Origin of the sequence: Pseudomonas sp. FDAARGOS_761, assembly GCF_013343155.1 — a bacterium.
Lineage (GTDB): Bacteria > Pseudomonadota > Gammaproteobacteria > Pseudomonadales > Pseudomonadaceae > Pseudomonas > Pseudomonas aeruginosa.
This window is the reverse complement of the sequence record NZ_CP054572.1, coordinates 3638400-3694182: the sequence shown is the minus strand read 5'-3', so window position 1 is coordinate 3694182 and position 55783 is coordinate 3638400. Positions and strand designations below refer to the sequence as shown.

Annotated in this window: 56 protein-coding genes (2 of these 56 only partly in view); 33 read left to right on the top strand and 23 right to left on the bottom strand. The window is 66.7% G+C overall.

The window, feature by feature from the left end; all coding sequences use genetic code 11:
• From FOC67_RS17180 to FOC67_RS17160, 5 genes are all read right to left on the bottom strand, one after another.
• On the bottom strand, positions 1 to 183 hold the start of the coding sequence (locus FOC67_RS17180) for an ABC-type transport auxiliary lipoprotein family protein (RefSeq protein ID WP_003130465.1). 462 nt of this gene lie to the left of the window's left edge; the window shows 183 of its 645 coding nt (coding positions 1–183); the start codon lies at positions 181 to 183; its stop codon lies beyond the left edge, outside the window.
• Positions 180 to 1118: an MlaD family protein gene (locus FOC67_RS17175; RefSeq protein WP_003091500.1), complete on the bottom strand. Its 939-nt coding sequence runs from the start codon at positions 1116 to 1118 to the stop codon at positions 180 to 182. The genes FOC67_RS17180 and FOC67_RS17175 overlap by 4 nt, the downstream gene beginning before the upstream one ends.
• 1 nt (position 1119) lies before the next feature.
• Positions 1120 to 1914 (bottom strand): ABC transporter ATP-binding protein, encoded by a 795-nt coding sequence (locus FOC67_RS17170; protein WP_003091499.1) that lies wholly within the window; start codon positions 1912 to 1914, stop codon positions 1120 to 1122.
• On the bottom strand, positions 1911 to 3056 hold the full coding sequence (locus FOC67_RS17165; protein WP_004363206.1) for an ABC transporter permease: 1146 nt from the start codon (positions 3054 to 3056) through the stop codon (positions 1911 to 1913). The genes FOC67_RS17170 and FOC67_RS17165 overlap by 4 nt, the downstream gene beginning before the upstream one ends.
• Positions 3057 to 3122: 66 nt before the next feature.
• Positions 3123 to 4577, bottom strand: coding sequence for a TrkH family potassium uptake protein (locus FOC67_RS17160; protein WP_003091497.1), 1455 nt, complete (start codon positions 4575 to 4577; stop codon positions 3123 to 3125).
• A 157-nt stretch (positions 4578 to 4734) separates the two neighbouring features.
• On the opposite strand from FOC67_RS17160, the gene FOC67_RS17155 reads away from it, so the two are divergent.
• On the top strand, positions 4735 to 5106 hold the full coding sequence (locus tag FOC67_RS17155) for a YkgJ family cysteine cluster protein (protein ID WP_003114826.1): 372 nt from the start codon (positions 4735 to 4737) through the stop codon (positions 5104 to 5106).
• A gap of 64 nt (positions 5107 to 5170) precedes the next feature.
• Complete coding sequence (locus FOC67_RS17150; RefSeq protein WP_003109199.1) at positions 5171 to 5731, top strand: nitroreductase family protein; 561 nt, start codon at positions 5171 to 5173, stop codon at positions 5729 to 5731.
• On the opposite strand, the gene FOC67_RS17145 is transcribed toward FOC67_RS17150, so the two are convergent.
• The 7 genes from FOC67_RS17145 to FOC67_RS17115 form a co-directional block, all read right to left on the bottom strand.
• The gene (locus tag FOC67_RS17145) at positions 5712 to 6188 is read right to left on the bottom strand and encodes a hypothetical protein (RefSeq protein ID WP_009313732.1); all 477 of its coding nucleotides are present in this window, start codon (positions 6186 to 6188) and stop codon (positions 5712 to 5714) included. The two genes, FOC67_RS17150 and FOC67_RS17145, sit on opposite strands and share 20 nt — an antisense overlap.
• A 43-nt stretch (positions 6189 to 6231) precedes the next feature.
• The gene (locus FOC67_RS17140) at positions 6232 to 7569 is read right to left on the bottom strand and encodes a HAMP domain-containing sensor histidine kinase (RefSeq protein ID WP_003091493.1); all 1338 of its coding nucleotides are present in this window, start codon (positions 7567 to 7569) and stop codon (positions 6232 to 6234) included.
• 114 nt (positions 7570 to 7683) lie between these two features.
• Positions 7684 to 8124, bottom strand: coding sequence for a Spy/CpxP family protein refolding chaperone (locus FOC67_RS17135; RefSeq protein WP_009313733.1), 441 nt, complete (start codon positions 8122 to 8124; stop codon positions 7684 to 7686).
• 128 nt (positions 8125 to 8252) lie between these two features.
• Positions 8253 to 8930, bottom strand: a complete 678-nt coding sequence (locus tag FOC67_RS17130) for a response regulator transcription factor (protein WP_003091491.1) — start codon at positions 8928 to 8930, stop codon at positions 8253 to 8255.
• 10 nt (positions 8931 to 8940) lie between these two features.
• Positions 8941 to 9309, bottom strand: coding sequence for a hypothetical protein (locus FOC67_RS17125; protein WP_003111064.1), 369 nt, complete (start codon positions 9307 to 9309; stop codon positions 8941 to 8943).
• A 175-nt stretch (positions 9310 to 9484) separates the two neighbouring features.
• The gene (locus tag FOC67_RS17120) at positions 9485 to 9784 is read right to left on the bottom strand and encodes a YciI family protein (RefSeq protein WP_003091489.1); all 300 of its coding nucleotides are present in this window, start codon (positions 9782 to 9784) and stop codon (positions 9485 to 9487) included.
• Position 9785: 1 nt separating this feature from the next.
• The gene (locus FOC67_RS17115; RefSeq protein WP_003091488.1) at positions 9786 to 10373 is read right to left on the bottom strand and encodes a septation protein A; all 588 of its coding nucleotides are present in this window, start codon (positions 10371 to 10373) and stop codon (positions 9786 to 9788) included.
• Between the two features lie 215 nt (positions 10374 to 10588).
• Here FOC67_RS17115 and FOC67_RS17110 point away from each other — a divergent pair, with 215 nt between their 5' ends.
• The 6 genes from FOC67_RS17110 to FOC67_RS17085 all read left to right on the top strand — a co-directional run bounded on the left by FOC67_RS17110 (position 10589) and on the right by FOC67_RS17085 (position 15069).
• Positions 10589 to 11476 carry a PHP domain-containing protein gene (locus tag FOC67_RS17110; RefSeq protein WP_003091487.1) on the top strand — a complete coding sequence of 296 codons (888 nt, stop codon included), beginning with the start codon at positions 10589 to 10591 and terminating at the stop codon, positions 11474 to 11476.
• Positions 11473 to 12102 (top strand): L-threonylcarbamoyladenylate synthase, encoded by a 630-nt coding sequence (locus FOC67_RS17105; RefSeq protein WP_003091486.1) that lies wholly within the window; start codon positions 11473 to 11475, stop codon positions 12100 to 12102. Before FOC67_RS17110 ends, FOC67_RS17105 begins: the two co-directional genes overlap by 4 nt.
• Before the next feature lie 172 nt (positions 12103 to 12274).
• On the top strand, positions 12275 to 13027 hold the full coding sequence (locus FOC67_RS17100) for a ScpA family protein (protein ID WP_003124353.1): 753 nt from the start codon (positions 12275 to 12277) through the stop codon (positions 13025 to 13027).
• 144 nt (positions 13028 to 13171) lie between these two features.
• Positions 13172 to 14161, top strand: a complete 990-nt coding sequence (gene scpB, locus FOC67_RS17095) for an SMC-Scp complex subunit ScpB (RefSeq protein ID WP_009313736.1) — start codon at positions 13172 to 13174, stop codon at positions 14159 to 14161.
• 80 nt (positions 14162 to 14241) lie between these two features.
• Positions 14242 to 14772 (top strand): hypothetical protein, encoded by a 531-nt coding sequence (locus tag FOC67_RS17090; RefSeq protein WP_009313738.1) that lies wholly within the window; start codon positions 14242 to 14244, stop codon positions 14770 to 14772.
• Between the two features lie 114 nt (positions 14773 to 14886).
• Positions 14887 to 15069 (top strand): DUF1289 domain-containing protein, encoded by a 183-nt coding sequence (locus FOC67_RS17085; RefSeq protein WP_003091481.1) that lies wholly within the window; start codon positions 14887 to 14889, stop codon positions 15067 to 15069.
• Between the two features lie 6 nt (positions 15070 to 15075).
• On the opposite strand, the gene gap is transcribed toward FOC67_RS17085, so the two are convergent.
• Entirely contained in the window at positions 15076 to 16080 is a 1005-nt protein-coding gene (gene gap, locus FOC67_RS17080) for a type I glyceraldehyde-3-phosphate dehydrogenase (protein WP_009313740.1), read from the bottom strand.
• Between the two features lie 129 nt (positions 16081 to 16209).
• On the opposite strand from gap, the gene edd reads away from it, so the two are divergent.
• The 11 genes from edd (at position 16210) to FOC67_RS17025 (ending at position 28667) form a co-directional block, all read left to right on the top strand.
• Entirely contained in the window at positions 16210 to 18036 is a 1827-nt protein-coding gene (gene edd / locus FOC67_RS17075; protein WP_009313741.1) for a phosphogluconate dehydratase, read from the top strand.
• A 102-nt stretch (positions 18037 to 18138) separates the two neighbouring features.
• The gene (locus tag FOC67_RS17070; RefSeq protein WP_003091477.1) at positions 18139 to 19134 is read left to right on the top strand and encodes a glucokinase; all 996 of its coding nucleotides are present in this window, start codon (positions 18139 to 18141) and stop codon (positions 19132 to 19134) included.
• Between the two features lie 34 nt (positions 19135 to 19168).
• Positions 19169 to 19897: a two-component system response regulator GltR gene (gltR, locus tag FOC67_RS17065; protein WP_003091475.1), complete on the top strand. Its 729-nt coding sequence runs from the start codon at positions 19169 to 19171 to the stop codon at positions 19895 to 19897.
• A 23-nt stretch (positions 19898 to 19920) separates the two neighbouring features.
• On the top strand, positions 19921 to 21342 hold the full coding sequence (gene gtrS, locus FOC67_RS17060) for a two-component system sensor histidine kinase GtrS (protein ID WP_003130488.1): 1422 nt from the start codon (positions 19921 to 19923) through the stop codon (positions 21340 to 21342).
• Between the two features lie 78 nt (positions 21343 to 21420).
• Positions 21421 to 21753, top strand: a complete 333-nt coding sequence (locus FOC67_RS17055) for an endonuclease domain-containing protein (protein WP_305965284.1) — start codon at positions 21421 to 21423, stop codon at positions 21751 to 21753.
• 113 nt (positions 21754 to 21866) lie between these two features.
• Positions 21867 to 23129, top strand: a complete 1263-nt coding sequence (locus FOC67_RS17050; protein ID WP_003091472.1) for an ABC transporter substrate-binding protein — start codon at positions 21867 to 21869, stop codon at positions 23127 to 23129.
• Positions 23130 to 23229: 100 nt separating this feature from the next.
• Entirely contained in the window at positions 23230 to 24162 is a 933-nt protein-coding gene (locus FOC67_RS17045; protein WP_003091471.1) for a carbohydrate ABC transporter permease, read from the top strand.
• Positions 24155 to 25000: a carbohydrate ABC transporter permease gene (locus tag FOC67_RS17040; protein WP_003111072.1), complete on the top strand. Its 846-nt coding sequence runs from the start codon at positions 24155 to 24157 to the stop codon at positions 24998 to 25000. Before FOC67_RS17045 ends, FOC67_RS17040 begins: the two co-directional genes overlap by 8 nt.
• A 32-nt stretch (positions 25001 to 25032) precedes the next feature.
• Complete coding sequence (locus FOC67_RS17035; protein WP_009313742.1) at positions 25033 to 26193, top strand: ABC transporter ATP-binding protein; 1161 nt, start codon at positions 25033 to 25035, stop codon at positions 26191 to 26193.
• A gap of 43 nt (positions 26194 to 26236) precedes the next feature.
• Positions 26237 to 27601: a carbohydrate porin OprB gene (gene oprB / locus FOC67_RS17030; protein ID WP_003116413.1), complete on the top strand. Its 1365-nt coding sequence runs from the start codon at positions 26237 to 26239 to the stop codon at positions 27599 to 27601.
• A 214-nt stretch (positions 27602 to 27815) separates the two neighbouring features.
• Positions 27816 to 28667 (top strand): D-hexose-6-phosphate mutarotase, encoded by an 852-nt coding sequence (locus FOC67_RS17025; RefSeq protein WP_003112064.1) that lies wholly within the window; start codon positions 27816 to 27818, stop codon positions 28665 to 28667.
• Positions 28668 to 28675: 8 nt separating this feature from the next.
• On the opposite strand, the gene FOC67_RS17020 is transcribed toward FOC67_RS17025, so the two are convergent.
• The gene (locus FOC67_RS17020) at positions 28676 to 29533 is read right to left on the bottom strand and encodes a MurR/RpiR family transcriptional regulator (RefSeq protein WP_003091466.1); all 858 of its coding nucleotides are present in this window, start codon (positions 29531 to 29533) and stop codon (positions 28676 to 28678) included.
• A gap of 186 nt (positions 29534 to 29719) precedes the next feature.
• On the opposite strand from FOC67_RS17020, the gene zwf reads away from it, so the two are divergent.
• The 3 genes from zwf to FOC67_RS17005 are packed head-to-tail and all read left to right on the top strand — an operon-like array spanning position 29720 to position 32572.
• Positions 29720 to 31189: a glucose-6-phosphate dehydrogenase gene (gene zwf, locus FOC67_RS17015; RefSeq protein WP_003091465.1), complete on the top strand. Its 1470-nt coding sequence runs from the start codon at positions 29720 to 29722 to the stop codon at positions 31187 to 31189.
• A complete protein-coding gene (pgl, locus tag FOC67_RS17010) occupies positions 31176 to 31892 on the top strand; it encodes a 6-phosphogluconolactonase (protein WP_003130495.1) in 717 nt (238 codons plus the stop codon). Before zwf ends, pgl begins: the two co-directional genes overlap by 14 nt.
• 17 nt (positions 31893 to 31909) lie before the next feature.
• Positions 31910 to 32572, top strand: a complete 663-nt coding sequence (locus FOC67_RS17005) for a bifunctional 4-hydroxy-2-oxoglutarate aldolase/2-dehydro-3-deoxy-phosphogluconate aldolase (protein WP_003138452.1) — start codon at positions 31910 to 31912, stop codon at positions 32570 to 32572.
• Positions 32573 to 32661: 89 nt separating this feature from the next.
• On the opposite strand, the gene FOC67_RS17000 is transcribed toward FOC67_RS17005, so the two are convergent.
• Positions 32662 to 33099 carry an NUDIX hydrolase gene (locus tag FOC67_RS17000; protein WP_003107683.1) on the bottom strand — a complete coding sequence of 146 codons (438 nt, stop codon included), beginning with the start codon at positions 33097 to 33099 and terminating at the stop codon, positions 32662 to 32664.
• A 147-nt stretch (positions 33100 to 33246) separates the two neighbouring features.
• On the opposite strand from FOC67_RS17000, the gene rluB reads away from it, so the two are divergent.
• A complete protein-coding gene (rluB, locus tag FOC67_RS16995; protein WP_031638952.1) occupies positions 33247 to 34407 on the top strand; it encodes a 23S rRNA pseudouridine(2605) synthase RluB in 1161 nt (386 codons plus the stop codon).
• A 92-nt stretch (positions 34408 to 34499) separates the two neighbouring features.
• Positions 34500 to 34877 carry a hypothetical protein gene (locus FOC67_RS16990; protein WP_009313747.1) on the top strand — a complete coding sequence of 126 codons (378 nt, stop codon included), beginning with the start codon at positions 34500 to 34502 and terminating at the stop codon, positions 34875 to 34877.
• Between the two features lie 103 nt (positions 34878 to 34980).
• On the opposite strand, the gene FOC67_RS16985 is transcribed toward FOC67_RS16990, so the two are convergent.
• The 8 genes from FOC67_RS16985 to FOC67_RS16950 form a co-directional block, all read right to left on the bottom strand.
• Positions 34981 to 35904 (bottom strand): GGDEF domain-containing protein, encoded by a 924-nt coding sequence (locus FOC67_RS16985; protein WP_003091460.1) that lies wholly within the window; start codon positions 35902 to 35904, stop codon positions 34981 to 34983.
• Between the two features lie 228 nt (positions 35905 to 36132).
• The gene (gltS, locus tag FOC67_RS16980; protein ID WP_003091456.1) at positions 36133 to 37347 is read right to left on the bottom strand and encodes a sodium/glutamate symporter; all 1215 of its coding nucleotides are present in this window, start codon (positions 37345 to 37347) and stop codon (positions 36133 to 36135) included.
• Positions 37348 to 37385: 38 nt separating this feature from the next.
• Entirely contained in the window at positions 37386 to 38321 is a 936-nt protein-coding gene (gene hutG / locus FOC67_RS16975) for a formimidoylglutamase (protein WP_003091455.1), read from the bottom strand.
• A 15-nt stretch (positions 38322 to 38336) separates the two neighbouring features.
• Positions 38337 to 39065 carry an IclR family transcriptional regulator gene (locus FOC67_RS16970; protein WP_003091454.1) on the bottom strand — a complete coding sequence of 243 codons (729 nt, stop codon included), beginning with the start codon at positions 39063 to 39065 and terminating at the stop codon, positions 38337 to 38339.
• 158 nt (positions 39066 to 39223) lie between these two features.
• Positions 39224 to 39964 (bottom strand): YciK family oxidoreductase, encoded by a 741-nt coding sequence (locus FOC67_RS16965; RefSeq protein ID WP_003091453.1) that lies wholly within the window; start codon positions 39962 to 39964, stop codon positions 39224 to 39226.
• A gap of 64 nt (positions 39965 to 40028) precedes the next feature.
• On the bottom strand, positions 40029 to 40709 hold the full coding sequence (mupP, locus tag FOC67_RS16960; RefSeq protein ID WP_003119716.1) for an N-acetylmuramic acid 6-phosphate phosphatase MupP: 681 nt from the start codon (positions 40707 to 40709) through the stop codon (positions 40029 to 40031).
• Positions 40706 to 41404: a bifunctional 2-polyprenyl-6-hydroxyphenol methylase/3-demethylubiquinol 3-O-methyltransferase UbiG gene (ubiG, locus tag FOC67_RS16955; protein ID WP_003091451.1), complete on the bottom strand. Its 699-nt coding sequence runs from the start codon at positions 41402 to 41404 to the stop codon at positions 40706 to 40708. Before ubiG ends, mupP begins: the two co-directional genes overlap by 4 nt.
• A gap of 150 nt (positions 41405 to 41554) precedes the next feature.
• Positions 41555 to 42889, bottom strand: coding sequence for a TRZ/ATZ family hydrolase (locus FOC67_RS16950; RefSeq protein ID WP_003091450.1), 1335 nt, complete (start codon positions 42887 to 42889; stop codon positions 41555 to 41557).
• Positions 42890 to 42998: 109 nt separating this feature from the next.
• On the opposite strand from FOC67_RS16950, the gene mtnA reads away from it, so the two are divergent.
• The 9 genes from mtnA to ihfB form a co-directional block, all read left to right on the top strand.
• Positions 42999 to 44075: an S-methyl-5-thioribose-1-phosphate isomerase gene (gene mtnA, locus FOC67_RS16945; RefSeq protein WP_003091449.1), complete on the top strand. Its 1077-nt coding sequence runs from the start codon at positions 42999 to 43001 to the stop codon at positions 44073 to 44075.
• Between the two features lie 236 nt (positions 44076 to 44311).
• Positions 44312 to 47083: a DNA gyrase subunit A gene (gyrA, locus tag FOC67_RS16940; protein ID WP_003091448.1), complete on the top strand. Its 2772-nt coding sequence runs from the start codon at positions 44312 to 44314 to the stop codon at positions 47081 to 47083.
• An 87-nt stretch (positions 47084 to 47170) separates the two neighbouring features.
• Positions 47171 to 48256, top strand: a complete 1086-nt coding sequence (serC, locus tag FOC67_RS16935) for a 3-phosphoserine/phosphohydroxythreonine transaminase (protein ID WP_003111764.1) — start codon at positions 47171 to 47173, stop codon at positions 48254 to 48256.
• Positions 48256 to 49353: a prephenate dehydratase gene (gene pheA, locus FOC67_RS16930; protein ID WP_003091446.1), complete on the top strand. Its 1098-nt coding sequence runs from the start codon at positions 48256 to 48258 to the stop codon at positions 49351 to 49353. The genes serC and pheA overlap by 1 nt, the downstream gene beginning before the upstream one ends.
• Positions 49354 to 49421: 68 nt before the next feature.
• Positions 49422 to 50531 (top strand): histidinol-phosphate transaminase, encoded by a 1110-nt coding sequence (gene hisC, locus FOC67_RS16925; RefSeq protein WP_003115433.1) that lies wholly within the window; start codon positions 49422 to 49424, stop codon positions 50529 to 50531.
• Positions 50524 to 52764: a bifunctional prephenate dehydrogenase/3-phosphoshikimate 1-carboxyvinyltransferase gene (locus tag FOC67_RS16920; RefSeq protein ID WP_009313748.1), complete on the top strand. Its 2241-nt coding sequence runs from the start codon at positions 50524 to 50526 to the stop codon at positions 52762 to 52764. Before hisC ends, FOC67_RS16920 begins: the two co-directional genes overlap by 8 nt.
• On the top strand, positions 52764 to 53453 hold the full coding sequence (gene cmk / locus FOC67_RS16915; protein ID WP_003106707.1) for a (d)CMP kinase: 690 nt from the start codon (positions 52764 to 52766) through the stop codon (positions 53451 to 53453). Before FOC67_RS16920 ends, cmk begins: the two co-directional genes overlap by 1 nt.
• Before the next feature lie 267 nt (positions 53454 to 53720).
• On the top strand, positions 53721 to 55400 hold the full coding sequence (gene rpsA / locus FOC67_RS16910) for a 30S ribosomal protein S1 (RefSeq protein WP_003091442.1): 1680 nt from the start codon (positions 53721 to 53723) through the stop codon (positions 55398 to 55400).
• A gap of 136 nt (positions 55401 to 55536) precedes the next feature.
• Positions 55537 to 55783, top strand: partial view of an integration host factor subunit beta gene (gene ihfB / locus FOC67_RS16905; RefSeq protein WP_003091441.1) — the 5' portion only. It continues 38 nt past the right edge of the window; only the first 247 of its 285 coding nucleotides appear in the window; the start codon lies at positions 55537 to 55539; its stop codon lies beyond the right edge, outside the window.

Here is a 55783-nt window from a genome sequence, read left to right as displayed (position 1 = left end):
GGCGATCCGCAGCGACCAGTCGACCGGCCGCGCGGCGGCGCTGGCCGGAGGGTTGTGCACCGGTAGCAGGTAGACCTGGAGGACCTGCGCTTCCGGCAGGATCGAGCAGGCGCCGAGGGTGGCGAGCGCGGCCAGGCCGGCGGCCAGGGACAGGCGACGCAGCGGGCGAAGGGCGAGCCTCATGGGGTGAACTCCTTGGTTTTTTCCCGGCCCAGCAGGTAGTTCGCCGGGTTCTCTTCCAGGCGCCGGCTGATTCCGCGCAGTGCCGCCAGGGTATCGCGCAGTTCGCTGACCGCCGGGCCCAGCTCGGCGAGTCCCTGGATGCCGCCGTCCAGCGAGTGGCGATTCTCGCTGATCAACTGGTCGAGGGTGGCGCTGGTGCGCTCCAGCGAAGCCATGGTCTTGTTGGCGTTTTCCAGCATCCCCTTGCCTTGCTCGTTGAGCAGGCCGTTGGCGCTGCGCATCAACTCGCTGGCCTGGGCCAGCGCGGCGTTGGCCTGCCTGCTCGCCTGGGCCAACTGCTGCATCACCGCGCTGACGTTCTCGCGCTCGGCGGAGAGCGCGCCGGTGGCCTGGTCGAGATGGTCGAGGGTGCGGCTGATGCGCGCTGTGTTTTCCTCGGAGAGCAGGTTGCTGAAGCGCGCGATGAGCTGGTTGATGTTGCCCATCAGGTCTTCGCCGTTGCTCAGCAACTGGGTCAGCGGCGAGGGCGTGGCGACGATCACCGGGATCTTCCCGTCCTTGCCCTCCAGCATCGGGCTGGCGGGCGTGCCGCTGCTGAGCTGGATGATCGAGGTGCCGGTGATCCCGGTGAGCGCCAGCTTGGCGGTGGTGTCCTGCTTGATCGGCGCGCTGGCCACCACGCGGATGCGTGCCCAGACCTTGCGCGGGTCCTGCGGATCGAGGCGGAGGAAGGCCACGTCGCCGACCTTGATCCCGCTGTACTGCACCGAGCTGCCCTGGGAAAGGCCGCTGACCGCTTCGTTGAAGACGATGTCGTAGTAGTTGAACTTGCCCTCCGAGCCGGACTTGGCCAGCCACAGGCCGAAGAGCAGGGCGGCGCCGATCACGATCACGCTGAACAGGCCGATCAACACATGGTGGGCTCGGGTTTCCATCTCAGTGATTCTCCGGCACGGCGGCGGCTTGGTGGGCGGCGCGCCCGCGCGGCCCGTGGAAGTATTCGCGGACCCAGGCGTCGTCGGTGGCGGCGACCCGTTCCAGGGTATCGACCACCAGGACCTTCTTCTGCGACAGCACGGCGACCCGGTCGCAGATGGTGTACAGGGTGTCCAGGTCATGGGTGACCAGGAACACCGTCAGGCCGAGGGCGTCGCGCAGGGTACGGATCAGGTTGTCGAAGGCCGCCGCGCCGATCGGGTCGAGGCCGGCGGTGGGCTCGTCGAGGAACAGGATGTCCGGGTCCAGCGCCAGGGCGCGGGCCAGGGCGGCGCGCTTGATCATGCCGCCGGAAAGCGAGGCCGGATACTTGTCGCCGGCGTTGGCCGGTAGCCCGGCCAGGGCCAGCTTGACCTGGGCCAGGTGCTCGGCGTCGGCGCGCGGCAGGCCGGCGTTCTCGATCAGCGGCAGGGCGACGTTCTCCACCACGGTAAGCGAGGAAAACAGCGCGCCCTGCTGGAACAGCACGCCGAAGCGCCGTTCGACCAGGGAGCGGCGCTCCTCCGGCAGTTGCAGCAGGTCTTCGCCGAACACCCGCACGCTGCCGGAGGTCGGCCGGCGCAGGCCGACGATACTGCGCAGCAGCACCGACTTGCCGGTGCCGGAGCCGCCGACCACGCCGAGGATCTCGCCGCGACGGACGTCGAGGTCGAGGTGCTCGTGGACCGCCTGGGCGCCGAAACGGTTACACAGGTCGCGGACCTGGATGATCGCCTGCGGGTTGTCCTGGCTCACCAGCCCATCTCCATGAAGAACAGCGCGGCGAGGGCGTCGAGCAGGATCACCACGAAGATCGAGTGGACCACGCTGGTGGTGGTGTGCTCGCCCACCGACTGGGCGCTGCCGCTGACCTTGAAGCCTTCCAGGCAGCCGATCACGGCGATCAGGAAGGCAAACAGCGGGGCCTTGCTGATACCGACCAGGAAATGCTGTACGCCGATTCCGTCCTCCATGATCGACAGGAACATCGCCGGCGGGATGTCCAGGGTCCAGGCGCAGACGGTCATGCCGCCGACGATGCCGCAGAGCATACCGACGAAGGTCAGCATCGGCAGCGATACCAGCAGCGCCAGCACCCGCGGCAGCACCAGCAGCTCGATGGGGTTGAGGCCGAGGGCGCGGATCGCGTCGATCTCCTCGTTGGCCTTCATCGAACCGATCTGCGCGGTGAAGGCGCTGGCGGTGCGGCCGGCCATGAGGATCGCGGTGAGCAGCACGGCGAACTCGCGGAGGAAGGAGAACACCACCAGGTTGACCGTGTAGATGGTCGCGCCGAAGTTGGCCAGCACCGTGGCGCCGAGGAAGGCGATCACCGCGCCGACCAGGAAGGTCAGCAAGGCGATGATCGGCACCGCGTCCAGGCCGCTCTTCTCGATGTTCGCCACCAGCGGCGTGACCCGCCAACTGGCCGGGCGGACCAGGCTGCGGAGCAGGGTCTCCAGGGTCAGGCCGATGAAGCCGAGGAGTGCCTTGAGGTGCAGCCAGAAGGTCTCCATGGCACAGCCGATGCGAGCCAGCAGTTCGATGGCGGTGGTCGGCGGCTTGGGTTTTTCCGGTTCGCAGAAGTCGTGCAGGGCGTGGCCGACGGTCTTCAGCAGGGCCTGGCGCTCGCGCGGCAGGCCGGGCTCCAGCTCGGCGAGGTCGGCCAGGCGCTCGGCGCCGAGCAATTCGGCGAGCAGGGCGGCGCCGGCGGTATCCAGGGCGCCCAACTGGCTCAGGTCGAAGCTGGCGTTGCCCGCCACTTCGCTGCGCAGGCGCGTCACCTCGCGCTCCAGAGCCGTGTAGTGGGCGAGCGTCCAATCACCTATGGCTCTGACGCGGGCGGGCTGGGTGGAGCTATCCAGGCTCACGTGGCCGGGTTGCGGCTGTGTCGTCATGGTGCAGAAGCTTACACCGGCTTTTCAGTCCCTGAGTAGAGCCATTGCAGACAGGCCCGTGAGCGCTCAGTGGCGCCAGAACGCCGGGGTCAGCAGGACCAGCACGGTGATGATCTCCAGGCGGCCGAGCAGCATGCCGGCGGCCAGCAGCCACTTGGCGGCGTCCGGCAGGCTGGCGAAGTTGCCCGAGGGGCCGATGATGGGGCCCATCCCCGGGCCTACGCCGGCCACGGTGCTGGCGGCGCCGGTGAGGGCGGTCATCCAGTCCAGGCCGATCAGCGACAGGCAGAGGGCGAGCAGGCAGACGACGATGGCGAAGAAGAACGAGAAGGTCAGGATCGAGCGGACGATTTCCTCGTCCAGGCGATGGCCGTTGTAGTTCTGCTTGAGCACCGCGCGCGGGTGGATCAACTGGTAGAGGTTGGCCTTGAGCAGGGTGTAGGCGACCTGGAAGCGGAAGATCTTGATGCCGCCGGCGGTAGAGCCGGAGCAACCGCCGATGAAGCCGAGGTAGAAGAACAGCATGATCGAGAAGTGCCCCCACATGCTGTAGTCGCCGAGGGCGAAGCCGGTGGTGGTGACCACCGAGGTGACATTCACCGCGACGATGCGGAAGGCATCCATCCAGGGCAGCTTGGAGGTTACCGCGTACCAGGTGCCCATCAGCAGCCAGGTCACCAGCAGCAGGCCGAGCAGGCCGCGGACCTGCTGGTCCTTGATCAGCGCCTTGCGGTGTCCGCGCAGGGTGGCGACGTAGAGCGCGAACGGCAGGCTGCCGAGGATCATCACCACTACCGCGGTCCAGTGCACCGCCGGCTGCTTCCACTTGGCCAGGGATTGGTCGGAGGTGGAGAAACCGCCGGTGGAAATCGCCGACATGGCGTGGTTGACCGCGTCGAACGGGCTCATGCCGGCGCCCCAGAAGGCCAGGCTGCCGAGCAGGGTGATGCCGACATAGGTGGCGACGATGTACTTGGCGACCATGTGCGAGCGTGGCAGGACCTTTTCCGAGCGGTCCGAGGATTCGGTCTGGAACAGGCGCATGCCGCCGATCCGCAGCATCGGCAGGATCGCCACGGCCATGGCGATGAAGCCGATGCCGCCCAGCCAGTGCAGCAGCGAGCGCCAGATGAGGATGCCCGGGGACATGTCGTCCAGCCCGCTGAGCACGGTGGAGCCGGTGGCGGTGATCCCCGACATGCTTTCGAAGAAGGCATCGGTGTAGCTGATGTGCTGCTGCAGGACGAACGGCAGGGCGGCGAAGATGCATACCAGCACCCAGCTCGATACGGTGAGCATGTACATGTCCCGCGGGCGCAGGTGGACATGCTCGGGACGCCCCGGCAGGACCAGGCCGAGGCCGGTGACGAAGGTGGCGACGCTGGACCAGATGAACGCCTGGATGCCTTCGGTACGGTCGAAGGCGAGCATGGTCAGGATCGGGACCAGCATGCTGGCGGCCAGAGTGATCAGGAAGATGCCGATGATGAAACCGAGGATGCGTAGGGTCGGCAAGGCCATGGATCGTGGGGCTCTGGGCGGTGGCGGACCGGTCATTCTACCAGCCGTCCGCGGAGAGTAAATCTGCCGCTGCGCCCCTCTTCACAGCAGCCGCGAAATCGCTAGAATCTCGCTTCGCCCGCCGGCGCTCGCCGGTTTCTCTGGTGTTCTGCCAACCATGTCCACTGACAATCCGTGTCTTACCTGCGGCGCCTGCTGTGCGCATTTTCGTGTGTCTTTCTATTGGGGCGAGTGCCGTTCCGCAGGCGGCGTCGTACCCGACGAACTGACCGTCCGCATCAGCCCGCAGATGGTCGCCATGAGCGGTACCGAGAACAAGCCGGCGCGCTGCGTCGGGCTGCTCGGCGAGGTCGGTTGCGGTGTTCGCTGCACCGTCTACGAGCAGCGCTCGAGTACCTGCCGCGAGTTCGAGGCGGCCTGGGCCAACGGCCAGCCCAACCCGGCCTGCGATGCCGCGCGCGCCGCCTACGGCCTGCCACCGCTGACCCCGCCGCTGCAGCCGCACCTGGCGCCGGGACGGGTCGCCTGAGAGCGGGCGTGAGCCTGGCGATTGCGTCTACAATGGCGATTTCGTTTCTGACAGGAGTTCGCCCATGGAGGCTCTCGACGCCTTGCTCACTCGCGTTTCCCACGCCCGCCTGAGCGATCCCGCGCCCTCGCCGGAGCAGCTCGACCGGCTGTTCCGGGTCGCCTTGCGTGCCCCGGACCACGGGCAACTGCGGCCCTGGCGCTTCATCGTGGTAGAAGGCGAAGGCCGCCGGGCCCTGGGCGACCTCTACGCCCGCGCCCTGGCGAGCCGCCAGCCGGACGCCGCCGAGGAAGCGCTGGCCAAGGCCCGCAACATGCCGCTGCGGGCACCGCTGCTGGTCGTGGCGGTGGCCTGCCTGCAGGATCACCCGAAGGTGCCGCATGGCGAGCAACTGCTGGCCGCCGGCTGCGCTGCCCACGGCCTGGTGCTGGGCGCCTATGCCCAGGGACTGGGGGCGATGTGGCGGACCGGCGAGATGGCCACCGATCCGGTGGTGCACGCCGGCCTGGGGCTCGGCGAGCAGGAGCGGATCATCGGCTTCGTCTACCTGGGTACGCCGATGGGCGAGTTGCGCACGCCGGCGGAACTCGACCCGACGGCCTTCGTCAGCGCCTGGCCGGGCTGAGCGGCAACAGCAGGCGTACGCACCAATACGCGCCCTGGGCGTGCCAGAGCAGTCGTCCGCCCTGCCAGCCGGCCAGTCGTCGGGCGGCTTCCACGGCCGCCGGCAGCCAGCGCCGGCCTTCTTCCGCCTGGCCGAGGATGTCCAGGCGCAGCCGGCCGTGGCGCGCGTCCAGCGCCGGATTCAGCGTGATGCGCTGCCACGGGCGCTCCTGCGCGGCGCCGCCGAGCAGGCCGTAGAGCGCCTCGTGCAAGGCCGGGCGCCAGCTTTCCAGCGGCCAGGTGCCGCGCTCCGGCAGGCTCAGGTCGAGGCGCGCCCAGCGTTGCCGCAGTTGCTGGGCGACCTGTCCCAGCTCGACCGCCAGGACCAGCGATTGCGGCTCGTCGCCGGGAAGTTCCGGCGGCGCGATGGCCTGGGCGAGCGGGCGTTCATCGAGGAACAACGAAGCGGGAAGAGTCATGCCGGATGCTCCTGGGGGAAGTGCCGCGCATCGGGGCGTGGCGTCATTCGGTCGCCTTGCGCCGTAGCGGCAGGCTGAGGGTGGCGATGAAGCCGCCGTCGGGATGGTTGCCCAGGCGCAGGTGCCCGCCGTGGCGCTCGATGGCGCGGCGGGCGATGGCCAGGCCCAGGCCGTGTCCCGGGCTGCTCTGGTTGGGTGCGCGGAAGAACGGTTCGCCCAACTGCTCCTGCAGTTCGACGGCGATGCCCGGCCCATGGTCGCGGACGCTCAGGCGCAGGTAGTCGCCGGCGCTGCTGGCGCGCACCTCCAGCGGTTGGCCGGCGGGGTTGAAGCGCACGGCGTTGCGCAGCAGGTTGTCCACCGCGCGCTCGAACATGTCCGGCCAGCCGTCGATGCTCAGGTCAGGCGCCACTTCCAGGCGGATATCCTGCTCCGGAGCCAGCAGCAGGGCGTCTTCGCGCAGCCGCTGGAGCAGCGGCAGCAGGGCGATCCGTTGGCTCGCGCCGGGTTCGGCGTCGAGCCGGGCGAGGGCGAGGATCTCGCCGATCAGCGCTTCCAGGCGGTCGCATTCCTGTTCCAGGCGCGGCCACATCTGCGCCCGCGCTTGCGGTTCGGCGCGCTCGGCCAGGGCCAGGGCGATGCGCAGGCGCGCCAACGGCGAGCGCAGTTCGTGGGACACGTCGCGGAGCAACTGTCGCTGGCTGCCGATCAGGCTTTGCAGGCGTTCGCCCATGCGGTTGAAATCGCGCGCCAGGGTGCCCAGCTCATCGCCGCGCCGCGCCAGGCGGGCCAGGCTGTCCTTCTGGTAGGCGGTCTGGCCGAGGTCGTGCACGGCGCGCCGCAGACGGTTCAGCGGACGGGTGATGGACAGCGTCAGCAGCAGGCTGAACAGGGTCAGCACCACCAGTGCGATGCCCAGCGCGCTGAGCGGCCAGAGCAGGCTGCCGCGGTGCCAGGCCTCCAGCTCCGGGTGCGGGATGCGGTAGATGAACAGATAGGTATGGTTGCTCTGCGGGCTGACATATTCCTGGCTCAGTTGGCGCCAGGGGAAGCGCGGCAGGTTGCGGTCGCTGGTGCGCGGCGGGCGGTGGCGGGGGCGCGGCAGGTAGGTGCCGTCGACCAGGCGCTGGCCGCTTTCGTCGAGCACCTGGATGGAAATCCCGTAGTCGCGGCGGCGTTGCTCCAGCAAGCCCTGGGCCGCGTAGCTGCCCTGTTCTTCGTAGAGGGCGGTCCACTGCTCGGCGAGATCCTTCAGGCCGGGATGGCGGGCGATGATCCAGGTGTCCTGGTTCAGCGCGCGACCCAGCAGGATGGAAAGCCCGGCTACCAGCAGCAGGGCCAGCCAGAAGGCGGCGAGGATTCGCCAGAAGAGTGAACGCATGGTTTTCCTGTTGAATCGCATGTCGGGCCGGCCGCGTGGGTAAACCCCTAGGATATGCGATTCCGGCTGGTCGGAAGACCGCTACCGGAGGACCCGGTAGCGGTGGCTCGGACGTCAGTTGGACTTCTTGTCGGCCTTCCATTGCTGGAATTCGGCCCACTCTGCCTTGCGCTGCTCGCGCTTCTTCTGCAGTTCGTCGAACTTCTTCTGCTGCTCGGGGGTGAGCAGGGCGCGGATGTCCTTCTGGGTCTTCTCGTGGCTGGCCTTGAGTTCGTCCTTCAGGGCCTTCTGCTTGGCCGCCGGCAGCTTGGCCAGGTAGCGCTGGGTGATCTCGTGGCGGGCCTTCATCTGTTCGCCCATCAGTTTGCCCATCTGCTGGCGCTGTTCGCGGGTCAGGTTCAGTTCCTTCATCGGGCCGCCATGCCGGGGACCGTGCTGGCCCATCATGTGGCCGCCTTCCATCGGCGGGGGCGGCAGGTCGTTGGCGGCGGGCGCGGCCATGGCGAAGGTCGGCAGGGCGGCGGCGATGAACAGGGCGGTTAGCGTCTTGCGCATGGTGTTTCTCCTTTCTGGGTCCGGCCATTTACCGGATGAGCCCAGTCTAGGGAGGTCAAGGTCAAGCGCGGTCAGCCCTGGGTAAAGCTTGGGTAAAGACCTTGTGTCGGCGGGCTGACGAAACCCGCTCAGTGGCTGTAGTAGTAGCCGCGGCCGCGCAGGGCGAGGATGCGCGGGCTGCCGTCGGGGTGGCTGCCGAGCTTCTTGCGCAGGTTGCTGACGTGCATGTCCAGGCTGCGGTCGTAGAGGGTCAGCTTGCGGCCCAGCGCCAGTTGCGCCAGGGCCTGCTTGTCCAGCGGCTCGCCGGGCTGGCGCAGGAGCGCTTCGAGGATGCGGCTTTCGGAAAGGGTCAGGCTGATCTCCTGGCCGTCGATCTGCGCCACGCCGCGCGTCAGGTTCAGCGACAGGTCGCCCAGTTGCATCTGCGCGCTGGGCTGCGCCGGGTGGGTTCGCCGCAGCACGGCGCGCAGCCGTGCGGTGAGTTCGCGCGGGTCGCAGGGCTTGGCCAGGTAGTCGTCGGCGCCCAGTTCCAGACCGAGGATGCGGTCCAGCGGCTCGCCGCGGGCGGACAGCATCAGCACCGGCAGGTCGGGATGGTCGCCGCGCAGTTGCTTGAGCAGTTCCAGGCCGCTGCCGTCCGGCAGCATCACGTCGAGCACCACGGCATCCGGCGTCTGCTCGGCGAGGGCGCGACGGGCCTGGGCGCCGTCGTGGCTGGCACGCACGGAGAAACCTTCCTGGACCAGCCAGGTACCGAGCAGCTCGCAGAGCTCCCGGTCATCGTCGATCAACAGCAGTTCGCTCATCGGGTGTCGCTCAATTGATCCATTCGCGTCGCTGTCGCCGGCGGCCGCGGCTCAGGGCGCCGAGGACGAACGCGAGCAGGGCGGTGGCGGCGCCGGCGACATACCAGGTCTGCTCTTCTGTGAGCAGCGGCGGTTGCCGCTGCGCCTGGGCCGCCTGCAACTGCTCGCGCAACTGGCGGTTCTCCTGGCGCATACGACTGACCAGTTCGTCGCGCTGGCGTTCCGTTTCCACCAGGCGGCGCTCCAGTTCGGCGGTAGCCTGCGCAATGGAAGGCTGCGCGGCTGGAATCGGTGCTGGCGCGGGTTCCTCGGCCTGGGCCAGGGAAGCTCCCAGGCTCAGGCTCAGCAGCAGGCAATGGGCAGTGGATGGACGCATCATGACTCCTTGTACCGATGAAGCGACGGATTGCACTGTCTTCCGGTTCGCCCTTCCGGCTTGGCGAAAGCGCCGGGCCGGCCTGGTTGCGCTGCGGCGGGCACCGGAAAGCGGCGTCCGGTGCGAAAACGTTTGCCGGGAGGGCGACCGGGCCGGCCGCCGGTACCCGGCGACTGCCTCAGGGCAGGACTTTCTTGAACGGCTTGACCACCACCTCGGCATACACCCCGGCGGCCCGGTAGGGGTCGGCCTCGGCCCAGCTCTGCGCCGCGGCCAGGGAATCGAATTCGGCGACGATCAGGCTGCCGGTGAAGCCGGCGGCGCCCGGGTCGTTGCTGTCGATCGCCGGGTGCGGGCCGGCGAGTACCAGGCGGCCTTCTTCCTTCAGCTGTTCGAGACGGGCCAGGTGGGCCGGGCGGCTGGCCAGGCGGCGTTCCTGGGAAGCGGGGATGTCACGGGCGATGATCGCGTAGAGCATGTCAGTCCTTGGGCTTTTCGCCGGTATCGGCGTCGTGCAGGTGGCGAGCCAGGAACAGGCCCTGGCCGATCAGGAACAGCAAGGTCATGCCGAGGCTGCCGAACACCTTGAAGTCCACCCAGAAGTTCGGATAGGTGAAGACCACGTACAGGTTGGCGAAGCCGCACACCAGGAAGAACACCACCCAGGCGATGTTCAGGCGCACCCAGAGGCCCTGCGGCAACTGGATGGCATGGCCCATGATGCGCTGGATCATCGGCTTGTCGCCGATGAAGTGACTGCCGGCGAAGGCCAGGGCGAACAGCCAGTTGACCAGCGGCGCCTTCCATTTGAGGAAGGTGTCCTCGTGGAAGGCCAGGGTCAGGCCGCCGAGGACCAGGCAGGCGCCGAGGGTGAACCACTGGCTCTTTTCCAGGTGGCGGTGCTTGAGCCAGAGGGCGCCGTAGACGATCACCGAGGCGAGGATCAGGGTCGCGGTCGCGCCGTAGATGCCACTCAGATTGAACCCGGCGAACTCGACGTTCTGAGGGTCTATCTTGTAGACGATGAAGAACAGGATCAGTGGGATGAAATCGATGAATTGCTTCATGGTGGCAGTCAGGACACGGTTGAAGCGGCATAATAGCAACCTCTGGATGTTCTGAAACAGTCATCCTGTCTTTCCGAATGCGTCAGGCCTGTGCCGCAGGCGCATTCGCCAGGTGGAGCAGGCTCCCCGGACCCATGAACGGTACGTCTCGATACCGCGAGGCAGCGAATCGGCGTTGCTTCATCACCATTCTTCACTGGAATCAGGATTCAGCCATGCGTGTCGATCTGCATTGCCACAGTACCGCCTCCGATGGCGTTCTCGCGCCCGCCGCCCTGGTGCAGCGGGCCCACGAGAAAGGCGTCGGGCTGCTGGCGCTGACCGACCACGACACCCTGGAAGGCCTGCCGGAAGCCCACCAGGCGGCCGCTCGACTCGGTATCGAACTGGTCAACGGCGTCGAGCTGTCCTGCACCTGGGGTGGCGCCACCATCCATGTGCTGGGCTACGGTTTCGACCTCGACGCCGCTCCCCTGCGCCAGGCCACCGAAGCCCTGCACCGCGGCCGCTGGGCGCGCGCCGAGGAAATCGACCGGCGGCTTGCGGCCAAGGGTATGCCCGGGGCGCTGGAGGGCGCGCGGGCGATCCAGCGGGCCCTGGGCGACAGCGGCAACGCGCCGGCGCGGCCGCATTTCGCCGAGTTCCTGGTCCAGGGCGGCTGGGTCAAGGATCGCGCCGACGCGTTCCGCAAGTGGCTGGGGGCCGGCAAGCTGGGAGACGTCAAGCAGCACTGGCCGACCCTGGAGGAAGTGGTCGGCTGCCTGCGCGAGGCGCGCGCCTGGATCAGCCTGGCGCACCCGTACCATTATGATTTCACCCGGACCAAGCGCCGGCGCCTGGTCGCCGACTTTCTCCAGGCCGGCGGACACGCCATCGAGGTGGTCAATGGGGTGCAGCCGGCCGAACAGGTCGGTACCCTGTCGATCCTGGCCCGCGAGTTCGGCCTGATGGTCACCGCCGGCAGCGATTTCCACGCGCCGGGCGACTGGTCCGAACTGGGCATGTACCGTGCGGTTCCAGAGGACCTTCCGGCCATGTGGCCGCGTTTCGCCAGGCATTTTCGCGATACCGAACGTCATTCCGAAGCCAAGGGGGCCGAATGAGCCAGTTCTTCCAGATCCATCCGGAAAATCCCCAGCCGCGGCTGGTCAAGCAGGCGGTGGAAATCGTCCGCCAGGGTGGGGTGATCGTCTATCCCACCGACTCGTCCTATGCCCTGGGCTGCCGCATCGGCGAAAAGACCGCGGTGGATCGCATCCGCCGCATCCGCCAACTGGACGACAAGCACAACTTCACCCTGGTCTGCCGCGACCTTTCCGAGCTGGGGGTCTATGCCAAGGTCGACACCGGCCTGTTCCGCCTGCTCAAGGCGCACACCCCCGGTCCCTACACCTTCATCCTCAGCGCCACCCGCGAGGTGCCGCGCATGCTCCTGCACCCCAAGCGCCGCACCATCGGCCTGCGCGTGCCGAACTGTCCGATCGCCCGGGCGCTGCTGGAGGAGCTAGGCGAACCGCTGATGAGCGTGAGCCTGATCATGCCCGGCAGCGGCGAGCCACTGAACGATCCCTATGAAATGCGCCAGGTACTGGAACACCAGGTCGACCTGATCGTGGACGGGGGCTATGGCGGCGGCGAGGCCTCCACCGTGATCAGCCTGACCGACACCGATCCCGAAGTGATCCGCGTGGGTTGCGGCGATCCGGCGCCGTTCATGCAGCCGGCCTGAGCGCCGCCCGAATCCGCCCACCACGAGCCTACCGATGCAGGACGATAACCCGGCCAACGCCGACACCCCTCCAGCCGAACCCGCCGCCGAGCGGGTGCCGCTGCAACTGGCGCTGGTCTACGGCGAGGCGGTCACCGAGCTGCCGCAGGACCTCTATATCCCGCCGGACGCGCTGGAGGTCTTCCTCGAGGCCTTCGAGGGCCCGCTCGACCTGCTGCTGTATCTGATCCGCAAGCAGAACATCGACATCCTGGATATCCCGGTGGCGGAAATCACCCGCCAGTACATGGGCTATGTCGAGCTGATGAAGGCGGTGCGCCTGGAGCTGGCCGCCGAGTACCTGGTGATGGCGGCGATGCTGGCGGAGATCAAGTCGCGCATGTTGCTGCCGCGCTCGGCGGAAGCCGAGGAGGAAGAGGAAGATCCACGGGCCGAGCTGATCCGCCGCCTGCAGGAGTACGAACGGTTCAAGAAGGCCGCCGAAGACCTCGACGAACTGCCCCGGGTCGGCCGCGACGTGCTGGTGCCGGCGGTGGCTGCTCCCGAGGCGCGGGCGCGCAAGCTGCTGCCGGAGCTGGCGCTGCAGGAGCTGATGCTGGTGATGGGCGAGATGCTGCGCCGCGCCGACCTGTTCGAGAGCCACCAGGTGACCCGCGAGGTACTGTCCACCCGCGAACGCATGAGCGAAGTGCTGGAGCGCCTGAAAGGCGGCGCCTTCGTGCCGTTCATCCAGTTGTTCACCCTGGAGGAGGGCAAGCTCGGCGTGGTGGTCACCTTCATGGCGATCCTCGAACTGGTCAAGGAGCAGATGGTGGAACTGGTGCAGAACGAGGCTTTCGGCGCCATCCATGTGCGCCTGCGGATAGCCCGCGAAGCGGAGGAAGGCGAAACCCTGGAGGAAGCCCTGGAAGACGATTTCGAGTGATCGCGCCGCGCCGCTGGCCGTTCGTCCCCTTGCGGACTGTCAGCTTTTCCGAGCTTCCGGCTTCGCTCCCTGCCGTGGCCTGTTAAGCTGCATGCCCGATTCCGCTATCTTTCCCTCTTCCTGGCTCCGGTATCCGTTGCGACGATGAACCTGTCCGATCCCCACGAACTCGCCACCCTGCTCGAAGGCATCCTCCTTGCGGCCGGCAAGCCGCTGTCGCTGGAGCGCCTGGCCGAGCTGTTCGACGAGGCCGAGCGGCCGGAACCGGGGCAGTTCCGCGACGCCCTGGCGATCCTCGCGCTGTCCTGCGCGGGGCGTTCCTTCGAGCTGAAGGAAGTCGCGTCCGGGTATCGCCTGCAGATTCGCGAGCGTTTCTCGCCGTGGGTCGGCCGCCTCTGGGAGGAGCGTCCACAGCGCTATTCGCGCGCGCTCCTGGAAACCCTGGTGCTGATCGCCTACCGCCAGCCGATCACCCGTGGCGAGATCGAGGAGATCCGCGGCGTGGCGGTGAACACCCAGATCGTCAAGACGCTGATGGAGCGGGAGTGGATCCGCATCGTTGGCTACCGCGAGGTGCCGGGGCGCCCGGCGATGCTGGCGACCACCAAGGCGTTCCTCGATTATTTCAACCTGAAGAGCCTCGACGAGCTGCCGCCGCTGTCGGCGCTGCGCGAGATGGAGCCCGAGCCGGAACCGCCGGTCGAAGTGGCGCCCGCGGCGCAGCCGCCGCGCGACGATCTCGACGAGGATGCGATTCCCGCCTCGATCCAGGCCCTGGCCGATCGCGCCATCGCCGAGGCCGGGGAAAGCCTCGAGGAGATCGAGGGCGAGGCCGGCGAGCCGGAGAAACCGCGCGAGGAAACCAGCTTCCGCAGCCTGCTGCTGGAACTGGACGAGATGGAGCAGGGCCTGAAGACCGACTTCGACGACCTGCTCGACCCTCCGGAGCCCTCGGAGCAGGGCGACGAGTCCGCCGAACCAGCGATTCCCGTGGTCGCGGAGCAAGCCGTCGAGCCTGCCGTCGCGGAGGCTGTCGCGGGCGCCGATCCCGATGACGAAGAGCGCGCCCTGGCGGAGGCCATGCGCGAGGAGCGCGAGGCACTGGACGCCGACGACGACTGGCCGCGCCGCTGACCGTCGTTCCACCCTGTAGAATTCATCCGGCCGCGCCGGCGAGGCCGGCCCGCTCCGTTTCATCGACCCTGGAACTCCCCATGAAAGAGACCCTGAACGAACTGATCACCCTCATCAGCACCGGCTGCATGGGCGCCGAGGAGATCCGGCGGATCGCCGACGAGGCGGCCCAGGCCTACGCCGATCCGGCAGGGTTCCTCGCCGCCAACCCGGACATCAACTACGACGACAGCTTCCCGATCCCGCTCGGCGAGTGGGTGGTGGTCGGTAGCCTGCCGGATATCGTGCTGTTCCAGGCCGATACCTATGCCGAGCTGTTCGCCCGGATCGTCGCCTCCTTCGGCAAGGACGTGGCGTTCAACATCAAGCCGAAGCAGTTGCTCAAGACCGAGCCGCTGGTCGCCCTCAACCGTATCCAGGTGCAACTGAGCAGCATGTATCCGGAAAAGGGCGGCTACGTGCTGGTGGATTTCAGCGAGCCGCTGGACGACGAGCTGCAGGCGGTGCTGGTCTATACCCAGGACCTGCCGCGGGTCATGGCGCTCTGCGTCGAGGCCGGCATCTATGCCGCGCCTGCCTACGACAGTCTGCGCGACGCCGAGGCCGAGTGACCGCGGGCCGCTCGATCGGCCCGATAGTCATTCCCTCCTGGACGCCGGCCCGCCGCCTGTCGTGAAGTGACGGGCGAGGACCGGTTGCGGTCCGCGCCGAAAAAGGGGGAACGCTTGAAAAGTCCTTGCATCAATATCTGTGAGTTCGATGCCGACGTGTGCCGTGGCTGCGGGCGTACGCGCCAGGAAATCCGCGCCTGGAAGCGCGCGGACAAGGCCGAGCAGCGACTGATCCTCGCCGAGGCCGACCTGCGCCTGCTGGCGTTGCAGGCGCGCGGTCGGCGCAAGTTCCGCTGAGGCGCGTCAGTCGCGGGCGGCGGCCAACGCCAGGGCGCTGTCCAGCATGCGGTTGGAGAAGCCCCATTCGTTGTCGTACCAGGCCATCGCCTTGACCAGCCGGCCGCTGACCTTGGTGTGGTTGGCGTCGAAGATCGACGAGCGCGGGTCGTGATTGAAATCCACCGACACCAGCGGCTGGGTGTTGTAGCCGAGCACCGGAGAGCCCTCGCTGGCCTCGCGCAGCAGGCGGTTGACCTCGTCTACGCTGGTATCCCGGGCCACCTGCACGGTGAGATCGACCAGCGACACGTTGATCACCGGCACCCGCACCGCCAGCCCGGTAAGCTTGCCGGCGAGTTCCGGCAGGACCTGGCCGACCGCCTCGGCGGCGCCGGTCTTGGTGGGGATCATCGACTGGGTCGCCGAACGTGCGCGGTACAGGTCCGGGTGGTACACGTCGGAGAGGTTCTGGTCGTTGGTGTAGGCATGGATGGTGGTCATCAGGCCGTGCTCGATGCCCAGCTCGCGATGCAGCACCTGGGCCACCGGTGCCAGGCAGTTGGTGGTGCAGGAGGCGTTCGAGACGATCCGATGGGAGGCGCGCAGCACCTCGTGGTTGACGCCGTAGACCACGGTGGCGTCGACGTCCTTGCCGGGCGCCGAGATCAGCACCTTGCCGGCGCCGGCCTGCAGGTGGGCGGCGGCTTTGTCGCGGCTGGTGAAGAGCCCCGTGCACTCGAGCACGATGTCCACGCCGAGGCTCTTCCAGGGCAGTTCCGCCGGGTTGCGGATGGCGCTGACGGCGATGCGGTCGCCCATCACCCGCAGGCTCTCGGCATCGTGCTCGACCTCGCCGGGAAAGCGTCCATGGACGCTGTCGTACTGGAACAGATGGGCGTTGACCGCGGCGTTGCCGAGGTCATTGATCGCCACTACCTGCAACTGTTCGCGGTAGTGGCCGGTATACAGGGCGCGAAGAACGTTTCGGCCGATGCGACCGAAGCCGTTGATGGCCAGGCGGATAGTCATAATGAGGTCGTCTCTTTTCTATTGTTGTGGTAAAAACCATTACATTTCGTCCAGAAAGAAAAGTAAACATCCTTCAACCGATGATTATGTTGTAAAAACAACAATTGATAGTCTGTAGGAGAATCTGCCATGCACCCTCGTGTGCTCGAAGTCACCCGCCGCATCCAGGCCCGTAGCGCGGCCACTCGCCAGCGCTACCTAGAGATGGTCCGGGCGGCGGCCAGCAAGGGGCCGCACCGCGGCACCCTGCCGTGCGGCAACCTCGCCCACGGGGTCGCGGCCTGTGGCGAAAGCGACAAGCAGACCCTGCGGCTGATGAACCAGGCCAACGTGGCCATCGTTTCCGCCTACAACGACATGCTCTCGGCGCACCAGCCGTTCGAGCGCTTTCCGGGGCTTATAAAGCAGGCGCTGCACGAGATCGGTTCGGTCGGCCAGTTCGCCGGCGGCGTGCCGGCCATGTGCGACGGGGTGACCCAGGGCGAGCCGGGCATGGAACTGTCGCTGGCCAGCCGCGACGTGATCGCCATGTCCACCGCCATCGCGCTGTCTCACAACATGTTCGATGCGGCGCTGTGCCTGGGCGTCTGCGACAAGATCGTGCCGGGCCTGCTGATCGGCTCGCTGCGCTTCGGCCACCTGCCCACCGTGTTCGTCCCGGCCGGGCCGATGCCGACCGGCATCTCCAACAAGGAAAAGGCCGCGGTGCGCCAACTGTTCGCCGAGGGCAAGGCCACTCGCGAAGAGCTGCTGGCCTCGGAAATGGCCTCCTACCATGCACCCGGCACCTGCACCTTCTATGGCACCGCCAATACCAACCAGTTGCTGGTGGAGGTGATGGGCCTGCACTTGCCCGGTGCCTCCTTCGTCAACCCGAACACCCCGCTGCGCGACGAACTCACCCGCGAAGCGGCACGCCAGGCCAGCCGGCTGACCCCCGAGAACGGCAACTACCTGCCGATGGCGGAGATCGTCGACGAGAAGGCCATCGTCAACTCGGTGGTGGCGCTGCTCGCCACCGGCGGCTCGACCAACCACACCCTGCACCTGCTGGCGATCGCCCAGGCGGCGGGCATCCAGTTGACCTGGCAGGACATGTCCGAGCTGTCCCATGTGGTGCCGACCCTGGCGCGCATCTATCCGAACGGCCAGGCCGACATCAACCACTTCCAGGCGGCCGGCGGCATGTCCTTCCTGATCCGCCAACTGCTCGACGGCGGGCTGCTTCACGAGGACGTACAGACCGTCGCCGGCCCCGGCCTGCGCCGCTACACCCGCGAGCCGTTCCTCGAGGATGGCCGGCTGGTCTGGCGCGAAGGGCCAGAACGGAGTCTCGACGAAGCCATCCTGCGTCCGCTGGACAAGCCGTTCTCCGCCGAAGGCGGCTTGCGCCTGATGGAGGGCAACCTCGGTCGCGGCGTGATGAAGGTCTCGGCGGTGGCGCCGGAACACCAGGTGGTCGAGGCGCCGGTACGGATCTTCCACGACCAGGCCAGCCTGGCCGCGGCCTTCAAGGCCGGCGAGCTGGAGCGCGACCTGGTCGCCGTGGTGCGTTTCCAGGGCCCGCGGGCGAACGGCATGCCGGAGCTGCACAAGCTCACGCCGTTCCTCGGGGTCCTGCAGGATCGTGGCTTCAAGGTGGCGCTGGTCACCGACGGGCGCATGTCCGGGGCGTCGGGCAAGGTGCCCGCGGCCATCCATGTGAGTCCGGAAGCCATCGCCGGCGGTCCCCTGGCGCGCCTGCGCGACGGCGACCGGGTACGGGTGGATGGGGTGAACGGCGAGTTGCGGGTGCTGGTCGACGACGCCGAATGGCAGGCGCGCAGCCTGGAGCCGGCGCCGCAGGACGGCAATCTCGGTTGCGGCCGCGAGCTGTTCGCCTTCATGCGCAACGCCATGAGCAGCGCGGAAGAGGGCGCCTGCAGCTTTACCGAGAGCCTCAACGGCTGGCGCTGATTCTGATAGGTCGATGTCCGCCGGCGCTTGGCTGGCGGCTGTCTCTCCGGCAACATCTGCCGACCGTCCCGCCCTGGCGCGGGGCATTGCGGTTCAACGACGATGAATAACGACAACAAGAGAAGCGCCGGCGGCCTCGGCCTGGTCGGCGATATCGGCGGCACCAATGCGCGTTTCGCGCTCTGGCGCGGGCAGCGCCTGGAATCCATCGAGGTGCTCGCCTGCGCCGACTACCCACGGCCTGAACTGGCCGTGCGCGACTACCTGGCGCGGATCGGCGAATCGGTGGCGAACATCGACTCGGTCTGCCTGGCCTGCGCCGGTCCGGTTGGGGCGGCGGATTTCCGTTTCACCAACAACCACTGGGTGATCAATCGCGCCGCGTTCCGCGAGGAGCTGGGGCTGGATCACCTGCTGCTGGTCAACGACTTCAGCACCATGGCCTGGGCCGCCTCGCGGCTGGGCGCGGACGAGCTGGTGCAGGTCCGGGCCGGCAGCGCCCAGGCGGATCGCGCCCGGCTGATCATCGGTCCCGGCACCGGCCTTGGCGTCGGCAGCCTGCTGCCGCTGGGCGGGGGACGTTGGGAAGTGCTGCCCTGCGAGGGCGGGCATGTCGACCTGCCGGTCACTTCGCCGCGCGACTTCGCGCTCTGGCAGGGCCTGCAGGCGCGCTACGGACACGTCTCCGCCGAGCGCGCACTGTCCGGCAACGGCCTGCTCGCCCTCTATGAAATCAGCTGTGCCCTGGACGGGGTTGCCGTACGCGCGAGCAGTGCGGCGGAAGTCGGTGCCCTGGCCATGGCCGGCGACGCCCAGGCGGACGCCGTGCTGGAGCACTTCTTCCTGTGGCTGGCGCGGGTCGCCGGCAACGCGGTGCTCACCGTCGGCGCGCTCGGTGGCGTCTACATTACCGGCGGCATCGTCCCGCGTTTCCTCGAGCGTTTCATCGCCAGCGGCTTCGCCGAGGCCTTCGCCAGGCGTGGCAAGACCAGCGGCGCTTACCTGCAGGACGTACCGGTGTGGGTCATGACCGCCGAACATCCGGGCCTGCTCGGCGCCGGCGTCGCCCTGCAGCAGGCCCTGGACGCCGAGGGCTGAGTCGGCGTCGAGCAACCGCATAAGGAGGAGCCTCGTGAGCGCGAACGGACGATCGATCCTGCTGGTGGACGATGACCAGGAGATCCGCGAATTGCTGGAGACCTACCTGAGCCGCGCCGGCTTCCAGGTCCGCAGCGTCTCGCGGGGCGCCGACTTCCGCCAGGCGCTGTGCGAGGAGGAGGCGAGCCTGGCGATCCTCGACGTGATGCTGCCGGACGAGGACGGCTTCAGCCTCTGTCGCTGGATTCGCTCCCACCAGCGCCTGGCCTGCATGCCGATCATCATGCTCACCGCCAGTTCCGACGAGGCCGACCGGGTGATCGGCCTGGAACTGGGTGCCGACGACTATCTGGGCAAGCCGTTCAGCCCGCGCGAGCTGCTGGCGCGGATCAAGGCCCTGCTGCGCCGCGCGCAGTTCACCCAGGTGCGCGGTGGCGACGTACTGGCCTTCGAGGACTGGCGGCTGGACACGGTCAGCCACCGGCTGTTCCACGAGGACGGCGAGGAGTTCTTCCTCAGCGGCGCGGATTTCGCCCTGCTCAAGCTGTTCCTCGACCATCCGCAGCAGATCCTCGACCGCGACACCATCGCCAACGCCACCCGCGGCCGCGAGGTGCTGCCGCTGGAGCGCATCGTCGACATGGCGGTCAGCCGCCTGCGCCAGCGCCTGCGCGACACCGGCAAGGCGCCGCGGCTGATCCAGACCGTGCGCGGCAGTGGCTACCTGCTGGCGGCGCAGGTGCGGCCGCACCTGCAGCCATGAGCGAACGGCGGCGCTGGTCGCCGGTGCCGCGCTCGCTGCTCGGGCGCATGCTGCTCCTGACCCTGCTCGCGGTGCTGGTCGCGCAAGGGCTTTCCAGCCTGTTCTGGCTGTCGCACCTGCGCTCCAGCCAGCGCGAGGGCCTGCTCACCAGCTCGCGCAGCCTGGCCTACTCGATGGCGGCCAGCGTCAGCTACTTCCGTTCCCTGCCGCTCGGCTACCGTCCGCTGGTGCTCGACCAGTTGCGCAGCATGGGCGGTACGCGCTTCTTCGTCTCGCTGAACGACCGGCCGCTGGAGATGCGTGCCCTGCCGGACACGCCGAACAAGCAGGCGGTGCTGGAGATCGTCCAGGACGTGTTGCATCAACGCCTGGGCAAGGAGGTCGAGCTGCAGGTCGAATTCGTCAGTCCCGACGAGCTGCGCCTGTTCAACGGCGCGCTGAAACTCGACGAGCTGCCGCGTTCCTGGGCGCACTACGCGCTGACTCTGGAGCCGGTGAACCCGCCGGTGCTGGTGACCCAGATCCGCATCGGCGACAGCGAGTGGCTGTACATCGCCAGCCTGATGCCGGCGCCGTACGTCAGCCTGGAACCCGAGGGACTGCAACCGCAGCAGGTGCTCTCGATCGTTTTCACCAGCCTGTTGCTGCTGCTTTTCACCGGCTTGCTGATGCATTGGCAGAGCCGTCCGCTCAAGCGCCTGGCGCGCGCCGCCCGCGACCTGGCCCTGGGCAGTCCGTCGGCAGCGCTGGAGGAGCGCGGCGCCAGCGAACTGGTGGAGGTGGCGCGCGCCTTCAACACCATGCACGAGCGCATCGACCGCTACCTGAACGAGCGCGGGCAGTTGTTCAGCGCCATCTCCCACGACCTGCGCACGCCGATCACCCGCCTGCGCCTGCGGGTAGAACTCCTCGAGGACGAGCGCTTGCAGGAGAAGTTCGGGCGCGACCTGGACGAGCTGGAACTGCTGGTGAAGGGCGCGCTGCAGTGCGTGAAGGACACCGATATCCACGAGAACGTCGAGCCGGTCGACCTCAACCTGTTGCTCCAGCACATCGCCGAGCCCTACCTGGCCGATGGCCGGGTGGAGGTCGTCGGTCGCGCCGCGGAGCCTTATCCGGGCAAGCCCCTGGCGCTCAAGCGCTGTATCGGCAACCTGCTGGACAATGCGCTGAAATACGGCGAACGCGCCCGCCTGAGCCTGGAGGACGGGCCGGAAGCGGTGGTGCTGCACGTCGACGACGACGGCCCCGGCGTGCCCGAGCAGCGCCTGGAACAGATCTTCGAGCCGCGCTTCCGCCTGTCTCCGCGAGGGCAGGGCTACGGGCTGGGCCTGGGCATCGCGCGCAACATCGCGCACACCCATGGCGGCGAAGTCAGTTTGCAGAACCGTCGCGAGGGCGGCCTGCGGGTCAGCCTGCGCTTGCCGCGCCTGGGGCTGGAGTGATGGGCTGGCTTGGCGGGCCCTTGAACGAGGCAGGTAGGCACGAGGTTCTCCCGCGTTCTGCGGCAGCCGCAGACAGAGGTGGAGCGGGCGCTATGGCAGTGTTTGCGCGGGCATCGATTGCTCGGGCTGAAGTTTCGTCGGCAGAAGATACTCGGGCCGTACATCGTCGATTTCGTCTGTCATGAGCGGATGCTGGTGGTCGAACTGGATGGCGGGCAGCATGTGGGTTCGCCGGCCGATGCCTGGCTGGAGAGCCGGGGTCCAGGGTACTGCGGTTCTGGAACGACAAGGTGCTGCCGCGCAGGGAGGTGCTGCTGGAGGTCATTCTCGTGTTGTAGGAGGTTTCTGTCGCGAAACCGCCTTGCCGAGTTCAAGTCCAGATTTTCCTGCTCTGCCTCAATCCCAATGTAACCACTCCGTGACAAACCCGGATCGCTTCGTTACCCGCGACGCGGAACGCTTGAATAGACTCGAAGCATTGCAAGCGCAGACTTGCTCCGAATAACAAGAAGAAGGTTTTCCTCATGAATGCGATCCGTCGCCTCTCTGCCGTCATCTGTCTTTCCTCCCTCTGTCTCTCCCCGCTGTTGGCCCAGGCCGGCGAAGTCGAAGTGCTGCACTGGTGGACCTCCGCCGGCGAGAAGCGCGCCGCCGAAACCCTGAAGAAGCTGGTCGAAGCCAAGGGCCACACCTGGAAGGACTTCGCCGTGGCCGGCGGTGGCGGCGAGGCGGCGATGACCGTGCTGAAGACCCGCGCGGTGTCCGGCAATCCGCCGGCCGCGGCGCAGATCAAGGGGCCGGATATCCAGGAGTGGGGCGAACTGGGTCTGCTCGCCGACCTCAACGCGGTGGCCGCCGAAGGCAAGTGGGACAGCCTGCTGCCGAAGCAGGTGGCGCAGATCATGAAGTACGACGGCGACTACGTAGCTGTGCCGATCAACGTACACCGGGTCAACTGGCTCTACATCAACCCGGAAGTGTTCAAGAAGGCCGGCGCCACCCCGCCGACCACCCTCGACGAACTGTTCGTCGCCGCCGACAAGCTCAAGGCCGCCGGTTTCACGCCGCTGGCCCATGGCAGCCAACCGTGGCAGGACGGCACCGTGTTCGAGAACCTGGTGCTGAGCAAGATGGGCCCGGAAGGCTATCGCAAGGCCTTCGTCGAACAGGACAAGGCGACCCTCACCGGAGCGCAGATGGTCGAGGTGTTCGCCGCGCTGAAGAAGCTCCGCGGCTACGTCGATGCCGACGCCGCCGGTCGCGAATGGAGCGCCGCCACGGCGATGGTGATCAACGGCAAGGCCGGGATGCAGATCATGGGCGACTGGGCGAAGAGCGAGTTCACCGCCGCCGGCAAGGTGCCGGGCAAGGACTACCAGTGCCTGCCGTTCCCCGGCACGCAGAAGGCCTTCGACTACAACATCGACTCGCTGGTGATGTTCAAGCTGAGCAACGCAGAGAACCGCAAGGCCCAGGAAGACCTGGCGCGCAGCGTGCTCGATCCGTCCTTCCAGAAGGACTTCAACCTCAACAAGGGCTCCATCCCGGTTCGCCTGGACGCCGACATGGCGCCGTTCGACAGTTGCGCCCAGCAGTCGATGAAGGACTTCAAGCAGGCTTCCCAGGACGGCAACCTGGTGCCGAGCATGGCCCACAGCATGGCCGCTTCCAGCTACGTGCAGGGGGCGATCTTCGACGTGGTGACCAACTTCTTCAACGACCCCGCCGCGGACCCGCAGAAGGCCGCCCAGCAACTGGCGGCCGCCATCGAGGCGGCGGCGCAGTAAGTCCCTGGCGCGGAGCCCGGCCTGGGCTCCGCTCGATCCTCCCGACTGGTTCCGTGCCGCCGTGCGGCACGGGTGGGTTCCTTCGCACGCGAGAAAACGCATGGCGACCAATTCCCCTGTCTATCCCACGGCTCCGGTAGCGCCTCGTCGCGTCTCGCCGCTCGATCGCCTGCAAGGCTGGCTGCCGAAGCTGGTGCTGGCGCCAAGCGTGGTCGTGGTGCTGTTCTGCATGTATGGCTACATCGGCTGGACGCTGCTGCTGTCCTTCACCAACTCGCGCTTCATGCCCAGCTACAAGTGGGCCGGGCTGAGCCAGTACCAGCGCCTGTGGGACAACGACCGCTGGTGGGTGGCGAGCAAGAACCTGCTGCTCTTCGGCGGCTCGTTCATCGCCATCTGCCTGGTGCTCGGGGTGTTCCTCGCGGTGCTGCTGGACCAGCGTATCCGCCGCGAAGGCTTCATCCGCACCCTCTACCTGTATCCCATGGCGTTGTCGATGATCGTCACCGGCACCGCCTGGAAGTGGCTGCTCAATCCAGGCCTGGGCCTGGACAAGCTGCTCCGCGACTGGGGCTGGGAAGGTTTCCGCTTCGACTGGCTGGTGGACCCGGAGCGGGTCGTCTACTGCCTGGTGATCGCCGCCGTGTGGCAGGCCTCCGGCTTCGTCATGGCGCTGTTCCTCGCCGGCCTGCGCGGGGTCGACCCGGCCATCGTGCGCGCCGCCCAGGTCGACGGTGCGAGCCTGCCGACCATCTACCTGCGCATCGTCCTGCCGAGCCTGCGCCCGGTGTTTTTCAGCGCGCTGATGATCCTCGCCCATATCGCGATCAAGAGCTTCGACCTGGTAGCGGCGATGACCGCCGGCGGGCCGGGTTATTCCTCCGACCTGCCGGCGATGTTCATGTATGCGCATACCTTCACCCGTGGCCAGATGGGGCTCGGCGCGGCGAGCGCGATGCTGATGCTCGGCGCGGTGCTGGCGATCGTGGTGCCTTACCTGTATTCCGAACTGCGAGGCAAGCGCCATGCGTGACGCGTCCCTGAACCCGACCTTCAGCGTCAGCCGCCTGGCCGTGCATCTGACCCTCTGGGGCGCCTGCGCGCTTTACCTGGTGCCGCTGCTGGTGATGCTGCTGACCAGCTTCAAGACGCCGGACGACATCCGCACCGGCAACCTGCTGTCGCTGCCCGACACCTTCACCGTCATCGGCTGGCTCAAGGCCTGGGACAGCGTCGGCGCGTTCTTCTGGAACTCGGTGCTGATCACCGTGCCCGGCGTGCTGATCTCCACCTTCATCGGCGCGTTGAACGGCTACGTGCTGTCGATGTGGCGCTTCCGCGGTTCCCAGCTGTTCTTCGGCGCGCTGTTGTTCGGCTGCTTCCTGCCGTTCCAGGTGATCCTCCTGCCGATGTCCTTCACCCTCGGCAAGCTCGGCCTGGCCAATACCACCAGTGGCCTGGTGCTGGTCCACGTGATCTACGGCCTGGCCTTCACCACGCTGTTCTTCCGCAACTATTTCGTGGCGATCCCGGATGCCCTGGTCAAGGCCGCGCGCCTGGACGGCGCCGGTTTCTTCACCATCTTCCTGCGCATCCTGCTGCCGATGTCCACGCCCATCGTGATGGTCTGCCTGATCTGGCAGTTCACCCAGATCTGGAACGACTTCCTGTTCGGCGTGGTGTTCGCCAGCGGCGATTCGCAACCGATCACCGTGGCCCTGAACAACCTGGTGAACATCACCACCGGGGTCAAGGAATACAACGTCGACATGGCCGCGGCGATGATCGCCGCGCTGCCCACGCTGGTGGTCTACGTACTGGCCGGCAAGTACTTCGTGCGCGGCCTCACCGCCGGCGCCGTGAAAGGCTGAGACGGGTCGCTGACCCCGGAGACGAACGAAACATGGCAACCCTCGAACTGCGCAACCTGCACAAGAGCTACGGCAGCGGCCTGGCCGATACCCTCAGGGACATCCGGCTGAAGATCGACTCCGGCGAATTCCTGATCCTCGTCGGGCCCTCGGGTTGCGGCAAGTCGACCCTGATGAACTGCATCGCCGGGCTGGAGAGCATCACCGGCGGTGCGATCCTGGTGGACGGCCAGGACATCAGCGGCATGAGCCCCAAGGACCGCGACATCGCCATGGTCTTCCAGTCCTACGCCCTGTACCCGACCATGAGCGTGCGCGAGAACATCGCCTTCGGCCTGAAGATCCGCAAGATGCCCCAGGCCGCCATCGACGAGGAGGTGGCGCGGGTGGCCAGGCTGTTGCAGATCGAGCACCTGCTCGAACGCAAGCCGTCGCAGCTCTCCGGCGGCCAGCAGCAGCGGGTGGCCATGGGCCGGGCGCTGGCGCGGCGGCCCAAGGTCTACCTGTTCGACGAGCCGCTGTCCAACCTCGATGCCAAGCTGCGGGTGGAAATGCGCACCGAGCTGAAGCTGATGCACCAGCGGCTGAAGACCACGACCGTGTATGTCACCCACGACCAGATCGAGGCCATGACCCTCGGCGACAAGGTGGCGGTGATGAAGGACGGCGTCATCCAGCAGTTCGGCACGCCGCAGCAGATCTACAACGACCCGGCCAACCTGTTCGTCGCCAGCTTCATCGGTTCGCCGCCGATGAATTTCATTCCGTTGCGCCTGCAGCGCCGGGACGGACGCTGGACCGGCCTGCTCGATAGCGGCCAGGACCGTATCGAACTGCCGCTGAGCCTGGAGCCCGGCCTGGAGGAGGGGCGCGAGCTGATCCTCGGCGTACGACCGGAGCAGATCGCCCTGGGCGATGGCAGCGCTGCCCATGACCTGCGTACCGAGGTCGAGGTGCTCGAACCGACCGGGCCGGACACCCTGGTCTTCGTCACCGTCAACCAGGTCAAGGTCTGTTGCCGCCTGGCGCCGGACGTCGCGCCGGCCGTGGGCAGCGGCATGAGCCTGCGCTTCGATCCCGCGCGGGTCCTGCTGTTCGACGCGCAGAGCGGCGAGCGCGTGGCCGTGCGCACGGCGGGCGTGGCGGCGGAGAAGGTCACCGCCTTGAACGGCAATCGCCAGAAGAACTCCTGAATCCTTTCGTACTGCCTAGACCACAACCACGAGGACGCTGGAAATGTACAAGAACAAGAAAACCAGACCGGCCGCCAGGACCGTTGGCTGCCTGTTTGCCCTTGGAGCGCTGGGCTTGGGGAGCGCGGCGCACGCCGCCGAGGCGTTCTCCCCGAACTCGAAATGGATGCTCGGCGATTGGGGCGGCAAGCGCACCGAGCTGCTGGAGAAGGGCTACGACTTCAAGCTGGAGTACGTCGGCGAGGCGGCGGCCAACCTCGATGGCGGCTATGACGACGACAAGACCGGACGCTACACCGACCAGTTCGCCCTGGGCGTGCACATGGACCTGGAGAAGATCCTCGGCTGGAAGGCTACCGAGTTCCAGTTCACCGTCACCGAGCGCAACGGCAAGAACCTTTCCAACGACCGCATCGGCGACCCGCGTGCCGGGCACATCAGCTCGGTGCAGGAGGTCTGGGGCCGCGGGCAGACCTGGCGGCTGACCCAGCTGTGGCTCAAGCAGCAGTACTTCGACGGCGCGCTGGACGTGAAATTCGGCCGTTTCGGCGAGGGCGAGGACTTCAACAGCTTCCCCTGCGATTTCCAGAACCTGGCCTTCTGCGGCTCGCAGGTGGGCAACTGGGCGGGGAGCATCTGGTACAACTGGCCGGTCAGCCAGTGGGCGTTGCGGGTGAAGTACAACTTCGCGCCGGACTGGTACGTGCAGGTCGGCGCCTACGAGCAGAACCCGTCGAACCTGGAGACCGGCAACGGCTTCAAGATGAGCGGCAGCGGGACCAAGGGCGCGCTGCTGCCGGTGGAGCTGATCTGGCAGCCGAAGGTCGGCGCCGAGCAACTGCCGGGCGAGTACCGGCTGGGCTACTACTACAGCACGGCGAAGGCCGATGACGTCTACGACGACGTCGACGGCCAGCCGCAGGGGCTGACCGGCAACGACTTCAAGTCGCGCGGCAGCAAGCATGGCTGGTGGGTGGTGGCGCAGCAGCAGGTCACTTCGCACAACGGCGATGCTTCGCGCGGGTTGAGCCTGTTCGCCAACCTGACGGTCCACGACAAGGCGACCAACGTGGTGGACAACTACCAGCAGCTCGGGGTGGTCTACAAGGGTCCGTTCGATGCGCGGCCGAAGGACGACATCGGCCTGGGCATCGCGCGCATCCACGTCAACGACGATGTGAAGAAGCGCCAGCGCCTGGTGAACCAGGTGAACGGCATCGACGATTACGACAACCCGCTGTACCAGCCGCTGCAGGACACCGAGTACAACGCCGAGCTGTACTACGGGGTGCATGTGACCGACTGGCTGACGGTGCGGCCGAACCTGCAATACATCAAGCAGCCGGGCGGGGTCGACGAGGTCGACAACGCGCTGGTGGCGGGGATCAAGATCCAGACGGTGTTCTGACCGTCGCGTTGCCTGCTCCGGTGTTGTGCCTGGGCCCGCCCGAGCGTTTCGGGCGGGCCGTTTTTTTCCGGCGACCGCTCTTCCCGGCTGCCTGTTACAAACCGACTACGCTTTTCCTGTGCCGATCATTTGGGGCTTGCGTGCGAAATGTAGTAAAACTACACGGATGCACGCCCGGGCTTTCCGGGAAGGGGAGAGGGTAGGACAATCGGACATGCTTGAGCATCCGCTGCAGCGTTTCTTTCATTCCATGCGGGCCAAGCGACCGTTCGACTGGGTACGCTTCCAACGTCGCGATCTGCTGTTGATCGACCATCCGCTGTGCCAGGCCGTATTCAGTCGGCAAGGGGCGCAGCTCCTGCATTTCCAGCCGCAGGGCGAACGCCCGTTGCTGTGGTGCGCCAGCGAATGGCCGGCCCTCAGCAGTGCGCCGGTGCGCGGCGGCATCCCGGTCTGCTGGCCGTGGTTCGGCAGCCATCCGAACGGCAGCGAATGGCCGCAGCAGGGCTGGGCGCGGCAACGCGAATGGCGCCTGCTGGATGCCTACGCCGACGAAAGCAAGGTGGTGGTGAGCTGGCAACTGGACCTGGAGGACTGGCACGTGCGCCTCGATGCGCGCCTTGGCCAGCGCCTGGAGCTGGAGCTGTGCAGCTACCATGAGGAAGACGACGATTGCCTGTTCAGCTTCGCCCTGCAGCCCTACTGGCGGGTCGGCGCGCTGAGCCGGGTGGTGGTGCACGGCATGGAGCTGGAGTCGGCTCGCGGCCAGCGCGGCGCTTCGCGGATTCCGGGAACCTGGATACCGCGCGGCGCGGTCAAGCAGGTGCTCTACCATCCCGGATCGCTGGTGCTGGAGGACGGCGGCTGGAACCGCCGCTTGCGGATCGACAAGAACGTCAGCGCCGGCAGCGTGATCTGGCACCCCGGCAGCCGCCCGGTGGAGCAGGTCGAGCCGGGCGAAGCGGAACGCTTCCTCTGTATCGGCGCCGCTGGCTACCGCCCGGGTGGGCTGATCCTGGCGCCCGGCGAACGCATGCGCCTGAGTCTCGCCGCCGGCCTGCAATAGGCAGGCGGTCAGTTGTCCTCGTCGAGGGGATAGCGGGTCGGCACCAGGCTTTCCTTGATCCGCCGCAGGTGCGGCTGGAAGTCCACGCCGCGGCGCAGGGTCACTCCGGTGGCCAGTACGTCGAGCACGGTGAGCTGGACGATCCGCGAAGTCATCGGCATGTAGATGTCGGTGTCTTCCGGCAACGGGATGTCCAGGCACAGGGTGCTGGCCCTGGCCAGCGGCGAGCCGGCGGCGGTCAGGCCGAGCACCGAGGCGCCGTTCTCCCGCGCAAGGTGCGCCACCTCCACCAGCTCGCGGGTGCGTCCGGTATAGGAAATCACCACGAACAGGTCGCCGGTATGCGCCACCGAGGCGATCATCCGTTGCATCAGCACGTCGGCCTGGGCGCTCACCGCCAGGTTGAAGCGGAAGAACTTGTGCTGCGCGTCGAGCGCTACCGAGGCCGAGGCGCCGAGACCGAAGAAGTGGATCTGCCGGGCCTGGATCAACAGGTCCACGGCGCGGTCGATGACGCGTGGGTCGAGCAGCTTGTGGGCGCTGTCGAGGGAGGCGATGGTGTTGCTGAAGATCTTCCGTGTATAGGCTTCCGGCCCGTCGTCCTCGGCTACCGCCTGGGTCACGAAGGCAGCGCCGCTAGCCAGGCTCTGGGCCAGCTGGATCTTCAGTTCCGGATAGCCGCTCATGCCGAAGGAGCGACAGAAGCGGTTCACCGTCGGTTCGCTGACCGCTGCCGCCTGGGCCAGGGCGGCGATGCTGAAGCGGGTGGCCTGCTGCGGGTTCTGCAGGATGACCTCGGCGACTTTGCGCTCCGCCTTGTTCAGTTCGTCCAGGCGGCTCTGGATCTGCTCCAGCAGGTTTTTCATCCGGGTTCCTCGTGTTCTGTCGGCCCGGCGGGGAAGGGCCGGCGGCGGCGCCTATCCTAACGTCAGGCCGGCATGCGACCAACAGCGTGGCGGGCTGGGAAAAATATGTTGTTTAATTACTACATATTTGTCTTAATTGCGCAGTGGATGGCTCAATATCACTCAATATTTGGTTGGTAACAACAAATGCCTGATGTCCGCGTTCTGCCTTGCACGTTAGCGCTGTTCGGTGCGCTGGGCGATCTCGCCTTGCGCAAGCTGTTCCCGGCGCTCTACCAACTCGATCGCGAGAACCTGCTGCACCGCGATACCCGCGTCCTGGCCCTGGCCCGTGACGAAGGCGCTCCCGCCGAACACCTGGCGACGCTGGAGCAGCGCCTGCGCCTGGCGGTGCCGGCGAAGGAGTGGGACGACGCGGTCTGGCAGCGTTTCCGCGAACGCCTCGACTACCTGAGCATGGACTTCCTCGACCCGCAGGCCTATGTCGGCTTGCGCGAGGCGGTGGACGACGAACTGCCGCTGGTCGCCTACTTCGCCACGCCGGCCTCGGTGTTCGGCGGCATCTGCGAGAACCTCGCCGCCGCCGGTCTCGCCGAGCGCACCCGGGTGGTGCTGGAGAAGCCCATCGGTCATGACCTGGAGTCGTCCCGCGAGGTCAACGAGGCAGTCGCCCGGTTCTTCCCGGAAAGCCGCATCTACCGGATCGACCATTACCTGGGCAAGGAGACGGTGCAGAACCTGATCGCCCTGCGCTTCGCCAACAGCCTCTTCGAGACCCAGTGGAACCAGAACCACATCTCCCACGTGGAGATCACCGTGGCCGAGAAGGTCGGCATCGAAGGCCGCTGGGGCTACTTCGACCAGGCCGGGCAACTGCGCGACATGGTGCAGAACCACCTGCTGCAACTGCTCTGCCTGATCGCCATGGATCCGCCCAGCGACCTTTCGGCGGACAGCATTCGCGACGAGAAGGTCAAGGTGCTCCGCGCCCTCGAGCCGATTCCCGCCGAACAACTGGCTTCGCGCGTGGTGCGTGGGCAGTACACCGCCGGTTTCAGCGACGGCAAGGCAGTGCCGGGCTACCTGGAGGAGGAACATGCGAATCGCGACAGCGACGCGGAAACCTTCGTCGCCCTGCGCGTGGATATCCGCAACTGGCGCTGGTCGGGCGTGCCGTTCTACCTGCGCACCGGCAAGCGCATGCCGCAGAAGCTGTCGCAGATCGTCATCCACTTCAAGGAGCCGCCGCACTACATCTTCGCTCCCGAGCAGCGTTCGCTGATCAGCAACCGGCTGATCATCCGCCTGCAGCCGGACGAAGGTATCTCCCTGCAAGTGATGACCAAGGACCAGGGTCTGGGCAAGGGCATGCAATTGCGTACCGGCCCGCTGCAACTGAGTTTTTCCGAGACCTACCACGCGGCGCGGATTCCCGATGCCTACGAGCGTCTGCTGCTGGAGGTCACCCAGGGCAACCAGTACCTGTTCGTGCGCAAGGACGAGGTGGAGTTCGCCTGGAAGTGGTGCGACCAGCTGATCGCTGGCTGGGAACGCCTGAGCGAAGCGCCCAAGCCGTATCCGGCGGGGAGTTGGGGGCCGGTGGCCTCGGTGGCCCTGGTGGCCCGCGATGGGAGGAGTTGGTATGGCGATTTCTGAGTTGAAGCTGCCGGCCGGCGTCGGCCTGCAGGTCTGGGGCAGCGCCGCCGAGCAGGCCCGCGGCCTGGCCGCCGAGGTCGCCGGCCGGTTGCGCTCGGCGCTGGCCGAGCAGGGCCAGGCGCTGCTGGTGGTGTCCGGTGGGCGCAGTCCGGTGGCCTTCCTCGAAGCCTTGAGCGAGGAGCCGCTGGACTGGTCGCGGATCACCCTCAGCCTGGCCGACGAGCGCTGGGTGCCGGAGTCGCATGCCGATAGCAACGCCGGCCTGGTTCGCCGCCACCTGCTCCGTGGCGAGGCGGCGAAGGCGCGCTTCATCGGCCTCTACCAGCCGGCGGCGAGCCTGGAGGAAGCGGCCGAGCTGGCCGACCACCACCTGCACGAGCTGCCGTTGCCGATCGACGTGCTGGTCCTTGGCATGGGCGACGACGGCCATACCGCCTCGCTGTTCCCGAACAGCCCTGGCCTGGACCTGGCGATGGATCCCCAGGGCACGCGCCGTTGCCTGCCGATGTGGGCGCCGAGCGTGCCGCACCAGCGCCTGACCCTGCCGCGCGCCGTGCTGGCGGCGGCGAAGGTGCAGCTGCTGGCGATCCAGGGCCAGTCCAAGCTGGCCACCCTGAACACCGCGCTGGCGGTCGAGGACGAACGGCGGATGCCGGTTCGCGCCTTCCTCCGCGCGCCGCTGACGATCCATTGGTACCCCTGAGTGGCGGAGCTGTAGCCATGCACAACCTTGAACAGAAGACCGCCCGCATCGACACGCTGTGCCGGGAGGCGCGCATCCTCCCGGTGATCACCATCGACCGCGAGGCGGACATCCTGCCGATGGCCGATGCCCTCGCCGCCGGCGGCCTGACCGCCCTGGAGATCACCCTGCGCACGGCACACGGGCTGACCGCCATCCGTCGCCTCAGCGAGGAGCGCCCGCACCTGCGCATCGGCGCCGGCACCGTGCTCGACCCGCAGACCTTCGCCGCCGCGGAAAAGGCCGGGGCGAGCTTCGTGGTCACCCCGGGATGCACCGACGAGTTGCTGCGCTTCGCCCTGGACAGCGAAGTCCCGCTGTTGCCCGGCGTGGCCAGCGCTTCCGAGATCATGCTCGCCTACCGCCATGGCTACCGCCGCTTCAAGCTGTTTCCCGCCGAGGTCAGCGGCGGCCCGGCGGCGCTGAAGGCGTTCTCGGGACCATTCCCCGATATCCGCTTCTGCCCCACCGGAGGCGTCAGCCTGAACAATCTCGCCGACTACCTGGCGGTACCCAACGTGATGTGCGTCGGCGGCACCTGGATGCTGCCCAAGGCCGTGGTCGACCGCGGCGACTGGGCCCAGGTCGAGCGCCTCAGCCGCGAAGCCCTGGAGCGCTTCGCCGAGCACCGCAGACACTGAGACTGCCCGCCTGGGCATGCCCGGCTTCGGCCGGGTTTTTTTATGCCGTCCGGATTATCCGGGGCATGGAACGGCTAACGTCATCCGCGTTATTCGCCGATGCGCCGGCGTTCCCGCAGATAGTCGCCGAGCCGGCTCTGCAGGTAGGGTACGGCCATGGCATGCGCGAGGTAGGCGTCCACCTCCATCAATCGCCAGTATTGTCCTTCGTCGCCGAAGCGGATGGCCTCGAACTCGCGGTCCTCCAGGCGCGCCACCAGGAAGTAGGCGAAGGGCGCGCTGCCGCTGGTGCTCGGATACTGTCGCTGCCATTCGATACGAGGTTCTTCCAGGCGGATGGAGAACTCTTCCTCGAGTTCGCGCAGGGCGCATTCGGCAGGCGTCTCCAGGCCCTCGCGGCCGCCGCCGGGAAAGTCCCAGTAGCCGGGGAAGGGAATGCCGGGTTTTTCGTCGCGTTTGTAGACGACCAGGTGGTCGCCATAGAACAGCGCCAGCTTGGCGCCGCTGAAGGGAGGGACATCGTGCACCGGGGCCTCCGGGTGGCGGGGTGGGTGAACCCGGCCTAGTCTAGCGGGATTGTCCGGGTTTCCGCCCGGGGACGGTGCTTTGTCCTGACGAAGCGCGTATGATGCGCGCCCTTCGATTCGTTGCCAGCCACACCGGGAGGTGCCCAGATGAACGATACCCCAGAGAATCCCCACGTACCGGTCGGGGAAAAATTGCAGAAAGTCCTCGCCCGTCTCGGCGTCGGTTCCCGGCGCGACGTAGAAGTGTGGATCGCCGAAGGCCGGGTCAACGTCAATGGCAGCGTGGCCAGCCTCGGCCAGCGGGTCGACAGCCACGATGCGATCACCGTCGATGGCCACCTGATCCGCCGCGAAGAGGCCGCCGAGAATGTCCGTCGCGTGCTGATCTACAACAAGCCGGAAGGCGAGGTCTGCACCCGTGACGATCCGGAAGGCCGCCCGACCATCTTCGACCGCCTGCCGCGCCTGCGCACCGGTCGCTGGATCAATGTCGGTCGCCTGGACATCAATACCACCGGCCTGCTGCTGTTCACCACCGATGGCGAACTGGCCAACCGCCTGATGCATCCTTCCTATGAGATGGACCGCGAGTACGCGGTACGGGTGCGCGGCGAGGTCACCGAAGAGATGATCGAGCGCCTGCTCAACGGCGTGATGCTCGAGGACGGCCCGGCCAAGTTCAGCGATATCCAGCAGGCGCCGGGCGGCGAAGGCTTCAACCACTGGTACCACTGCGTAGTGATGGAGGGCCGCAACCGCGAGGTGCGCCGGTTGTGGGAATCCCAGGGATTGGTGGTCAGCCGCCTGAAGCGGGTGCGTTTCGGCCCGGTGTTCCTGACCTCCGAGCTGACCATGGGCCGCTACCGCGAAATGGACCAGCGCGAAATCGACATCCTCAGCGAGGAAGTCGGCCTCAAGCCGGTGGCGCTGCCGGGCATGACCACCAAGGCGCGCGAGAAGGCCGAACGCCAGCAGCGCAAGCAGGCCCGTCCGCTGGCGCGCAGCGAGCGTCCGGAAGCCGGGCGCAAGCGTGCGCCAAGGCGCGAGGACGGCGAGAATGCCGCTCGTCGCGCGCCGGCTTCGCGTCCCGCGCGCGGTCCGCAGCCGAGCGCCGAGCGCAAGGGGCGCGAGCAGGGCACTCCGGTTGCCGAGCGGCCCCGCGAGAGCAACCGCAAGCCGCGCCCGAGCAAGCCGCGCGACGAGCGTCCGGCCAGCGCGCCGGGCGACAAGCCGGCGGCCCGCAAGCCGCAGGTCAAGCGGCGGCCGAAACCGGCCGGCGACGGTATGCGTCCGGGCTTCCGCCGCTGAGCGGAAAGCGCCCTGGAAAGGCCCCTTTGGGGGCCTTTTTCATGCCTGGTAATCGGTGTCTAATGGTCGCCCGCACACAAGGAGGTGGTGAAATGCACAGGATCCTGGCTATTGCGCTCTGTGCGCTATGGAGCGTCGCCGGGCTGGCCGAGGATGCGGCGATGCCGGCGCAGAGCTGTGCAAGCCTTGGCGAGGCGACGGCCGGCCCCGAGGACAACTTCCGTCCGCCGCTGGAGGGCGAGGTGATCGACAAGGGGCGCGCCTATTTCCACAGCGCGCCGCGTGCCGACTGTGTCACCGGGGTCTTCGTGATTCCCGGCGACTTCGTCACTGTCTACAAGCCGAGCGGCGAGTGGCTGAACGTCATGTACCTGGCTCGAGACGGCAAGGAAACCAGCGGCTGGCTGCTGGAGAAACGCGTCCGCTTGCGCCAGGCCTATGGCGCCCCGGACGAGCCGGCGCAGCCATAAGCGGCAGGACCTTGGCGGAAACCGTGACTGCGCCGGTGAGAGCCGTCGCCACTGCCGTCGCCCGATGCGCCTGCTCCGCGCTTCGGGGGCGAGTCGGCAAGCCTCAGGCGCAGCGCAGGCGGTTGCGGCCGTCGCGCTTGGCTTCGTAGAGCGCCTCGTCGACCCGTCGCAGCAGGTCGTCGCTGCCTTCGCCGGGTCGCAGGTCGGCGCAACCGAGGCTGATCGACAGCTTCAGCGGTTCGCCGGCGTGCCGGTAGTCCAACTCCTCCACCGCCTGGCGCAGGCGTTCGCCGACCATGCAGGCAGCCTGCAGCGGCGTGCTGGACAGCAGGACGAGGAATTCCTCGCCGCCGAAACGGAACACCATGTCGACATTGCGCAGGTGGTCCTTGATGGTTTCCGCCACGGCCTTGAGGGCTTCGTCGCCGACGGTGTGACCGTAGTGGTCGTTGACCCGCTTGAAGTGGTCGATATCGAGCATCAGCACCGAGAGCGGTTGCAGGTTGCGCCGGGCCAGTTCCAGTTCGCGGCCGAGCGCCTGGTCCATGGCGATGCGGTTGCCGGTGCCGGTCAGGGCGTCGCGCAGGGCGGTCTGGATCGCGGCGCGATAGAGCAGGGCGTTGCGCAGCGGGAACAGCAGGGTGCCGAGCAGGCTCTCCAGTTGCCGTTGTTCGTCTTCGCCGAGGCGCTGGCGGCGACGGAAGATCAGTTCGCCGAGGTAGTCGCTGTCATGGCTCAGGCGATAGCTCACCGAATGCTTGGCGCTGCTGCCGAACTCCAGGCGCAGGTCGGAGCCCGGATGGCGGTAGCCAAGGGCGTCCAGCGGGATCAGTTGGCGGACTTCCTCGAAGAACAGGCCGAGAATCCGCTCCGCCTCCAGGCTGCTCTGCAACTGTAGGGTCAGTTGCTGGCGCAACTCCGTCAGGTTGCTGGCGCGCGGCCCGCTGGCGTTGCCGCCGGGCTGGGGGCCGCGCTTCTGCTTGGCGGCGTCGAAATCGATGGTATTGGACTGCTTGGGAGGAGCCATGCGCGGAACCTCTGGCGCGAAAGACGGCGACAGTAGGGCTAAGGCGAGTTTCGTGCCAGCCAACTGAAGAACGGAGAAATCAGAGGCACAGACAGGTTTTCCTAGGAATGGTTTCCACATTCTGTAGGAATTTCGGAGAGATTTCGACGGAATAATGGCGTTTTGCTGGCGAGTGGCCGAGGCGCTCGTCGGAAAGCTGGCGCTCCGCTAGCGGAGCGCCGCCATGGTTCAACTGAAGGCGTTGATGAACCAGGTGATAGCAGGGATGGCGACGAGATCGATCAGTACCGCGCCGCACAGGGGCACGATGATGAAGGCCTTGTGCGAGAACACCCGATAGTGCTCGCAGACCGCGCCCATGTTGGCCACCGCGTTGGGCGTGGCGCCCAGGCCGTGGCCGAGGAAGCCGGCGCAGAGCACCGCGGCGTCGTAGTTGCGGCCGAGCAGGCGGAACAGCACGAAGATCGTCAGCAGCAACAGCACCGCGACCTGGATGAACAGTACGCCGAGCAGCGGCAGGCCGAGGTTCTCCAGCTCCCAGAACTTCAGGCTCATCATCGCCATGGTCAGGAAGATGCCCAGGCAGACGTCGCCCAGGGTACCGACGGCGTGGTCCGGAATGCGCAGCCAGCCGAGCCGGTCGTCGAGGTTGCGCAGGACGATGGCGATGAACATCGCCCCGACATAACTGGGCAGCACCAGGCCCAGGCGTTCCTGGAGCGCGTCGCCGAGCCAGAAGCCGAGCACCATCACCAGCAGCACGCAGGTCAGCAGGCGCAGCAGGAGATTGCCGTCCAGCGTGGCCGCCGCATGCTGGCGTCGCTCCTGCTGGCCGAGGGCTTCCAGCCGGTTGTCGCTTTCCGCCTGCACCGGCAGGCGGTTGCGTTCGATCAGCCAGCGCGCCACCGGGCTGCCGAGCAGCCCGCCAGCGACCATGCCGAAGGTGGCCGAGGCCAGCGCCACGGTGGTCGCGCCCTGGGCGCCGAGCCCTTCCGCAACCGGGCCGAAGGCCGCCGCCGCGCCGAAACCGCCTTCCAGCGACACCGCGCCGGCCATGATCCCGAGCAGCGGGTCGAGGCCGAGCAGCCCGGCGCTGCCGACGCCGATCAGGTTCTGCAGTATCGCCAGCGCCCAGCAGGCCGACAGGTAGACCAGCAGGGTCTTGCCGCCCTTGCGCAGCAGGCCGAGGCTGCCACCGAGGCCGACGGTGGTGAAGAACGCCACCATCAGGGGTGTCTGCAGGCTGGTGTCGAGGCCGATGTCGAGCCAGCCGCGATCCCTGAGCAGCCAGACCAGGAAGGCGAAGCCGAAGCCGGCGATCACCGGTGACGGTACGCACAGACGTGTCAGCCAGCGGCTGCGCTTCTTCAATTGGCTGCCGAGGGCGAGCAGGAGCAGGGCGAGGGCGGTGGTGGACAGGGCGTCCAGGTGCAATGTCGGCATGGCGGGGCTCTATTGTTGTTGTGTGGGCGAAAGGGTGATCAGTTGACCAGGCTGTCGACCAGGCGCGCGGCGATCCGGGCGGTGCGCTGGTCGCTATCGAGTTGCGGGTTGAGTTCGGCGATGTCGGCCAGGCGCAGCTTGCCGCTGGCCTTGGCGCGGCGGACCAGGTGCTCCACCACCGGCATCTCCACGCCGTGCGCCGAGGGCGCGCTGACGCCGGGCGCCTGGGCGGCCGGGAGCACGTCGAGGCAAACGGTCAGGTAGAGGTGGTCGACGGATTGCAGGAAGCTGTCGAGGAAGGCTTCGCTGCGTTCCAGGTTCCACGGCTGCAACTGACGGTCCAGCAGGTAGCGCACACCCAGGCGCTGGGCCTGGTCGAACAGCGCCGCGGTGTTGCTCAGGCGGCTGATGCCCAGGCAGCAGTAGGCGAACGGCCAGTCGCTGGCCTGGCAGAGTTCGGCGATCTGGCGGAACGGCGTGCCGGAGCTGGCCCGTTCGGCGTGGCGCAGGTCGAAATGCGCGTCGAAATTGAGGATACCGATGCGCGGCAGGCGCTCATGCCGACTCAGGTGGCGGGCGAGGCCGGCGAAGCTGGCGTAGGCGATTTCGTGGCCGCCGCCCAGGCCGACCACCCGGTGGCCGCGCGCGAGCAGGTCGGCGACGCGTTGCGCGTAGCGTTCCTGGGCGGCTTCCAGATCGTCGCCGGCGACGATGTCGCCGGCATCGTAGATCGCTTGCTCGCCGTGCCAGGCCAGGTTGGCCAGCGCGCGACGCAAGGCTGGCGGTCCGTGGCGCGCGCCCTGGCGACCCTGGTTGCGGCGCACGCCTTCGTCGCTGGCGAAACCGAGCAGCACGCTGGCCGCTTCGGCGTCGTCTGCGTAGGGACGCATCCATTGGTGCCAGCGCCGCGCGTCGGCGCCTTCCTGGCTATCGATCCGGCCTTGCCAGAGGCTCATGTCGGGGGCGGGGTACATCGAAACTCCTGTTGGTCAGTCCAGCCGCGCGGAAAGTCGCGCGGCGGCGTCGAGGGTCCATTGCCGCAAGCGTTCGCTGCGCGACTGGGCGCGCAAGGCGGGGGCCATCAGGCTGAGGGCGCCGTGCAGGCGCTGGCGGCTGTCCAGCAGCGGTACGCTGATGCCCCAGACGCCTTCGTCGATCTCGCCCTGGCTGACGGCGTAGCCCTGTTCGCGGATCAGCCGGAGTTCCTGCTCCAGCTTGTCGATACGCTCGGCGGAGAGTTCCTGGGCGAGGTACAGCTCCTCGCGCCGTTCGTCCTCCAGGTGCGCCAGCAGGGCTTTGGCCGAGGCGCCATGCAACAGCGGCTGCGCCAGCCCTTTCTGGTAGCAGCAGCGCAGCGGCTGCGGACTGTCGAACAGTTCCAGGCAGATCGCCTGCTGGTTGCTGGCCACCATCAGCGCCACGCTCTCCTGGCTCAGGTCGGCCAGGCGCTTGAGTTCCGGTTTGGCGAGACCGATCAGCGAGGCCTCGCGATCGAATTTCTTCGCCAGTTGCAGGCAGGCCGGGCCGGGCAGGTAGCGGCCCTGGCCGGCCTGTTCTTCGGCCAGGCCCCAGCGCAACAGGGTCTTCAGGTGCCGGTAGGTGCTGCTCAGCGGCTGCTCCAGGGTCAGCGACAGCTCCTTGGCAGACAGGGCTTCGGGAGCCTGGCCGAGGGCAATGAGGATTTGCAGCAGGCGATCGGTGGGGGAATGCTTCGACATGGGAACTCCTTGACCCACAGGGTGAAGGCGATTTCCCGGAAAATGAAACCACTTTCCCACTCAGTGGGAAAAATATGCAAAAAGAATGGGAAGTTCCGGACGGGAAGAGGGAAGGGAAGGACAGGGCAGCCTCGCCGGGCGGCGAGGCTGCCGGGGAATCACTGGGCGTCGAAGGCCTGGCCGTTGACGCCGGCGCTGTCCGGCCCCATGAGGTACAGGTAGACCGGCATGATCTCCTCGCCGGTGGGGTTGTTCAGCGGGTTTTCCCCAGGGTAGGCGAGGGCGCGCATGCTGGTGCGGGTGGCGCCGGGGTTGACGCTGTTGGCGCGGATCGCGCTGGTACCGTCGAGTTCGTCGGCAAGGGTCTGCATCAGGCCCTCGGTGGCGAACTTCGATACCGAATAGGCGCCCCAGTAGGCGCGGCCCTTCCGGCCCACGCTGCTCGAGGTGAAGATGATCGAGGCGTCGCTGGAGAGCTTCATCAGCGGCAGCATGGCGGTGGTCAGCATGAACATGGCATTGACGTTCACCTGCATCACGCGCATGAAGTTCTCCCCGGAAATCTGCTGCATCGGCGAGCGCGGACCGAGGATCGAAGCGTTGTGCAGCAGGCCGTCGATGCGCCCGAACTCGTTCTCCAGGGTTGCCGCCAGTTCCTCGAACTGGTGCGGCTGGGCGGTCTCCAGGTTGAACGGGATCACGGCGGCCTGCGGATGGCCGGCGGCCTCGATGGCGTCGTAGACCTCGTTCAGGTACTCCTCGGTCTTGCCCAGCAGCAGCACGGTGGCGCCGTGGGCGGCGAAGGTCTTGGCGGCGGCGGCGCCGATGCCGCGGCCGGCGCCGGTGACCAGGATCACGCGGTCTTTCAGCAGGTCGGGGCGGGCGGAGTACTGGAACATGTCGAATCCTTTGAATGCATGACCCGCCTGGCGGCGGGTCGTTGTCTGTCGGTGGCGCTGCGGATCAGCAGTCGCAGAGCGCGCGGTCGAGAACGTCGATGAGTTCGCGCGGGTGGTCGACGATCACGTCGGCGCCCCAGTGCGCGGGGTTGTCTTCGGGGTGGATGTAGCCGTAGCGCACCGCCGCGGTCTTGGTCCCGGCGTCGCGGCCGGACTCGATGTCGCGCAGGTCGTCGCCGATGAACAGCACCCTCGACGGATCGATGCCGAGCTGGCTACAGGCCAGTAGCAGCGGCTCGGGATCGGGCTTGCTGCGGGTCACGTGGTCCGGGCAGACCAGCACCCTGGAACGCTCGGCGTAGCCCAGGCGCTGCATGATCGGTTCGGCGAAGCGCACCGGCTTGTTGGTCACCACGCCCCAGATCAACCCGGCTTTCTCGATCGCCGCAAGCAGTTCGGGGATGCCGTCGTAGGGCCGGCTGAGAACCGCGCAATGCTCCTGGTAGCGGTCGAGGAACTCCTGGCGCAGGGGTTCCAGTTCCGGGCTGTCCAGCGACAGGCCGAAGGCCGCGGCAACCATCGCGCGCGCGCCGCCGGAGACCACGTCGCGCACCCGTTGCTCGTCCACCGGCGGCAGGCCGTGGGCGGCACGCATGGCCTGGGTGATGGCGATGAAGTCCGGCGCCGTGTCGAGCAGGGTGCCATCCATGTCGAACAGTACCGCTTTGAGCCGCATGCGCTTCACGCCTCCCGCTGGGTCTGGACCATGTAGTTGACGTCGACGTCGTTGGCCAGCTTGTAGTGCTTGGTCAGCGGGTTGTAGGTCAGGCCGATGATGTCCTTGACCTCGAGACCGGCCTCGCGCGACCAGGCGCCGAGTTCCGACGGACGGATGAACTTGCGGAAATCGTGGGTCCCGCGCGGCAGCAACTGGAGGATGTACTCCGCGCCGATCACCGCGAACAGGTAGGCCTTGGGATTGCGGTTGATGGTCGAGAGGAAAACCTGTCCGCCCGGCTTGACCAGGCGGTGGCAGGCGCGGATCACCGAGGCCGGGTCCGGCACGTGTTCGAGCATCTCCAGGCAGGTGACCACGTCGAACTGCCCGGGCATTTCCTCGGCCATCTGCTCGGCGGTGATCTGCCGGTAGTCGACGGCGACGCCGGATTCCAGCTGGTGAAGGCGCGCCACCGCGAGCGGCGCTTCGCCCATGTCGATGCCGGTGACGTTGGCGCCGCGCTGGGCCATGGCTTCGCTGAGGATGCCGCCGCCGCAACCGATGTCGAGCACCTTCTTGCCGGCCAGGCCGGCGCGCTCGTCGATCCAGTTGACGCGCAGCGGGTTGATATCGTGGAGCGGCTTGAACTCGCTCTCGCGGTCCCACCAGCGATGGGCCAGTGCCTCGAATTTGGCGATCTCGGCGTGGTCGACGTTGCTCATAATCGTTCCCGTTGAAGAGTGAAGCCTTTGGGGGAAGGGCCGCGGCGGCGGAGTCCAATCCTTCATGTTGCCAGCTTTGGCGGAGGGATGGGGCCGGCGGCGGTTCGCCTTCCTATGTCAGTTTGTCGCAGCGGGCCGGCCCGCCGCAGTTCAGGACCTGTCGCTGGCGGCGATCTTCGCCCCCCATTCGCGGGCCCTGGCGATCAGGCGCTGTTCGTCGTGACGGAGCAGGCGGCCGTCGTCGAGGAGTTGCCTGCCGCCGACCCAGACATGCCGCACGCAGTCGCGGCCGCTGGCATAGATAAGTTGCGAAACCGGGTCGTAGACCGGTTGCTGGGCCAGGCCGGACAGGTCGAAGGCCACCAGGTCGGCGGCCTTGCCGGCTTCCAGGGAGCCGATCAGGCGCTCCAGGCCAAGCGCGCGGGCGCCGTTCAGGGTGGCCATGCGCAGCGCGCGGTGGGCGTCGAGGGCGGTGGCCTGGCCGTACACGGCCTTGGCCAGCAGCGCCGCGGTGCGGGTCTCGCCGAGCAGGTCGAGATCGTTGTTGCTGGCCGCGCCGTCGGTGCCGATGGCCACGTTGACCCCGGCCTGCCAGAGCTTTTCCACCGGGCAGAAGCCGCTGGCCAGCTTGAGGTTGGATTCCGGGCAGTGGATCACCGAGCTGTTGGTTTCCACCAGCATCGCCAGGTCGTCGTCGTCCACCTGGGTCATGTGCACCGCCTGGAAACGCGGGCCGAGCAGGCCGAGGCGGTGCAGACGGGCCAGCGGGCGCTCGCCGTTGCGCTCCATGGCCTGCTCCACCTCGAAGGCGGTCTCGTGGACATGCATCTGGATGCTGGCGTCGAGTTCCTCGGTGAGCACCAGGATCTGCTCCAGCTTGTCGTCGCTCACCGTATAAGGTGCGTGCGGGCCGAAGGCGATGCGGATGCGCGGGTGGTGCTTGAGGTCGTCGAACAGCGCCATGCCCTGGCGGATCGCCTCGGCGCTGTCGCGGGCGCCGGGGATCGGGAAGTCCAGCACCGGGATCGCCACCTGGGCGCGTACCCCGCTGTCATGGACCACGCCGCAGATGGCCTGTGGATAGAAGTACATGTCGGAGAAACAGGTGATGCCGCCCTTTACCTGTTCGGCGATGGCCAGCTCCGTGCCGTCGCGGATGAAATCCTCGCTGACCCATTGGCCTTCGGCCGGCCAGATGTGGTCCTGCAGCCAGGTCATCAGCGGCAGGTCGTCGGCGAGACCGCGGAACAGACTCATTGCCGAATGGCCGTGGGCGTTGACCAGGCCGGGGGCGAGCAGCATGCCGGGCAATTCGCGGATTTCCGTGGCGCCATGGCGCATGGCCTGCTCGCGCGGCGCGACCAGGGCGATCTGGCCGTCGCGGATGCCCAGCGCGTGATCGCGCAGCACCACCCCGGCGGGCTCCACGGGGACGATCCAGGTCGGCAGCAGGAGGAGGTCGAAGGGGTTACGGACGTTGGGCATGGCGGCGCATCCTGGGCGCAGAGCGGGAAGCCGGAAGTATACCCGAGCGTCCGCGGCTGGGGCTCGTTATAATCCGCAGCTTTTCCGTGATTCAGCGAGAGGTGTGTGCATGCGAGAGCGACTGCTGGCGGCCGAGCGGGTCAAGGCGATCGAGTGGCGGGACGGTACGCTGCGGTTGCTGGATCAGCGCCTGCTGCCCCAGGAGGAGGTCTGGCTCGAACACGAGTCGGCGGCCGAGGTGGCCAAGGCCATTCGCGATATGGTCGTGCGCGGCGCGCCGGCCATCGGCATCAGCGCCGCCTACGGCATCGTCCTTGGCGCCCGCGCGCGCCTGGCGCAGGGCGGCGACTGGCGCGCCGCGCTGGAGGAGGACTTCCGCCTGCTGGCCGACTCGCGACCCACGGCGGTCAACCTGTTCTGGGCGCTGAACCGCATGCGCGACCGTCTGGAGCGAATGAAAGAGGGCGACCAGCCGCTGGCGGTGCTGGAAGCCGAGGCGATCTCCATCCATGAAAGCGACCGCGAGGCCAACCTGACCATGGCCCAGTTGGGCATGGAGCTGATCCGCAAGCAGCAGGGCAGCCCGCAGAACATCCTCACCCACTGCAATACCGGCGCCCTGGCGACCGGCGGGTTCGGCACCGCGCTGGGGGTGATCCGCGCCGCGCACCTGGAAGGCCTGGTCAATCGCATCTACGCCGACGAAACCCGGCCCTGGCTCCAGGGCTCGCGACTGACCGCCTGGGAACTGGCCAACGAAGGCATCCCGGTCAGCCTGAACGTGGATTCGGCCGCCGCGCACCTGATGAAGACCGAGAACATCACCTGGGTCATCGTCGGCGCCGACCGCATCACCGCCAATGGCGATGTCGCCAACAAGATCGGCACCTACCAGTTGGCAGTCAACGCCATGCACCACGGCGTGCGCTTCATGGTGGTGGCGCCGAGTTCGACCATCGACATGAACCTGGAGAGCGGCGAGGACATCCCGATCGAAGAGCGCGACGGTCGCGAGCTGCTGGAAATCGGCGGGCGACGGGTAGCGGCCGAGGTCGATGCCTACAATCCGGTATTCGACGTGACCCCGGCGGACCTTATCGATGCCATCGTGACCGAGCGTGGCGTCGTCGAGCGTCCCGACGCCGAGCGCATGGCCGCCCTGATGAGCCGCAAGCGCCTGCATTGAACGAGGCGACTGGAGGTCGTCCCCGCCAGGGCCTTTGCCTTGGGCTGGGGCGTGGGCTGTGGTAAGCTCCGACGGTTATTCGAGTGCCCCGCGGAGGGGCCTCGAGAGTGCGCGAATCCTTGACTCAAGTCGTTGATTTGTAGTGAGTTGGCGCTGCTCGGGCATGCGCCGACCTACTTCGTTTGCCTCAGGATCGAGGCGGCGAAGTTCCACCAGAAAAAGGAACCAGGCTTCTCATGGGCGAACTGGCCAAAGAAATTCTCCCGGTCAATATCGAAGACGAGCTGAAACAGTCCTATCTCGACTACGCGATGAGCGTGATCGTCGGGCGGGCCCTGCCGGATGCACGTGACGGCCTGAAGCCGGTGCACCGCCGTGTGCTTTATGCCATGAGCGAGCTGGGCAACGACTGGAACAAGCCCTACAAGAAATCCGCCCGTGTGGTCGGCGACGTGATCGGTAAGTACCACCCGCACGGCGACACCGCGGTCTACGACACCATCGTGCGCATGGCGCAGCCGTTCTCGCTGCGCTACATGCTGGTAGACGGCCAGGGCAACTTCGGTTCGGTGGACGGCGACAACGCCGCAGCCATGCGATACACCGAAGTGCGCATGGCCAAGCTGGCCCATGAACTGCTGGCGGACCTGGAAAAGGAAACCGTCGACTGGGTGCCCAACTACGATGGCACCGAGCAGATCCCGGCGGTCATGCCGACCAAGATTCCCAACCTGCTGGTCAACGGTTCCAGCGGTATCGCCGTGGGTATGGCGACCAACATCCCGCCGCACAACCTCGGCGAAGTGATCGACGGCTGCCTGGCGCTGATGGACAACCCCGACCTGACCGTCGATGAGCTGATGCAGTACATCCCCGGTCCGGACTTCCCCACCGCCGGCATCATCAACGGCCGCGCCGGGATCATCGAGGCCTACCGCACCGGTCGCGGGCGCATCTACATCCGCGCCCGCGCCGTCGTCGAGGAGATGGAGAAGGGCGGCGGTCGCGAGCAGATCATCATCACCGAGCTGCCGTACCAGTTGAACAAGGCGCGGTTGATCGAGAAGATCGCCGAGCTGGTGAAAGAGAAGAAGATCGAGGGTATTTCCGAGCTGCGCGACGAGTCCGACAAGGACGGCATGCGCGTGGTCATCGAGCTGCGTCGCGGCGAGGTGGGCGAGGTGGTCCTCAACAACCTCTACGCCCAGACCCAGCTGCAGAGCGTGTTCGGCATCAACGTGGTGGCCCTGGTCGACGGCCAGCCGCGCACGCTGAACCTGAAGGACATGCTCGAAGTGTTCGTCCGCCACCGCCGCGAAGTGGTGACCCGGCGTACCGTCTACGAGCTGCGCAAGGCCCGCGAGCGCGGGCACATCCTGGAAGGCCAGGCGGTCGCCCTGTCGAACATCGATCCGGTGATCGAGCTGATCAAGAGTTCGCCGACCCCGGCCGAGGCCAAGGAACGCCTGATCGCCACTGCCTGGGAGTCCAGCGCGGTGGAAGCGATGGTCGAGCGTGCCGGCGCCGACGCCTGTCGCCCGGAAGACCTGGATCCGCAGTACGGCCTGCGCGACGGCAAGTACTACCTGTCGCCGGAACAGGCCCAGGCGATCCTCGAGCTGCGCCTGCATCGCCTGACCGGCCTGGAGCACGAGAAGCTGCTCTCCGAATACCAGGAAATCCTCAACCTGATCGGCGAGTTGATCCGCATCCTGACCAACCCGGCGCGCCTGATGGAGGTGATCCGTGAGGAGCTGGAAGCGGTCAAGGCCGAATTCGGCGATGCTCGCCGCACCGAGATCGTGGCTTCCCAGGTCGACCTGACCATCGCCGACCTGATCACCGAGGAAGACCGCGTGGTGACCATCTCCCACGGCGGCTACGCCAAGTCCCAGCCGCTGGCCGCCTACCAGGCGCAGCGTCGCGGCGGCAAAGGCAAGTCCGCCACCGGGATGAAGGACGAGGACTACATCGAACACCTGCTGGTGGCCAACAGCCATGCGACCCTCCTGCTGTTCTCCAGCAAGGGCAAGGTCTACTGGCTGCGTACCTTCGAGATTCCGGAAGCCTCGCGTACCGCGCGTGGCCGGCCGCTGGTGAACCTGCTGCCGCTGGACGAGGGCGAGCGGATCACCGCGATGTTGCAGATCGACCTGGAGGCGCTGCAGCAGAACGGTGGCGCCGATGACGACCTCGACGAAGCCGAAGGCGCGGTGCTCGAGGGCGAGGTGGTCGAGGCCGCCGAGGTCGAGGAAGTCGAGGGCGAGACCGCCGAGCTGGTGGCCGAGCCGACCGGCGCCTACATCTTCATGGCCACCGCCTTCGGTACCGTGAAGAAGACCCCGCTGGTGCAGTTCAGCCGTCCGCGCAGCAGCGGCCTGATCGCGCTCAAGCTGGAAGAGGGCGACACCCTGATCGCCGCCGCGATCACCGATGGCGCCAAGGAAGTCATGCTGTTCTCCAGCGCCGGCAAGGTGATCCGCTTCGCCGAGAGCGTGGTGCGCATCATGGGCCGCAACGCCCGCGGCGTACGTGGCATGCGCCTGGGCAAGGGGCAGCAGCTGATCTCCATGCTGATTCCGGAGTCCGGGGCGCAGATCCTCACCGCCTCCGAGCGCGGCTTCGGCAAGCGTACCCCGCTGAGCAAGTTCCCGCGTCGCGGCCGCGGCGGCCAGGGGGTGATCGCCATGGTCACCAACGAGCGCAACGGCGCGCTGATCGCCGCGGTACAGGTCCAGGAAGGCGAGGAGATCATGCTGATTTCCGACCAGGGCACCCTGGTGCGGACGCGTGTCGACGAAGTCTCCCTGTCCGGCCGCAATACCCAGGGCGTAACCCTGATCAAGCTCGCCAGCGACGAGGTACTGGTCGGTCTGGAGCGTGTCCAGGAGCCGTCGGGCGGAGATGACGAGGACCTGCCCGAGGGCGAGGAAGCTGCCGAATCTCTGGGCGAGTCGGCCGAGTCCGAGTCCGAGCCCGCGGCGGAAGCGGAAGGCAACGAAGAGTAAGGCTCGGGGCGGGCGCCTGCGCCCGCCCGGCCGATGACCTCGGCGGATAACTCACGGCTATCCGCCCTACCTATAGCGAGAGTGGATGTGAGCAAGCGAGCCTTCAATTTCTGCGCCGGTCCCGCGGCGCTTCCCGACGCAGTTCTGCAACGTGCCCAGGCCGAGCTTCTCGACTGGCGGGGCAAGGGCCTTTCGGTCATGGAAATGAGCCACCGTAGTGATGACTACGTGGCCATCGCCAGTAAGGCCGAGCAGGACCTGCGCGACCTGCTCGACATTCCCTCGGACTACAAGGTGCTGTTCCTGCAGGGCGGCGCCAGCCAGCAGTTCGCCGAGATTCCGCTGAACCTGCTGCCCGAAGATGGCGTCGCCGACTATATCGATACCGGTATCTGGTCGAAGAAGGCCATCGAGGAGGCTCGTCGCTATGGCACCGTGAACGTCGCGGCCAGCGCCAAGGAGTACGACTACTTCGCCATTCCGGGTCAGAACGAGTGGACGCTGACCAAGGACGCGGCCTATGTGCACTACGCCTCCAACGAGACCATCGGCGGCCTCGAGTTCGACTGGATACCCGAGACCGGCGACGTGCCGCTGGTCACCGACATGTCCTCCGATATCCTCTCGCGCCCGCTCGACGTGTCCCGCTTCGGCCTGATCTATGCCGGGGCGCAGAAGAACATCGGCCCGTCCGGCCTGGTGGTGGTGATCGTTCGCGAAGACCTGCTCGGCCGCGCCCGCAGCGTCTGCCCGACCATGCTCAACTACAAGATCGCCGCGGACAACGGTTCCATGTACAACACCCCGGCGACCTACTCCTGGTACCTGTCCGGCCTGGTCTTCGAATGGCTGAAGGAGCAGGGCGGGGTGACCGCGATGGAGCAGCGCAACCGCGCCAAGAAGGACCTGCTGTACAAGACCATCGATGCCAGCGACTTCTACACCAACCCGATCCAGCCGAGCGCCCGCTCCTGGATGAACGTGCCGTTCCGCCTGGCCGACGAGCGTCTCGACAAGCCGTTCCTGGAAGGCGCCGAGGCGCGCGGGCTGCTCAACCTGAAAGGCCACCGCTCGGTCGGCGGCATGCGCGCTTCCATCTACAACGCCCTTGGCCTGGACGCGGTCGAGGCGCTGGTCGCATACATGGCGGAGTTCGAGAAGGAGCACGGCTGATGGCGGACCAGGACCAGCTCAAGGCCTTGCGCCTGCGCATCGACAGCCTCGACGAGAAGTTGCTCGAGCTGATCAGCGAGCGTGCCCGTTGCGCCCAGGACGTGGCGCGAGTGAAGACCCAAACCCTGGGCGAGGGCGAGGCGCCGGTGTTCTACCGTCCCGAGCGCGAAGCCTGGGTGCTCAAGCACATCATGCAATTGAACAAGGGGCCGCTGGACAACGAAGAGGTCGCGCGGCTGTTCCGCGAGATCATGTCGTCCTGCCTGGCGCTCGAGCAGCCGCTGAAAGTGGCCTATCTCGGACCCGAGGGCACCTTTACCCAGGCCGCGGCACTCAAGCATTTCGGCAACGCGGTGATCAGCACGCCGATGGCGGCGATCGACGAGGTGTTCCGCGAGGTCGCCGCCGGCGCGGTGAACTTCGGCGTGGTGCCTGTGGAAAACTCCACCGAGGGGGCGGTCAACCATACCCTCGACAGCTTCCTCGAGCACGACATGGTGATCTGCGGCGAAGTCGAGTTGCGTATCCACCATCACCTGCTGGTCGGCGAAACCACCAAGACCGACAACATCACCCGGATCTATTCCCATGCCCAATCCCTCGCGCAATGTCGCAAGTGGCTGGACTCGCACTACCCGAGCGTCGAGCGGGTGGCGGTGTCGAGCAACGCCGACGCGGCCAAGCGGGTGAAGAGCGAGTGGAATTCGGCGGCGATCGCCGGCGACATGGCGGCCAGCCTGTACGACCTGAGCAAGCTGCACGAGAAGATCGAGGACCGCCCGGACAACTCCACGCGCTTCCTGATCATCGGCAACCAGGAGGTGCCGCCGACCGGCGACGACAAGACCTCGATCATCGTTTCCATGCGCAACAAGCCGGGAGCCCTGCACGAGCTGCTGGTACCGTTCCACAACAACGGTATCGACCTGACCCGCATCGAAACCCGCCCGTCGCGCAGCGGCAAATGGACCTACGTGTTCTTCATCGATTTCGTCGGCCACCATAAAGAACCGCTGATCAAGGACGTCCTGGAGAAGATCGGCCAGGAAGCCGTCGCCCTGAAGGTCCTGGGCTCCTATCCGAAAGCGGTGCTCTGAGCGCGCTGTCATTCCGAAGAGACGGGTCATCGATGAATGCCCCGTCCCGCGTCGAGGCTGAACTATCCATGTCCGATTTCCTTGCCCTGGCCCAGCCGGGGGTGCAAAAGCTGTCGCCCTACGTCCCTGGCAAGCCGGTGGACGAACTGGCCCGCGAGCTGGGTATCGACCCTGCGGCGATCGTCAAGCTCGCCAGCAACGAGAACCCGCTGGGTGCGAGCCCAAAGGCGCTGGAGGCTATCCGCGCCGAACTGGCGGAACTGACCCGTTATCCTGACGGCAACGGTTTCGAACTCAAGCGCAAGCTGGCCGAGCGTTGCGCGGTGGATGCGGCGCAGGTGACCCTGGGCAACGGCTCCAACGACATTCTCGACCTGGTCGCCCGTGCCTACCTCGCGCCTGGTCTGAACGCCGTGTTCAGCGAACATGCCTTCGCCGTCTACCCGATCGCCACCCAGGCCGTGGGCGCCGAGGGGCGGGCGGTCAAGGCGCGCGCCTGGGGGCATGACCTGGAAGCGATGCTCGCCGCCATCGATGGGCAAACTCGCGTGGTGTTCGTCGCCAACCCGAACAACCCGACCGGGACCTGGTTCGGTGCGGACGCCCTGGAGCGGTTCCTCGCCCAGGTGCCGGCGGAGGTGCTGGTGGTGCTGGACGAGGCCTATATCGAATACGCCGAGGGCGACGAGCTGCCCGATGGCCTGGACTACCTGGCGCGGCACCCCAACCTGCTGGTCTCGCGGACCTTCTCCAAGGCCTATGGCCTGGCTTCGCTGCGGGTCGGCTACGCGCTTTCGAGCAAGGCGGTGGCCGATGTGCTCAACCGCGTGCGCCAGCCGTTCAATGTCAATAGCCTGGCCCTGGCGGCTGCCTGCGCGGCGCTGGATGACCATGACTACCTGGCGCAGAGTCGCCGCCTAAACGATTCCGGCATGGCGCAGCTGGAGGATGGCTTCCACGCGTTGGGCCTGTCCTGGATTCCCTCGAAGGGCAACTTCATCGCCGTGGATCTGGCTCGCGATGCCGGTCCGGTCTACCAGGCGCTGCTGCGCGAAGGTGTGATCGTGCGTCCGGTGGCTGGCTACGGGATGCCGACCTTCCTGCGCGTCTCCATCGGGCTGCCGGAAGAGAACGATCGTTTCCTCCAGGCGCTGGGCAAGGTGCTGGCGCATGACTGAGGTCACGCCGCTGCAACAGTCGACCCCTAAGCTGGGCCGCCTGGTGGTGGTGGGGCTGGGCCTGATCGGCGGCTCCTTCGCCAAGGGGTTGCGGAGCAAAGGGTTGTTCCGGGAAGTGGTCGGCGTGGATCGGGATGCCGAGTCTTGCCGCCTGGCGGTGGAACTCGGCGTGGTCGACCGTTGCGAGGAGGATCTTGGCCGCGCCTGCGTCGGCGCCGACGTGATCCAGCTGGCGGTGCCGATCCTGGCGATGGAACGGGTGCTGGCCGACCTGGCGAAGCTCGACCTGGGCAAGGCTGTATTGACCGACGTTGGCAGCGCCAAGGGCAATATCGTGCGTGCCGCGCGTGCCGCGTTCGGCGGGATGTCGCGGTACCTAGTACCGGGGCATCCGATCGCGGGTTCCGAGCAGAGCGGAGTGACCGCGGCGAAGGCGACCCTGTTCCGCCGGCACAAGGTGATTCTCACGCCCTCCGCGGAGACCGATGCCGACGCGCTGGCGCTGGTCGACAGCCTGTGGCGCGCGCTGGGCGCGGACGTCGAGCACATGGAGGTCGAGCATCACGACGAGGTTCTGGCGGCCACCAGCCACCTGCCTCACCTGCTGGCCTTCACCCTGGTCGACTCCCTGGCCAAGCGCAGCGAGAACCTGGAGATCTTCCGCTATGCCGCCGGCGGTTTCCGTGATTTCACACGGATCGCCGGCAGCGACCCGGTGATGTGGCACGACATCTTTCTCGCCAATCGCGAGGCGGTGCTGCGTACACTGGATGTTTTTCGTGACGACCTCGACGCGCTGCGCGAGGCCGTCGACACTGGGGACGGGCACCAGTTGTTGGGCGTTTTCACGCGCGCCCGGGTAGCCCGTGAGCATTTCAGCAAAATCCTGGCCCGTCGGGCCTATGTGGACGCCATGCACAACAACGACCTGATTTATCTGGCCCAGCCGGGCGGCAGCCTGTCCGGAACCATCCGGGTACCGGGCGACAAGTCGATCTCCCATCGCTCGATCATGCTCGGCTCCCTGGCCGAAGGCACCACCGAAGTGGAGGGCTTCCTCGAGGGTGAGGACGCACTGGCAACCATCCAGGCGTTCCGCGACATGGGAGTGGTGATCGAGGGGCCGCAGAACGGCCGCGTCACCGTCCATGGCGTTGGCCTGCACGGCCTCAAGGCGCCGCCTGGGCCGATCTACCTGGGTAACTCCGGTACTTCCATGCGTCTGCTCAGCGGTCTGCTGGCGGCTCAGCCGTTCGACAGCACCCTGACCGGCGACGCTTCCCTTTCCAAGCGGCCGATGAATCGCGTAGCCAAGCCGCTGCGCGAGATGGGCGCGGTAATCGAGACGGGGCCGGAAGGCCGTCCGCCGATGACCATTCGCGGCGGCCAGCGCCTCACCGGTATGCATTACGACATGCCGATGGCCAGCGCCCAGGTGAAGTCCTGCCTGTTGCTCGCCGGGCTCTACGCCGCGGGTGAGACCTCGGTCACCGAGCCGGCGCCGACCCGCGACCACACCGAGCGCATGCTGCGCGGCTTCGGCTATCCGGTGGAGGTCGAGGGCAGCACCGCCAAGGTCGAATCCGGGCATAAGTTGAGCGCCACCCATATCGAGGTCCCGGCCGACATTTCCTCGGCAGCCTTCTTCCTGGTTGCCGCCAGTATCGCCGAAGGTTCGGAACTGGTCCTGCAGCACGTCGGCATCAACCCGACGCGCGTCGGCGTCATCGAGATCCTGCGCCTGATGGGTGGTGACCTGAGCCTGGAAAACCAGCGCGAGGTCGGCGGCGAGCCGGTCGCCGACATCCGCGTGCGCTCCGCGCGGCTCAAGGGCATCGACATTCCCGAGGACCTGGTGCCACTGGCCATCGACGAGTTCCCGGTACTCTTCGTGGCTGCCGCCTGCGCCGAGGGGCGCACCGTCCTGCGTGGCGCCGAAGAGCTGCGGGTCAAGGAGTCGGACCGTATCCAGGTCATGGCCGACGGCCTGAAGGCCCTGGGCGTGAAGGCCGAGCCGACCCCGGATGGTATCGTCATCGAGGGTGGTGCGTTCGGTGGCGGCGAAGTCTGGGCGCACGGCGACCACCGTATCGCCATGTCCTTCAGCGTCGCTTCGCTGCGCGCCAGCGGGCCGATCCGCATCCACGACTGCGCCAACGTCGCCACCTCCTTCCCTAACTTCCTCGCCCTGTGTGCCCAGACCGGTATCCGGGTCGCCGTGGAGAACAATTGATGAACGGCGCTGTACCGATGCTCGCCATCGATGGCCCCAGTGGCGCCGGCAAGGGTACGGTCGCCGGGCTGCTCGCCCGGCGCCTGGGCTGGAACCTGCTGGATTCCGGGGCGCTTTATCGGCTGTTGGCGTTCGCCGCGGTCAACCATGGTGTCGACCTGACCAATGAAGAGGCGCTGAAGGTCCTGGCTGCGCACCTCGATGTGCAGTTCGTCGCCGCCGATGGCAGCCATGGGCAGCGCATCATTCTCGAAGGCGAGGAAGTGACCGATGTGATCCGTACCGAGCAGGTCGGTGCCGGCGCTTCCCAGGTCGCGGCGCTGCCGGCCGTGCGCGATGCGCTGCTGCAGCGCCAGCGGGCGTTTCGCGAGGCGCCGGGACTGGTGGCCGACGGCCGCGACATGGGCACCGTGGTATTTCCCGATGCGCCTCTGAAGATCTTCCTCACCGCCTCGGCGGAGGAGCGTGCGCGTCGACGCTACCTGCAGTTGAAGGCGAAGGGCGCGGATGTCGACCAGTCTGCCTTGCTGGAAGAAATCCGCGAGCGCGACGAGCGCGACAGCCAGCGCGCGGTCGCGCCGCTGAAACCGGCCGATGACGCGATCCTGCTGGACTCCACCGAAATGAGCATCGAGGCGGTGGTCGAGACGATCATCCGGCACTGCGAGCGGCAGGGCTGGGACGTCTGAGGTTTCGGCGCGGGAATTGACGATACAGGGCCTGGTTGCTAATATTCCAGACCTTATGTTGTGGCGTTTTGCAGGTGCGGTGAGGGTTGCCTCTCGACTTGGATGGCGCCATCGCAGAACAACCCAACTGGGCATTCCCATTCGGGAGTGCAATCAGAAGCTAGCAGGAAACCAGCAAATTGTCCTGCGGCTTCATTTAATGACTTGACCGCATTGGCTGGTGATGCGGAATCGGGCCCTTCCGGGCCTTTGACTACAGGTATGAACATGAGCGAAAGCTTCGCAGAACTCTTTGAAGAAAGTCTGAAATCCCTCGACATGCAGCCGGGTGCCATCATCACCGGCATCGTGGTCGACATCGATGGTGACTGGGTCACCGTCCATGCCGGTCTGAAATCCGAGGGCGTCATCCCGGTCGAGCAGTTCTACAACGAACAGGGCGAACTGACCATCAAGGTGGGTGACGAAGTCCACGTCGCACTGGACGCGGTAGAAGACGGCTTTGGCGAGACCAAGCTGTCCCGCGAGAAAGCCAAGCGCGCCGAGAGCTGGATTGTTCTGGAAGCGGCTTTCGCTGCCGACGAAGTGGTCAAGGGCGTCATCAACGGCAAGGTCAAGGGCGGTTTCACCGTCGACGTCAACGGCATCCGCGCGTTCCTGCCGGGTTCGCTGGTCGACGTGCGTCCGGTTCGCGACACCACCCACCTGGAAGGCAAAGAGCTCGAGTTCAAGGTCATCAAGCTCGACCAGAAGCGCAACAACGTTGTCGTTTCCCGCCGCAGCGTCCTGGAAGCCGAGAACAGCGCCGAGCGTGAAGCTCTGCTGGAATCGCTGCAGGAAGGCCAGCAGGTCAAGGGTATCGTCAAGAACCTCACCGACTACGGCGCATTCGTGGACCTGGGCGGCGTAGACGGCCTGCTGCACATCACCGACATGGCCTGGAAGCGCATCAAGCATCCGTCCGAGATCGTCAACGTTGGCGACGAGATCGACGTCAAGGTCCTGAAGTTCGACCGCGAGCGCAACCGTGTATCCCTGGGCCTGAAGCAACTGGGCGAAGACCCGTGGGTTGCCATCAAGGCGCGTTACCCGGAAGGCACCCGCGTCATGGCCCGCGTCACCAACCTCACCGACTACGGCTGCTTCGCCGAGCTGGAAGAGGGCGTGGAAGGCCTGGTACACGTCTCCGAAATGGACTGGACCAACAAGAACATCCATCCGTCGAAAGTCGTCCAGGTTGGCGACGAAGTGGAAGTTCAGGTTCTGGACATCGACGAAGAGCGTCGTCGTATCTCCCTGGGTATCAAGCAGTGCAAATCCAACCCGTGGGAAGACTTCTCCAGCCAGTTCAACAAGGGTGACCGTATCTCCGGTACCATCAAGTCGATCACCGACTTCGGTATCTTCATCGGTCTGGACGGCGGCATCGACGGCCTGGTCCACCTGTCCGACATCTCCTGGAACGAAGTCGGCGAAGAAGCCGTACGTCGCTTCAAGAAGGGCGACGAGCTGGAAACCGTCATCCTGTCGGTCGACCCGGAGCGCGAGCGCATCTCCTTGGGCATCAAGCAGCTGGAAGACGATCCGTTCTCCAACTACGCGTCCCTGCACGAGAAAGGCAGCATCGTCCGCGGTACCGTGAAGGAAGTCGACGCCAAAGGCGCTGTCATCAGCCTGGGCGACGACATCGAAGGTATCCTGAAGGCTTCCGAAATCAGCCGTGACCGCGTCGAAGACGCGCGCAACGTCCTGAAGGAAGGCGAGGAAGTCGAAGCCAAGATCATCAGCATCGACCGCAAGAGCCGCGTCATCAGCCTCTCCGTCAAGTCCAAGGACGTCGACGACGAGAAGGACGCAATGAAAGAACTGCGTAAGCAGGAAGTAGAAAGCGCTGGTCCGACCACCATCGGTGATCTGATCCGTGCTCAGATGGAGAATCAGGGCTAAGTCTCTGATCCATCATGAAAAAGGGCGGCCTAGGCCGCCCTTTTTCGTTTTCCCCTTCTTGGACCTGTTCAAAGACTGATCAGCATGCTAAAAGAGACCTGAGCTGATCTAGCCGCTTGAAAAAGAAGGGAAAACCATGACCAAGTCGGAGTTGATCGAACGGATCGTTACCCATCAGGGGCAACTGTCCGCGAAGGATGTCGAGTTGGCAATCAAGACCATGCTGGAGCAAATGTCCCAGGCCCTGGCGACCGGGGACCGGATCGAGATCCGTGGTTTCGGCAGCTTTTCCTTGCACTACCGCGCCCCGCGCGTCGGTCGCAACCCCAAGACCGGGGAGTCGGTACGCCTCGACGGCAAGTTCGTGCCGCACTTCAAGCCGG

Bases quoted from the DNA above. Each gene is read 5' to 3' on its own strand.
- FOC67_RS17175 (WP_003091500.1), bottom strand. From the start codon at position 1,118: ATGGAAACCCGAGCCCACCATGTGTTGATCGGCCTGTTCAGCGTGATC.
- FOC67_RS17165 (WP_004363206.1), bottom strand. From the start codon at position 3,056: ATGACGACACAGCCGCAACCCGGCCACGTGAGCCTGGATAGCTCCACC.
- FOC67_RS17160 (WP_003091497.1), bottom strand. From the start codon at position 4,577: ATGGCCTTGCCGACCCTACGCATCCTCGGTTTCATCATCGGCATCTTC.
- FOC67_RS17155 (WP_003114826.1), top strand. From the start codon at position 4,735: ATGTCCACTGACAATCCGTGTCTTACCTGCGGCGCCTGCTGTGCGCAT.
- FOC67_RS17150 (WP_003109199.1), top strand. From the start codon at position 5,171: ATGGAGGCTCTCGACGCCTTGCTCACTCGCGTTTCCCACGCCCGCCTG.
- FOC67_RS17145 (WP_009313732.1), bottom strand. From the start codon at position 6,188: ATGACTCTTCCCGCTTCGTTGTTCCTCGATGAACGCCCGCTCGCCCAG.
- FOC67_RS17140 (WP_003091493.1), bottom strand. From the start codon at position 7,569: ATGCGTTCACTCTTCTGGCGAATCCTCGCCGCCTTCTGGCTGGCCCTG.
- FOC67_RS17135 (WP_009313733.1), bottom strand. From the start codon at position 8,124: ATGCGCAAGACGCTAACCGCCCTGTTCATCGCCGCCGCCCTGCCGACC.
- FOC67_RS17130 (WP_003091491.1), bottom strand. From the start codon at position 8,930: ATGAGCGAACTGCTGTTGATCGACGATGACCGGGAGCTCTGCGAGCTG.
- FOC67_RS17125 (WP_003111064.1), bottom strand. From the start codon at position 9,309: ATGATGCGTCCATCCACTGCCCATTGCCTGCTGCTGAGCCTGAGCCTG.
- FOC67_RS17120 (WP_003091489.1), bottom strand. From the start codon at position 9,784: ATGCTCTACGCGATCATCGCCCGTGACATCCCCGCTTCCCAGGAACGC.
- FOC67_RS17115 (WP_003091488.1), bottom strand. From the start codon at position 10,373: ATGAAGCAATTCATCGATTTCATCCCACTGATCCTGTTCTTCATCGTC.
- FOC67_RS17110 (WP_003091487.1), top strand. From the start codon at position 10,589: ATGCGTGTCGATCTGCATTGCCACAGTACCGCCTCCGATGGCGTTCTC.
- FOC67_RS17105 (WP_003091486.1), top strand. From the start codon at position 11,473: ATGAGCCAGTTCTTCCAGATCCATCCGGAAAATCCCCAGCCGCGGCTG.
- scpB (WP_009313736.1), top strand. From the start codon at position 13,172: ATGAACCTGTCCGATCCCCACGAACTCGCCACCCTGCTCGAAGGCATC.
- FOC67_RS17090 (WP_009313738.1), top strand. From the start codon at position 14,242: ATGAAAGAGACCCTGAACGAACTGATCACCCTCATCAGCACCGGCTGC.
- gap (WP_009313740.1), bottom strand. From the start codon at position 16,080: ATGACTATCCGCCTGGCCATCAACGGCTTCGGTCGCATCGGCCGAAAC.
- edd (WP_009313741.1), top strand. From the start codon at position 16,210: ATGCACCCTCGTGTGCTCGAAGTCACCCGCCGCATCCAGGCCCGTAGC.
- FOC67_RS17070 (WP_003091477.1), top strand. From the start codon at position 18,139: ATGAATAACGACAACAAGAGAAGCGCCGGCGGCCTCGGCCTGGTCGGC.
- FOC67_RS17050 (WP_003091472.1), top strand. From the start codon at position 21,867: ATGAATGCGATCCGTCGCCTCTCTGCCGTCATCTGTCTTTCCTCCCTC.
- FOC67_RS17045 (WP_003091471.1), top strand. From the start codon at position 23,230: ATGGCGACCAATTCCCCTGTCTATCCCACGGCTCCGGTAGCGCCTCGT.
- FOC67_RS17040 (WP_003111072.1), top strand. From the start codon at position 24,155: ATGCGTGACGCGTCCCTGAACCCGACCTTCAGCGTCAGCCGCCTGGCC.
- FOC67_RS17035 (WP_009313742.1), top strand. From the start codon at position 25,033: ATGGCAACCCTCGAACTGCGCAACCTGCACAAGAGCTACGGCAGCGGC.
- oprB (WP_003116413.1), top strand. From the start codon at position 26,237: ATGTACAAGAACAAGAAAACCAGACCGGCCGCCAGGACCGTTGGCTGC.
- FOC67_RS17025 (WP_003112064.1), top strand. From the start codon at position 27,816: ATGCTTGAGCATCCGCTGCAGCGTTTCTTTCATTCCATGCGGGCCAAG.
- FOC67_RS17020 (WP_003091466.1), bottom strand. From the start codon at position 29,533: ATGAAAAACCTGCTGGAGCAGATCCAGAGCCGCCTGGACGAACTGAAC.
- zwf (WP_003091465.1), top strand. From the start codon at position 29,720: ATGCCTGATGTCCGCGTTCTGCCTTGCACGTTAGCGCTGTTCGGTGCG.
- pgl (WP_003130495.1), top strand. From the start codon at position 31,176: ATGGCGATTTCTGAGTTGAAGCTGCCGGCCGGCGTCGGCCTGCAGGTC.
- FOC67_RS17005 (WP_003138452.1), top strand. From the start codon at position 31,910: ATGCACAACCTTGAACAGAAGACCGCCCGCATCGACACGCTGTGCCGG.
- rluB (WP_031638952.1), top strand. From the start codon at position 33,247: ATGAACGATACCCCAGAGAATCCCCACGTACCGGTCGGGGAAAAATTG.
- FOC67_RS16990 (WP_009313747.1), top strand. From the start codon at position 34,500: ATGCACAGGATCCTGGCTATTGCGCTCTGTGCGCTATGGAGCGTCGCC.
- FOC67_RS16985 (WP_003091460.1), bottom strand. From the start codon at position 35,904: ATGGCTCCTCCCAAGCAGTCCAATACCATCGATTTCGACGCCGCCAAG.
- gltS (WP_003091456.1), bottom strand. From the start codon at position 37,347: ATGCCGACATTGCACCTGGACGCCCTGTCCACCACCGCCCTCGCCCTG.
- hutG (WP_003091455.1), bottom strand. From the start codon at position 38,321: ATGTACCCCGCCCCCGACATGAGCCTCTGGCAAGGCCGGATCGATAGC.
- FOC67_RS16970 (WP_003091454.1), bottom strand. From the start codon at position 39,065: ATGTCGAAGCATTCCCCCACCGATCGCCTGCTGCAAATCCTCATTGCC.
- FOC67_RS16965 (WP_003091453.1), bottom strand. From the start codon at position 39,964: ATGTTCCAGTACTCCGCCCGCCCCGACCTGCTGAAAGACCGCGTGATC.
- ubiG (WP_003091451.1), bottom strand. From the start codon at position 41,404: ATGAGCAACGTCGACCACGCCGAGATCGCCAAATTCGAGGCACTGGCC.
- FOC67_RS16950 (WP_003091450.1), bottom strand. From the start codon at position 42,889: ATGCCCAACGTCCGTAACCCCTTCGACCTCCTCCTGCTGCCGACCTGG.
- mtnA (WP_003091449.1), top strand. From the start codon at position 42,999: ATGCGAGAGCGACTGCTGGCGGCCGAGCGGGTCAAGGCGATCGAGTGG.
- gyrA (WP_003091448.1), top strand. From the start codon at position 44,312: ATGGGCGAACTGGCCAAAGAAATTCTCCCGGTCAATATCGAAGACGAG.
- pheA (WP_003091446.1), top strand. From the start codon at position 48,256: ATGGCGGACCAGGACCAGCTCAAGGCCTTGCGCCTGCGCATCGACAGC.
- hisC (WP_003115433.1), top strand. From the start codon at position 49,422: ATGTCCGATTTCCTTGCCCTGGCCCAGCCGGGGGTGCAAAAGCTGTCG.
- FOC67_RS16920 (WP_009313748.1), top strand. From the start codon at position 50,524: ATGACTGAGGTCACGCCGCTGCAACAGTCGACCCCTAAGCTGGGCCGC.
- cmk (WP_003106707.1), top strand. From the start codon at position 52,764: ATGAACGGCGCTGTACCGATGCTCGCCATCGATGGCCCCAGTGGCGCC.
- rpsA (WP_003091442.1), top strand. From the start codon at position 53,721: ATGAGCGAAAGCTTCGCAGAACTCTTTGAAGAAAGTCTGAAATCCCTC.